The sequence below is a fragment of the Angustibacter aerolatus genome (assembly GCF_054776675.1).
Genome location: NZ_BAAHBM010000014.1, coordinates 1 through 56,172 on the forward strand (window position 1 = coordinate 1; position 56,172 = coordinate 56,172).

General features: G+C 74.5%; 56 protein-coding genes, 1 tRNA gene and 2 pseudogenes (1 of these 59 only partly in view). 11 read left to right on the top strand and 48 right to left on the bottom strand.

Annotated features, from left to right (window positions below; genetic code table 11):
- The 3 genes and pseudogenes from ACYVI6_RS05430 to ACYVI6_RS05440 form a co-directional block, all read right to left on the bottom strand.
- Positions 1–823 (bottom strand): annotated as a pseudogene (locus ACYVI6_RS05430) (hypothetical protein); the annotation flags it as partial.
- Positions 824–897: 74 nt separating this feature from the next.
- Positions 898–1,422, bottom strand: a complete 525-nt coding sequence (locus ACYVI6_RS05435) for a GNAT family N-acetyltransferase (protein ID WP_460445395.1) — start codon at positions 1,420–1,422, stop codon at positions 898–900.
- Positions 1,419–1,724, bottom strand: a complete 306-nt coding sequence (locus tag ACYVI6_RS05440; protein ID WP_460445396.1) for a thiamine-binding protein — start codon at positions 1,722–1,724, stop codon at positions 1,419–1,421. The genes ACYVI6_RS05435 and ACYVI6_RS05440 overlap by 4 nt, the downstream gene beginning before the upstream one ends.
- A gap of 56 nt (positions 1,725–1,780) precedes the next feature.
- On the opposite strand from ACYVI6_RS05440, the gene ACYVI6_RS05445 reads away from it, so the two are divergent.
- On the top strand, positions 1,781–2,488 hold the full coding sequence (locus tag ACYVI6_RS05445; protein WP_460445397.1) for a VOC family protein: 708 nt from the start codon (positions 1,781–1,783) through the stop codon (positions 2,486–2,488).
- Here ACYVI6_RS05445 and ACYVI6_RS05450 read toward each other — a convergent pair.
- The 4 genes from ACYVI6_RS05450 to ACYVI6_RS05465 form a co-directional block, all read right to left on the bottom strand.
- Complete coding sequence (locus ACYVI6_RS05450; protein WP_460445398.1) at positions 2,485–3,588, bottom strand: ABC transporter permease; 1,104 nt, start codon at positions 3,586–3,588, stop codon at positions 2,485–2,487. The two genes, ACYVI6_RS05445 and ACYVI6_RS05450, sit on opposite strands and share 4 nt — an antisense overlap.
- A complete protein-coding gene (locus ACYVI6_RS05455; protein WP_460445399.1) occupies positions 3,585–4,490 on the bottom strand; it encodes an ABC transporter ATP-binding protein in 906 nt (301 codons plus the stop codon). Before ACYVI6_RS05455 ends, ACYVI6_RS05450 begins: the two co-directional genes overlap by 4 nt.
- Before the next feature lie 151 nt (positions 4,491–4,641).
- On the bottom strand, positions 4,642–5,613 hold the full coding sequence (gene meaB, locus ACYVI6_RS05460; protein WP_460445400.1) for an ArgK/MeaB family GTPase: 972 nt from the start codon (positions 5,611–5,613) through the stop codon (positions 4,642–4,644).
- 7 nt (positions 5,614–5,620) lie between these two features.
- Entirely contained in the window at positions 5,621–6,832 is a 1,212-nt protein-coding gene (locus tag ACYVI6_RS05465) for an acetyl-CoA C-acetyltransferase (RefSeq protein ID WP_460445401.1), read from the bottom strand.
- 90 nt (positions 6,833–6,922) lie between these two features.
- Here ACYVI6_RS05465 and mce point away from each other — a divergent pair, with 90 nt between their 5' ends.
- From mce to ACYVI6_RS05485, 4 genes are all read left to right on the top strand, one after another.
- Positions 6,923–7,345, top strand: a complete 423-nt coding sequence (mce, locus tag ACYVI6_RS05470; protein ID WP_460445402.1) for a methylmalonyl-CoA epimerase — start codon at positions 6,923–6,925, stop codon at positions 7,343–7,345.
- Positions 7,346–7,695: 350 nt separating this feature from the next.
- Positions 7,696–9,036 carry a putative bifunctional diguanylate cyclase/phosphodiesterase gene (locus ACYVI6_RS05475; RefSeq protein WP_460445403.1) on the top strand — a complete coding sequence of 447 codons (1,341 nt, stop codon included), beginning with the start codon at positions 7,696–7,698 and terminating at the stop codon, positions 9,034–9,036.
- 22 nt (positions 9,037–9,058) lie between these two features.
- Positions 9,059–10,312 carry an AI-2E family transporter gene (locus ACYVI6_RS05480; RefSeq protein ID WP_460445404.1) on the top strand — a complete coding sequence of 418 codons (1,254 nt, stop codon included), beginning with the start codon at positions 9,059–9,061 and terminating at the stop codon, positions 10,310–10,312.
- A 29-nt stretch (positions 10,313–10,341) separates the two neighbouring features.
- Positions 10,342–10,725: a DUF952 domain-containing protein gene (locus ACYVI6_RS05485; protein ID WP_460445405.1), complete on the top strand. Its 384-nt coding sequence runs from the start codon at positions 10,342–10,344 to the stop codon at positions 10,723–10,725.
- Here ACYVI6_RS05485 and ACYVI6_RS05490 read toward each other — a convergent pair.
- Both ACYVI6_RS05490 and ACYVI6_RS05495 read right to left on the bottom strand, forming a co-directional pair.
- Entirely contained in the window at positions 10,722–11,006 is a 285-nt protein-coding gene (locus tag ACYVI6_RS05490; RefSeq protein WP_284290266.1) for a hypothetical protein, read from the bottom strand. The two genes, ACYVI6_RS05485 and ACYVI6_RS05490, sit on opposite strands and share 4 nt — an antisense overlap.
- Before the next feature lie 43 nt (positions 11,007–11,049).
- Positions 11,050–12,690, bottom strand: a pseudogene (locus ACYVI6_RS05495) (3-hydroxyacyl-CoA dehydrogenase family protein).
- Positions 12,691–12,768: 78 nt separating this feature from the next.
- On the opposite strand from ACYVI6_RS05495, the gene nucS reads away from it, so the two are divergent.
- From nucS to ACYVI6_RS05510, 3 genes are all read left to right on the top strand, one after another.
- On the top strand, positions 12,769–13,464 hold the full coding sequence (nucS, locus tag ACYVI6_RS05500; RefSeq protein ID WP_460445406.1) for an endonuclease NucS: 696 nt from the start codon (positions 12,769–12,771) through the stop codon (positions 13,462–13,464).
- A 65-nt stretch (positions 13,465–13,529) separates the two neighbouring features.
- The gene (locus ACYVI6_RS05505) at positions 13,530–13,961 is read left to right on the top strand and encodes an organic hydroperoxide resistance protein (RefSeq protein ID WP_460445407.1); all 432 of its coding nucleotides are present in this window, start codon (positions 13,530–13,532) and stop codon (positions 13,959–13,961) included.
- A gap of 37 nt (positions 13,962–13,998) precedes the next feature.
- Positions 13,999–14,988 (top strand): lactonase family protein, encoded by a 990-nt coding sequence (locus ACYVI6_RS05510; RefSeq protein ID WP_460445408.1) that lies wholly within the window; start codon positions 13,999–14,001, stop codon positions 14,986–14,988.
- Positions 14,989–15,153: 165 nt separating this feature from the next.
- Here the strand turns inward: ACYVI6_RS05510 and ACYVI6_RS05515 are convergent, their stop codons facing one another.
- Genes ACYVI6_RS05515 through ACYVI6_RS05535 form a run of 5 tightly spaced genes read right to left on the bottom strand, consistent with a single transcriptional unit; the run spans position 15,154 to position 21,689 of the window.
- Positions 15,154–16,683, bottom strand: coding sequence for a cryptochrome/photolyase family protein (locus ACYVI6_RS05515; RefSeq protein WP_460445409.1), 1,530 nt, complete (start codon positions 16,681–16,683; stop codon positions 15,154–15,156).
- 28 nt (positions 16,684–16,711) lie between these two features.
- Complete coding sequence (locus ACYVI6_RS05520; RefSeq protein WP_460445410.1) at positions 16,712–18,040, bottom strand: GNAT family N-acetyltransferase; 1,329 nt, start codon at positions 18,038–18,040, stop codon at positions 16,712–16,714.
- 27 nt (positions 18,041–18,067) lie between these two features.
- Positions 18,068–18,913, bottom strand: a complete 846-nt coding sequence (locus ACYVI6_RS05525) for a GNAT family N-acetyltransferase (protein WP_460445411.1) — start codon at positions 18,911–18,913, stop codon at positions 18,068–18,070.
- On the bottom strand, positions 18,910–20,784 hold the full coding sequence (locus ACYVI6_RS05530) for a cation:proton antiporter domain-containing protein (protein ID WP_460445412.1): 1,875 nt from the start codon (positions 20,782–20,784) through the stop codon (positions 18,910–18,912). The genes ACYVI6_RS05525 and ACYVI6_RS05530 overlap by 4 nt, the downstream gene beginning before the upstream one ends.
- A 47-nt stretch (positions 20,785–20,831) precedes the next feature.
- The gene (locus ACYVI6_RS05535) at positions 20,832–21,689 is read right to left on the bottom strand and encodes a 3-hydroxyacyl-CoA dehydrogenase family protein (protein WP_460445413.1); all 858 of its coding nucleotides are present in this window, start codon (positions 21,687–21,689) and stop codon (positions 20,832–20,834) included.
- 79 nt (positions 21,690–21,768) lie between these two features.
- On the opposite strand from ACYVI6_RS05535, the gene ACYVI6_RS05540 reads away from it, so the two are divergent.
- A complete protein-coding gene (locus tag ACYVI6_RS05540; protein WP_460445414.1) occupies positions 21,769–22,098 on the top strand; it encodes a hypothetical protein in 330 nt (109 codons plus the stop codon).
- Here ACYVI6_RS05540 and murA read toward each other — a convergent pair.
- Positions 22,095–23,381, bottom strand: coding sequence for a UDP-N-acetylglucosamine 1-carboxyvinyltransferase (murA, locus tag ACYVI6_RS05545; RefSeq protein ID WP_460445415.1), 1,287 nt, complete (start codon positions 23,379–23,381; stop codon positions 22,095–22,097). The two genes, ACYVI6_RS05540 and murA, sit on opposite strands and share 4 nt — an antisense overlap.
- A gap of 23 nt (positions 23,382–23,404) precedes the next feature.
- On the opposite strand from murA, the gene ACYVI6_RS05550 reads away from it, so the two are divergent.
- On the top strand, positions 23,405–24,022 hold the full coding sequence (locus tag ACYVI6_RS05550; protein ID WP_460445416.1) for a cob(I)yrinic acid a,c-diamide adenosyltransferase: 618 nt from the start codon (positions 23,405–23,407) through the stop codon (positions 24,020–24,022).
- 9 nt (positions 24,023–24,031) lie between these two features.
- Here ACYVI6_RS05550 and ACYVI6_RS05555 read toward each other — a convergent pair whose 3' ends face one another.
- The 16 genes from ACYVI6_RS05555 to ACYVI6_RS05630 all read right to left on the bottom strand — a co-directional run bounded on the left by ACYVI6_RS05555 (position 24,032) and on the right by ACYVI6_RS05630 (position 37,316).
- A complete protein-coding gene (locus ACYVI6_RS05555; protein WP_460445417.1) occupies positions 24,032–24,478 on the bottom strand; it encodes a DUF2550 domain-containing protein in 447 nt (148 codons plus the stop codon).
- 8 nt (positions 24,479–24,486) lie between these two features.
- A complete protein-coding gene (locus ACYVI6_RS05560) occupies positions 24,487–24,756 on the bottom strand; it encodes a F0F1 ATP synthase subunit epsilon (RefSeq protein WP_460445418.1) in 270 nt (89 codons plus the stop codon).
- Between the two features lie 136 nt (positions 24,757–24,892).
- Positions 24,893–26,023, bottom strand: a complete 1,131-nt coding sequence (locus tag ACYVI6_RS05565; protein WP_460445419.1) for an SRPBCC domain-containing protein — start codon at positions 26,021–26,023, stop codon at positions 24,893–24,895.
- On the bottom strand, positions 26,013–26,444 hold the full coding sequence (locus ACYVI6_RS05570; RefSeq protein WP_460445420.1) for an ArsR/SmtB family transcription factor: 432 nt from the start codon (positions 26,442–26,444) through the stop codon (positions 26,013–26,015). Before ACYVI6_RS05570 ends, ACYVI6_RS05565 begins: the two co-directional genes overlap by 11 nt.
- Positions 26,445–26,556: 112 nt before the next feature.
- Positions 26,557–28,011, bottom strand: a complete 1,455-nt coding sequence (gene atpD / locus ACYVI6_RS05575; RefSeq protein WP_460445421.1) for a F0F1 ATP synthase subunit beta — start codon at positions 28,009–28,011, stop codon at positions 26,557–26,559.
- A 13-nt stretch (positions 28,012–28,024) separates the two neighbouring features.
- A complete protein-coding gene (locus tag ACYVI6_RS05580) occupies positions 28,025–28,933 on the bottom strand; it encodes a F0F1 ATP synthase subunit gamma (RefSeq protein ID WP_460445422.1) in 909 nt (302 codons plus the stop codon).
- A gap of 1 nt (position 28,934) precedes the next feature.
- The gene (gene atpA / locus ACYVI6_RS05585; RefSeq protein WP_460445423.1) at positions 28,935–30,569 is read right to left on the bottom strand and encodes a F0F1 ATP synthase subunit alpha; all 1,635 of its coding nucleotides are present in this window, start codon (positions 30,567–30,569) and stop codon (positions 28,935–28,937) included.
- Positions 30,570–30,630: 61 nt separating this feature from the next.
- Positions 30,631–31,446 (bottom strand): F0F1 ATP synthase subunit delta, encoded by an 816-nt coding sequence (locus ACYVI6_RS05590; RefSeq protein ID WP_460445424.1) that lies wholly within the window; start codon positions 31,444–31,446, stop codon positions 30,631–30,633.
- Positions 31,446–32,066, bottom strand: coding sequence for a F0F1 ATP synthase subunit B (locus ACYVI6_RS05595; protein ID WP_460445425.1), 621 nt, complete (start codon positions 32,064–32,066; stop codon positions 31,446–31,448). The genes ACYVI6_RS05590 and ACYVI6_RS05595 overlap by 1 nt, the downstream gene beginning before the upstream one ends.
- A 41-nt stretch (positions 32,067–32,107) precedes the next feature.
- A complete protein-coding gene (gene atpE, locus ACYVI6_RS05600; RefSeq protein ID WP_284290238.1) occupies positions 32,108–32,314 on the bottom strand; it encodes an ATP synthase F0 subunit C in 207 nt (68 codons plus the stop codon).
- Positions 32,315–32,383: 69 nt separating this feature from the next.
- A complete protein-coding gene (gene atpB / locus ACYVI6_RS05605) occupies positions 32,384–33,178 on the bottom strand; it encodes a F0F1 ATP synthase subunit A (protein WP_460445426.1) in 795 nt (264 codons plus the stop codon).
- Positions 33,175–33,531, bottom strand: coding sequence for an AtpZ/AtpI family protein (locus ACYVI6_RS05610; protein WP_460445427.1), 357 nt, complete (start codon positions 33,529–33,531; stop codon positions 33,175–33,177). Before ACYVI6_RS05610 ends, atpB begins: the two co-directional genes overlap by 4 nt.
- 16 nt (positions 33,532–33,547) lie before the next feature.
- Complete coding sequence (locus tag ACYVI6_RS05615) at positions 33,548–34,033, bottom strand: hypothetical protein (RefSeq protein WP_460445428.1); 486 nt, start codon at positions 34,031–34,033, stop codon at positions 33,548–33,550.
- 109 nt (positions 34,034–34,142) lie between these two features.
- On the bottom strand, positions 34,143–35,270 hold the full coding sequence (locus tag ACYVI6_RS05620; protein WP_460445429.1) for a glycosyltransferase family 4 protein: 1,128 nt from the start codon (positions 35,268–35,270) through the stop codon (positions 34,143–34,145).
- A gap of 24 nt (positions 35,271–35,294) precedes the next feature.
- Positions 35,295–36,572, bottom strand: coding sequence for a serine hydroxymethyltransferase (locus ACYVI6_RS05625; protein WP_460445430.1), 1,278 nt, complete (start codon positions 36,570–36,572; stop codon positions 35,295–35,297).
- Positions 36,573–36,671: 99 nt separating this feature from the next.
- A complete protein-coding gene (locus tag ACYVI6_RS05630) occupies positions 36,672–37,316 on the bottom strand; it encodes an L-threonylcarbamoyladenylate synthase (RefSeq protein WP_460445431.1) in 645 nt (214 codons plus the stop codon).
- Positions 37,317–37,393: 77 nt separating this feature from the next.
- Here ACYVI6_RS05630 and ACYVI6_RS05635 point away from each other — a divergent pair, with 77 nt between their 5' ends.
- Positions 37,394–38,263 carry an alpha/beta fold hydrolase gene (locus ACYVI6_RS05635; RefSeq protein WP_460445432.1) on the top strand — a complete coding sequence of 290 codons (870 nt, stop codon included), beginning with the start codon at positions 37,394–37,396 and terminating at the stop codon, positions 38,261–38,263.
- A 3-nt stretch (positions 38,264–38,266) separates the two neighbouring features.
- Here ACYVI6_RS05635 and prmC read toward each other — a convergent pair whose 3' ends face one another.
- The 17 genes from prmC to ACYVI6_RS05720 all read right to left on the bottom strand — a co-directional run.
- Positions 38,267–39,112, bottom strand: a complete 846-nt coding sequence (prmC, locus tag ACYVI6_RS05640; protein WP_460445433.1) for a peptide chain release factor N(5)-glutamine methyltransferase — start codon at positions 39,110–39,112, stop codon at positions 38,267–38,269.
- A complete protein-coding gene (gene prfA / locus ACYVI6_RS05645; protein ID WP_460445434.1) occupies positions 39,109–40,191 on the bottom strand; it encodes a peptide chain release factor 1 in 1,083 nt (360 codons plus the stop codon). The genes prmC and prfA overlap by 4 nt, the downstream gene beginning before the upstream one ends.
- Positions 40,192–40,275: 84 nt before the next feature.
- A complete protein-coding gene (gene rpmE / locus ACYVI6_RS05650) occupies positions 40,276–40,506 on the bottom strand; it encodes a 50S ribosomal protein L31 (RefSeq protein ID WP_284290227.1) in 231 nt (76 codons plus the stop codon).
- A gap of 170 nt (positions 40,507–40,676) precedes the next feature.
- Positions 40,677–42,740: a transcription termination factor Rho gene (rho, locus tag ACYVI6_RS05655; protein WP_460445435.1), complete on the bottom strand. Its 2,064-nt coding sequence runs from the start codon at positions 42,738–42,740 to the stop codon at positions 40,677–40,679.
- A gap of 311 nt (positions 42,741–43,051) precedes the next feature.
- The gene (gene thrB / locus ACYVI6_RS05660; protein ID WP_460445436.1) at positions 43,052–44,008 is read right to left on the bottom strand and encodes a homoserine kinase; all 957 of its coding nucleotides are present in this window, start codon (positions 44,006–44,008) and stop codon (positions 43,052–43,054) included.
- Positions 44,005–45,090: a threonine synthase gene (gene thrC, locus ACYVI6_RS05665; protein WP_460445437.1), complete on the bottom strand. Its 1,086-nt coding sequence runs from the start codon at positions 45,088–45,090 to the stop codon at positions 44,005–44,007. The genes thrB and thrC overlap by 4 nt, the downstream gene beginning before the upstream one ends.
- Positions 45,091–45,092: 2 nt before the next feature.
- Positions 45,093–46,424: a homoserine dehydrogenase gene (locus ACYVI6_RS05670; protein ID WP_460445438.1), complete on the bottom strand. Its 1,332-nt coding sequence runs from the start codon at positions 46,422–46,424 to the stop codon at positions 45,093–45,095.
- 151 nt (positions 46,425–46,575) lie between these two features.
- Positions 46,576–47,994: a diaminopimelate decarboxylase gene (lysA, locus tag ACYVI6_RS05675; RefSeq protein WP_460445439.1), complete on the bottom strand. Its 1,419-nt coding sequence runs from the start codon at positions 47,992–47,994 to the stop codon at positions 46,576–46,578.
- Positions 47,991–49,643 carry an arginine--tRNA ligase gene (argS, locus tag ACYVI6_RS05680; protein WP_460445440.1) on the bottom strand — a complete coding sequence of 551 codons (1,653 nt, stop codon included), beginning with the start codon at positions 49,641–49,643 and terminating at the stop codon, positions 47,991–47,993. The genes lysA and argS overlap by 4 nt, the downstream gene beginning before the upstream one ends.
- Positions 49,644–49,711: 68 nt before the next feature.
- On the bottom strand, positions 49,712–50,155 hold the full coding sequence (locus ACYVI6_RS05685) for a response regulator (RefSeq protein ID WP_460445441.1): 444 nt from the start codon (positions 50,153–50,155) through the stop codon (positions 49,712–49,714).
- 61 nt (positions 50,156–50,216) lie between these two features.
- Entirely contained in the window at positions 50,217–50,822 is a 606-nt protein-coding gene (locus ACYVI6_RS05690; RefSeq protein WP_284290221.1) for a D-Ala-D-Ala carboxypeptidase family metallohydrolase, read from the bottom strand.
- Between the two features lie 23 nt (positions 50,823–50,845).
- Positions 50,846–51,217: a hypothetical protein gene (locus tag ACYVI6_RS05695; protein WP_460445442.1), complete on the bottom strand. Its 372-nt coding sequence runs from the start codon at positions 51,215–51,217 to the stop codon at positions 50,846–50,848.
- A gap of 167 nt (positions 51,218–51,384) precedes the next feature.
- Positions 51,385–51,456 (bottom strand) — tRNA-Arg (locus ACYVI6_RS05700).
- Between the two features lie 28 nt (positions 51,457–51,484).
- Positions 51,485–52,369: a M15 family metallopeptidase gene (locus ACYVI6_RS05705; RefSeq protein ID WP_460445443.1), complete on the bottom strand. Its 885-nt coding sequence runs from the start codon at positions 52,367–52,369 to the stop codon at positions 51,485–51,487.
- A 246-nt stretch (positions 52,370–52,615) separates the two neighbouring features.
- On the bottom strand, positions 52,616–53,710 hold the full coding sequence (locus ACYVI6_RS05710) for a hemolysin family protein (RefSeq protein ID WP_460445444.1): 1,095 nt from the start codon (positions 53,708–53,710) through the stop codon (positions 52,616–52,618).
- The gene (locus ACYVI6_RS05715; protein ID WP_460445445.1) at positions 53,707–55,062 is read right to left on the bottom strand and encodes a hemolysin family protein; all 1,356 of its coding nucleotides are present in this window, start codon (positions 55,060–55,062) and stop codon (positions 53,707–53,709) included. The genes ACYVI6_RS05710 and ACYVI6_RS05715 overlap by 4 nt, the downstream gene beginning before the upstream one ends.
- A gap of 86 nt (positions 55,063–55,148) precedes the next feature.
- Positions 55,149–56,172 carry the 3' portion of a GuaB1 family IMP dehydrogenase-related protein gene (locus ACYVI6_RS05720; RefSeq protein ID WP_460445446.1) on the bottom strand. Its footprint extends 437 nt past the window's final position, so the window shows 1,024 of its 1,461 coding nt (coding positions 438–1,461); its start codon lies beyond the right edge, outside the window — the gene reads right to left on this strand; it ends in the stop codon at positions 55,149–55,151.

Genomic DNA, 56,172 nt, shown 5'->3' on the forward strand with positions numbered 1-56,172 from the left:
GCCGAGCGGCCGCGGCACGGTCGAGCACCGCCGGCAGCCGGGTCGTCGTGCGGGCCCCGGCAGCGGTCGCCGCCCGCTGCAGCCGGGTCAGCCCGGCCCGGGTCGCCGCGACGTCCGCGACCCGCACGGCCGACGGGTCGAGCGGCACGTCGAGGGTGGTGGTGACCGTGCGCCAGGCGCCGGAGCGCAGGGTCCCCCAGCCGACGTAGACGGCCTCCGCCCCGCGCACCGCTCCCCCGGCCGGCGCGTCGGCCCGCTGCGGCCGGTCGAACCAGTACGCCGACGAGGCGTCGACGGGGTCGCTCAGCCCGACCACCCGGACGCCGCGCAGCACGCTGCCGGTGTCGTCACCCGTCCCGGCGTCGGCGACGTCCAGCCGGGCACCGACCTCGAGCCCGAGCGCCTGGGCCGTCGAGCGGCTGACCACCGCCTCACCCGCGCCCTGCGTGCAGCGCCCGGCCGTGACGACCAGGTGCTCGCACACGCCGTCGCGGGCGACGACCGGCACCAGCACGTCGGTGCGACCGCGCACCAGCCCGTCGGCCGTCGCACCGCCGACCGGCGCGACCCACGGCCGCCCGGACGTCGCCGGGCGCAGGCGCGCCGCGAGCTCGTCGGGGGCCGGCGGCCGCTCGGCCTGCACGTTCACGGCGACCCCACGGTCGGCCTGCGTGGCGGCGACCAGCACGCGGTGCTGCACCGACTCCTCGGAGGCCCGGGCCAGCGCCGGGCCCGCCGCGGCGGTCGCGGCGACCACGGCCGACAGCAGCGCGACCAGCACCGCCTGCGCGGGGGCGTGACGCGACCTCGCCCCGAGCAGCACGTGCACACCCTGGCCGCGGGACGCCGCCGGCACGAGGGACCACGCCGTTTCGTGACCCAGTCGTGAGGTCCCTGCTACGCGGGCCCGCCCCCGGCCGGGCGCACGTAGCGCAGCTCGAGCGCGCCGGTCTCGTCGTGCCGCTTCAGGTGCTCGGGGTCCTGCGCGAACCCGTGCCTGCGGTAGAACGCCTGTGCCCGGCCGTTGCCGTCGACCACCCAGAGGCTGACGGCCGCGTCGCCCACCGCCGCGTCGAGCGTGCGGGTCAGCAGCTCGTGCGCGACGCCGGTGCCGTGGTGGGCGGCGAGCAGGTTGATGGCGTACAGCTCGTGCGCCGGCTCGGGCAGGTCGGTGTCGCGCGTCCGGCCGGCCGTCGCGAAGCCGATCACCGCGCCGTCCGCGAGGGCGACGTGCACCGCCACGTGCGGCGCGGGGTGCTCGAGCCGCTCGCGCCACCGGGCGACGGACCGCGCGTCGTCCAGGCCGGCCAGGAAGTCGGCCGGCATCAGCCCGGCGTACGTCTCGCGCCACGCCTGGTTGTGCACCGGCCCCAGCTCCTCGGCGTCGTCCGGCACGGCCGGCCGCACCTCGTAGCGCGTCACGGCTGCTGGTCGAGCGCCGCCTCGAGGCGGTCGAGCTTGCCCTGCATCTCGCCGGTGCGGCCGGGGCGGATGTCGGCCTTCAGCACCAACGACACCCGGTTGCCGTGCCGGCCGACGGCCTCCGTGGCCCGCTTCACGACGTCCATCACCTCGTCCCACTCCCCCTCGAGCGTGGTGAACATCGAGTCGGTGCGGTTCGGCAGGCCGGACTCGCGCACGATGCGGACGGCGTCGGCGACGGCCTCGCTCACCCCGCCGTCGGGGTCGGAGCCGGAGGGGGCGACGGAGAAGGCGACGATCATGCGCCCGACCCTAGACGCGTTCCCCCCGAGCCGGTTCGCGAGTACGGTCCGCGGGCATGGACATGCTGCCGTCCGCGCAGATCACCGAGGCCCGGCTGACCGACTGGCGCAAGCTCGCCCAGGCGCTGCACGCCCGCTACCTGGTCGACGACCTCGCCGCGCTCGCCCGCTTCGTCACCGCGCTGAGCGGGCTGGACGACGCGCTCGGCGACCACCTGCGCCTCACCACCGGGCGGCGTCACGTCGACCTGCGGCTGGTGAGCGCCGACGCCGTGTACCGCGAGGACGACGGCACCGAGCACGTCGTCGAGTGGGTGACGCAGCTCGACGTCGACCTCGCCCGGCGGATCACGCAGGTGGCTGCCGACCAGGGACTGGCTGCCGACCCGGCCGCGGTCAGCGTCGTGGAGCTCGGCCTCGACACGTCGCGGTCGGCGACCGTCGCCCCGGTGTGGGCCGCGCTGCTGACCGGCGACCCCGCAGCACAGGGCCACGGGTCGCCGAGCGACGAGGTGCGCGACCCCACCGGCCGGGTGCCGAACCTGTGGTTCGGCGACGCGACCGACGCCATGCAGCGGTTCCACGTCGAGGTGTACGTGGCGCCCGAGGTCGCCGAGCAGCGCGTCGCCGCCGCCCTCGCCGCCGGGGGCACCGTCGTCGACGACAGCGAGGCGCCAGCGCTCGTCGTGCTCGCCGACCAGGACGGCAACCGCGGGGTGCTCTGCGTCGCGCAGCCGCCGGCGACGTCGGGGTCAGCGGGTTAGACGTCGTCCCAGCGGAACACCCGGGTGGCGATCGCGGTCAGCACCACCGCGAAGCCGAGCAGGACCAGGCACTCGGTCCAGATCGCGCTGAACCCCTGACCGCGCGCCAGCACGTCGAGCATCGCGTCGTTCATGTGCCGCAGCGGGAACACCTGGCTGACGCCGCGCAGCCAGGCCGGCGCGGCCGAGATGTCGAAGAACGTGCCGGACAGGAACGCCATCGGCAGCACGATGAAGTTGGCCATCGCGCTGGCCGCCTCCTCCGTCTTGGCGATCGAGCCGACCAGCAGGCCGATCGACAGGAACGACAGGGTGCCGCAGATCAGCACCGGCAGCGCCAGCCACCAGCTGTCGGCGAGCTGCAGGCCGAACGGCGGCGTCAGCGCGACCCCGACGTAGATGGCCGCCTGCACCAGCGCGACCACCAGCGAGACCCCGACCCGTGCGACGACGACGGTCCACACCGGCGCGGGTGAGAGCCGCACCCGGCGCAGCAGCTGCTTCTTGCGCCAGCTGACGATCGTCAACGCAGCACCGAAGGCAGCAGACGTCGCGACGCCCCACGACAGGATGCCGCCGGTGGTGAACTGGATCGGTTGCAGCGACTGGTCTTCGACCTGGTGCGTGTCGAGGCGCAACCGTGGCGCAGCACCCGACGCTGCGACGTTGCCGCGGTCGACCACCGAGCTCAGCACGCCGTTGATCGTGGCCGCCTTGACCTGGTCGCTGGCGGCGTAGCGCACCACCAGCACGTCACCCTGCTGCTGCAGCACGGCCGCGAGCTCACCCTTGCGCACCGCGGCGACGCCCTCGTCCAGGGTCGCGAAGCGCTTCGGCGTCAGCACCTGCGACGGCAGGTTGTCGATCAGCTGCCCGCCGCCGACCACGCCGACCGTCGTCTTCGCCGCACCGGGGTTCGCGAAGATCAGCCCGAACACGACCAGGAACATCAGCGGGAAGAAGAACGTGAAGAACAGCGCGGTTCGGTCGCGGAAGAACGAGCGCAGCATGGCCCGGGCCAGCGTCACCAGCTGCGCGCCGGACGACGGGTGGTAGACCGTGCGCTCGGCGGCGGGCGGTGCGCTCTGCGTCGTCGTCATGCGCGGTACTCCCGGCCGGTCAGGTGGAGGAAGACGTCCTCGAGGGTCGCGGTGCGCACGCTCACGCCGTCGAGCCGGTCGCGCTCGGCGAGCGCCTGCACCAGCCGGGCCGGCTCCTGCGTGCTCATCACCAGCTCGCCGTCGCCGTCCTGCACACGGCCGACGCCGGGCAGCGCTCGGGCGTCGGACGCCGACAGCAGCCCGGCGGGCAGCGCCACCCGGGTGTCGGCCTGCAGCCCGCGCACCAGCGCCGCCGGGGTGTCGAGCGCGAGCACGGTGCCGGCGTCCATGATCGCGACCCGGTCGCAGAGGATCTCGGCCTCGTCGAGGTAGTGCGTGGTGTAGACGACGGTGGTGCCGCGGGCCTGCACCTCGCGCAGCACGTCCCACAGGTTGCGCCGGGCCTGCGGGTCGAGCGCCGCGGTCGGCTCGTCGAAGAACACCAGCTCGGGGTCGTGCACCAGCGAGCAGGCGATCGAGAGCCGCTGCCGCTGCCCGCCGCTGAGCCGGTCCTCGCGGGTCGACGCCTTGTCGCTCAGGCCGACCAGCTCGAGCATCTCGTCGACGCGGCGGGCCGGCACGCCGTACAGCGCACCGAACGTCTGCAGCTGCTCGCGGGCGCTGAGCTTCTCGAAGAACGCACTGGCCTGCAGCTGCACGCCCATCCGCGGCAGCAGCCTCGGGTTGCGCGGCCACGGGCTCTCGCCCAGCAGCCGCACGCTGCCGCTGTCGGGTTCGCGCAGCCCCTCGACCATCTCCAGCGTGGTGGTCTTGCCCGCGCCGTTCGGGCCGAGGATGCCGAAGAACTCGCCCCGCTCGACGGTGAACGACACCCCCGCGACCGCCTGCAGGTCGCCGTACCGCTTGTGCAGGTCGTCGACCTCGATCGCCGGACCGCTCATCCCCACCCCCGTGGCTCGTGACGCGGCGTCACCCTAGCCCGCGGCGCCGACACCCCACCAGCACCTCGCCGACCCCCGCCGAGATGCGACTAGTGGTTGGTTCTGCGGCGACGCAGCCAACCACTGCTCGCATCTCGGCGTGACCTCGGGCTCAGGTGGTGACGGCGGCGACGAGCTCGTCGGCCGCGGCGTACGGGTCGGTGCCGCCGTCGACGACCCGTCCGGCGAGGGCCTCGAGGGCCGAGCCCCGCTCGCCCGCGCGCAGGTCGCCGATCCGCTCGCGCAGGGCGGTGACGGCGATCGCCTCGACCTCGTCGGCGGCGCGGCGCACCCGACGGGCCCGCAGCCGGCCGTCCTCGCCGAGCCACTCCCGGTGCTTGTCGAGCGCGGCGAGCAGGTCGTCGAGGCCCTCGCCGCGGGAGGCGACGGTGCGCTCGACGCTCGGGCGCCAGTCACCAGGAGCCCGGCCGCCGTCGAGCGAGAGCATGGTCCGCAGGTCGCGCACCGTGGCGTCGGCGCCGTCGCGGTCGGCCTTGTTCACCACGAAGACGTCGCCGACCTCGAGGATGCCGGCCTTCGCGGCCTGGATGCCGTCGCCCATCCCCGGCGCGAGCAGCACCACCGTGGTGTCGGCCATCGCGGCCACCTCGACCTCGCTCTGCCCGACGCCGACGGTCTCGACCAGCACGACGTCGCAGCCCGCGGCGTCGAGCACCCGCAGCGCCTGCGGGGCGGCCCACGACAGGCCGCCGAGGTGCCCGCGGGTCGCCATCGAGCGGATGTAGACGCCCGGGTCGAGCGCGTGATCCTGCATGCGGATGCGGTCGCCGAGCAGCGCACCGCCGCTGAACGGCGACGACGGGTCGACGGCGAGCACCCCGACCCGCTGGCCGCGGGCGCGGAACGCCGTCACCAGCGCCGAGGTGGTCGTCGACTTGCCGACGCCGGGGCTGCCGGTGAGCCCGATGACGTGCGCGCGGCCGCCGTGCGGTGCGAGCGCCGCCATCACCTCGCGCAGCGCGGGGTGCGCGTCCTCGACGAGCGACACCAGGCGGGCCACCGCGCGCGGGCGACCCTCCCGGGCCTGCGCGACGAGGGCCGGGACGTCGACGGTGCGGGCCACCGCGGGGCTACGGCTTCGGCACGCGGACGACGAGCGCGTCGCCCTGGCCGCCGCCGCCGCACAGCGCCGCCACCCCGACGCCACCGCCGCGGCGACGCAGCTCGAGCGCGAGGTGCAGCGTGATGCGGGCGCCCGACATGCCGATCGGGTGGCCGAGCGCGATGGCGCCGCCGTTGACGTTCACGATCTCGGGGTCGATGCCGAGCGCCTTCGTCGACGCGAGGCCGACCGCGGCGAACGCCTCGTTGATCTCGACGAGGTCGAGGTCGCCGGGCTCGAGGCCCTCCTTGGCGAGCGCCGCCCGGATCGCGTTGGCGGGCTGCTGCTGCAGCGTGGAGTCGGGGCCGGCCACCACGCCGTGGGCGCCGATCTCGGCCAGCCACTCCAGGCCCAGCTCCTCGGCCTTCGCCCGGCTCATCACGACGACCGCGGCCGCGCCGTCCGAGATCTGCGACGCGGACCCGGCGGTGATGGTGCCGTCGGGCCGGAACGCCGGCCGCAGCCGGGCGAGCGACTCGACGGTCGTGTCGGCGCGCACGCCCTCGTCGTCCCGGAACGGCACGGGGTCGCCCTTGCGCTGCGGGACGTCGACGGCGACGACCTCCTCGTCGAACAGCCCGTCCTTCCAGGCGCGCGCGGCGAGCTGGTGGCTGCGCGCGCTGAACGCGTCCTGCTCGACGCGGCTGAACTCCTGGTCTGCGGTGTTCGCCGCCTCGGTCAGGTTGCCCATGGCCTGGTCGGTGAACACGTCCCACAGCCCGTCGTGCGCCATGTGGTCGTGCAGCGTCGCGTCGCCGTACTTCACGCCGGTGCGCGACGTCGGCAGCAGGTGCGGCGCCTGGCTCATCGACTCCTGACCGCCGGCGACGACGACCTCGAACTCGCCGGCGCGGATCAGCTGGTCGGCCAGCGCGATCGCGTCGACCCCGGACAGGCACACCTTGTTGATCGTGAGGGACGGCACCGTCAGCGGGATGCCCGCCTTCGCGGCGGCCTGCCGCGCGGGGATCTGCCCCGCCCCGGCGGTGAGCACCTGGCCCATGATCACGTACTCGACGGCCTCGGGCGCGACCCCAGCCTTCTGCAGCGCCCCGCGGATCGCGACGCCGCCGAGGTCGGCGCCGCTGAGGTCCTTCAGCGACCCGAGCAGCCGGCCCATCGGCGTCCGCGCGCCGGCGACGATCACGGACGTGCGGGCGGGGTCGGGCTGCGCTGGCACAGGGGCCTCCGGGGCTGGCGGGACGCGCACGACCTCGGTGTCGCGCGCCCGTCCAGGATACCGGCCGGCGGCGGCGCCTACCCTCGCGCCATGGACGCCGAGCTCTTCACCGCGATCGACCACGTGGGGGTCGCCGTGCCCGACCTGGACGCCGCGATCACCTTCTACCGCGACACCCTCGGCATGACGGTGGTGCACGAGGAGGTCAACGAGGAGCAGGGCGTGCGCGAGGCGATGCTGGCCGCCGGCGACGGCGACACCCACGTGCAGCTGCTCGCCCCGCTCGACGACACCTCGACCATCGCGCGGTTCCTCGACCGCAGCGGCCCGGGCCTGCAGCAGGTCGCCTACCGGGTGCGCGACGTCGAGGCCGTGAGCGAGGTGCTGCGCGGCCGCGGCCTGCGGCTGCTCTACGACGCACCCCGCCGCGGTACCGCCGGCTCCCGCGTCAACTTCGTGCACCCGAAGGACGCCGGGGGCGTGCTCGTCGAGCTGGTCGAACCCGCTCGCTGACCGCGGGCGGCCCCGCCGGCGGTCGGGCGGGCCGTCGCGCGGGGCTGTGCGCCACGTGAAGTGGGCTGGCGCTCCGTTCCCGTGGCGTGCACGCCACAGGAACGGTTCCGCAGCCTCGGGCAGTGCCCGCACACGTCGCTGCCAGATCTCGCTGGGCCAGGCCGTCCCGCAGCACGGGCAGAAACGGCGACACGCGGCTCGCACGGCGTGCTGCACGGCCTACTGCCCGCGCGTCGGGACGACGAACCCGCCGATCGCGTCGGGCCGGCGCCGCGCCGGGTCGGCGGCCGGGCGTTCAGGTGACGTCGCCACGTGCCGATGTCATCCGGGTGCCGACTGCCGCTGCCGCGGTGGCGCTGCTGACCGACGGCGTCTCCGACCTCGTCGCGCTCCTGTCCAGGGGGCGCGCGCGGCTGCACGGTGCCCGGACGACGGCGGACGCCGGTCCGCACCCCCTGCTGCACGACCCGCTCACCGGCCTGCCGAACCGGGAGTCGCTGCTGCGTCTGCTGTCCGAGCAGCTGGCGGCACCCGGACGGGTCGTGGTGCTGCTGTGCGGCGTCACCGGTCTCGACGAGGTCGTGGTGGTCGACGGGCACGAGGCGGGCGACGAGGTCGTGCGCCGGGTCGCCGACGGCCTGCGCCCCGCGGTGACGGGCGCCGCGGCGCTCGGCCGGTTGTCGGGTGACGTGCTGGCCGTGGTCGAGGTGCTGGCCGACGGCGACCCGCACGAGCACCTGCAGCGCCGCTTCGCCGACCTCGGCACCCGGCTGGCGAACGTGGGCGGCCTGCCCGCCCGCGTGCGCGTGGCGATGGGCGCCGTGGTGGCGGGCGACGACGCGTGCCCCGAGGACCTGCTGCGCGACGGGACCGCGGCCCTGCACCGCGCGGCGGGCGGCGGCGGCCCCGAGGTGTTCGACGACGCGCTGCGGCACCGCCTGCGCACCCGCGCCGCCACCGAGGAGGCGCTGCGGCACGCGGTCGCCCGCGACGAGATCGAGGTGCACTACCAGCCGCTGGTCGACGCCCGCACCCGCGAGGTCACCAGCTACGAGGCCCTGGCCCGCTGGCGCCGCGGCAGCGAGCTGGTGCCGCCGCTCGACTGGATCCCGCTGGCCGAGGAGGCCGGGCTGATCGGCGACATCGGCCTGCGGGTGCTGAGCATCGCCTGCCGCGACCAGGCGGTCCTGGGGGTGCCGGTCGCGGTGAACGTCTCGGCGCACCAGCTGGCCGACGAGCTCTTCCCGGACGACGTGCTGGTGGCCGTGGGCGACTGCTCGCCGGCGATGCTGACCCTCGAGGTCACCGAGAGCGCGCTGATGTCGGACGTCGACCGCGCGGTGCGCAGCCTGACGCTGCTGCGGGCGGCCGGCATCCAGGTCGCGCTCGACGACTTCGGCACCAGCTACAGCTCGCTGGCCGTGCTCTCGACGCTGCCGGTCGACGTCCTGAAGATCGACCGGGCGTTCGTCACCGCCCTGGACGTGCCCGCCGGGCGCGCGGTGCTCGGCGCGATCGTCGCGCTGGCCCGGGCGGTCGGCATGTCGACGGTCGCCGAGGGCGTCGAGACCCGCGCGCAGCTGCGCTCGGTGCAGGCCGCCGGCGTCGACCGGGTGCAGGGCTGGCTGACCGGCCGGCCGGCCCCCGTCGCCGCCCACGGGATGCAGACGCCGGGCGCGGCGCTCGGCTGACCCTGCCCCTAGGGTCGAGCGCATGACCCACCCCGAGGGCCCCGCGCGGCCGGACCGCTCCGTCCGCCACGGTGACGGCGACGCCGGCGACGACGTCGACGTGCCGCTGGCCCGCGTCGACGCCGACCCCGTGCCCGGCGCCCCGGGGGACGTCGAGGCCACCGACCGCGCCCGCGCCCAGGTGGCCGACCAGGCGCCCGGCCCGCGCGACGACGACGCGCCGCCGATGGGCCGGCCGCTGAACCGGCGGTCCCCGTTCTTCGTCGGCTTCATCGGCGCGATCGGCGTGTTCATCGCCTACGGCCTGGTCACCGTCGTCCAGCAGCTGTCGTCGGTGATCACCCTGCTCGTGGTGGCGCTGTTCCTGGCGCTCGGGCTCGACCCGGTGGTGCGGGCGGTCGAGCGGCGGGTGCACCGCCGCGGCCGGGCCGTGGGGCTGGTGCTGCTGGGGGTCGTGCTGCTGTTCGTCGGGGTGATCGCCCTCGTGGTGCCGCCGGTCGTCACCGAGGCCACCGCGCTGGCCACGAACGCACCCGACTACGTGCAGAACCTGCTGAAGAGCAGGGTGTTCCGCGACCTCGACGCCCAGTACGGCATCGTGACGAAGGTGCAGGACGAGCTGCAGAAGCGGGCCACCTCGCAGTCGCTCTGGACGTCGGTGTTCGGCGGTGTCTTCGGTGCCTCGAAGGCCGTGGTGTCGGGCCTGTTCAGCGCCTTCACCGTGCTCGTCCTGACGCTCTACATGCTGGCGTCGCTGCCCGCCGTCAAGCGCTCGGTGCTGCGCATGGCCCCGCGCTCGCGGCGCGACCGCATGGAGTACCTCGGCGACGAGGCCAGCCGGCGCGTGGGCGGGTACTTCCTCGGGCAGCTCGGCGTCGCCACGATCAACGGCGTCTGCAGCTTCGTGATGATGGAGATCGTCGGCGTCCCCTACCCGGCGGTGCTGGCGGTCTGCGTCGGGGTGCTGGGCCTGCTGCCCATGGTCGGCGCGACGATCGGCGCCGTGCTGGTGGTGCTGGTCGCGCTGTTCCAGTCGGGCACCACGGCGCTGATCGTGGCGATCTACTACGTCGCCTACCAGCAGGTCGAGAACTACGTGGTGGCCCCGCGGGTGATGAGCCGCACGGTCGCGGTGCCCGGCGCCATCACCGTGGTGGCCGCGCTCGCCGGCGGCACGCTGCTCGGGGTGCTCGGCGCGCTGTTGGCGATCCCCGTCGCCGCCAGCCTGCTGCTGCTCTACGAGGAGGTCCTCGTGCCGCGGCAGGAGCAGCACTGACCGCTGGACGTCGGCCCTAGAGTCGGCGCATGCGCATCCTGCACGCGGCCCTCCCGCACGACTGGGAGCGCGCCGCCGCCGACGGCAGCTACGACGTCTCGACCCGCGGCACGTCGATCGTCGAGGCCGACTTCGTGCACGCCTCCACCGCCGAGCAGCTCCCCGGTGTGCTGCAACGGTTCTACGCCGACGTGCCGGCGGTCGACGTGCTGGTGCTGGACGTCGACCGGCTCGAGCACGAGGGCGCGTCGGTGCTGTGGGAGACGCCGCACGACGTGACCGACGGGCCGTACCCGCACGTCTACGGCGTGGTGCCGGTGCAGGCGGTCGTCGAGGTGGTGCGTGTCGAGCACGAGCCGGGCGAGCCGTGGACGCTGCCCGACGTCGAGGCGCTGCGACCCCAGGCCACCTAGCGGCGGCTGCGGGCCGCCCAGCAGTGCCGGTGCCAGTGCCGGCGGACGTCGACGGCGCCGGCCGCGCTCCACGGGCCGTCGGCGGGCCAGGCCACCACGTGGGCGGTGCCGGCCGGCACGACGCCCTCGCATCCCGGGCAGCGGTACTCGCGCCCGGGCGCGCCGGCCACCTCGCGCACGAACCACTCGCCGTCGGCCAGTCGCTCGCGGCGCTCGGGCACCCGCCCCTGACCACCGAGGGGACGGGGCGCCTCGTCGCGGCGGCGGTTGGCGCGGGGCACGGCCCGATCCTCCCCCAGCGCCGGGCCGGCCGCCGCCCGGCCCCTAGCGGAACCCCCGGCCGGTGCCGCGTCCGAGCCGGCCGGCGGTGACGAGCTGCTCGAGCAGCGGCGACGGCGCGAGGCCGGGCTCGCGCTGCTCGGCCAGCAGGCGGCGCTGCACGTCGAGCGCGACGTCGAGCCCCACGTCGTCCAGCACGGCGAACGGTCCGGCCGGGTAGCCGCAGCCGGCGGTCATCGCGGTGTCGACGTCGTCCGCCGACGCGTACCCGGTGTCGACCGTGCGCACGGCGTCGTTCAGGTACGGGAACAGCAGCGCGTCGACGACGCCGCCCGCGCGGTCGGGGCAGCGCACCGGGTAGGCGCCGACGCGCTGCACCAACCCGGCCACGGCGTCCGCGGCACCCGCCGACGACGTCACCGTCGACACCACCTCGACCACCCGGCCGGCCGGGGTCGGGGCGACGAAGCGCGCGCCCACCACGTCGGACGGGCGCTCGGTGGCGGCAGCGCACTCGATCACCGGCACCGTCCGGGCGGTGGTCGCCAGCACGGCGCCGGGCCGGCACACGGCGTCGAGCCGGGCGAACACCGCACGGGCGGTCTCGACGTCGTCGGCACCGGCCTCGAGCACCAGGTCGACCTCCGCGAGCGCCGCCAGGTCGTCGCCGGCGGGGCGCACCACGTCGACGTCGGCGCCCTGCAGCGCCTGCGCCACCGCGTCGGCCGCCGGACCGTCGCCCACCACGCCGACGGTGCGGACGTCGGCCCCCACCTGCTGCGGCGCGGCCGGGGTCAGCGCGTCGGGCACGGTGCGGCCCGATCCGGGGCCGTCCTAGGTCCAGAAGCCGCGGCCGGTCTTGCGTCCGAGCAGCCCGGCCGCCACGAGCTGGCGAAACACGGGGCCGGGCGCGTGCAGCCGGTCGCGGCTCTGCGCGTGCATCGTCTCGAGGATCTGCAGGGCGGTGTCGAGCCCGATCAGGTCGAGCAGCGCGAGCGGGCCCATCGGCAGACCGAGGCCGAGCCGGGCCGCGACGTCGAGGTCCTCGCGCGTCACCTGGCGCTGCTCGAACACCGCCACCGCGCGGTTCAGGTAGCCGAACAGCAGCGCGTTCGCGACGAAGCCGGCGCGGTCGCCCACCACCACCGGCCGCTTGCCGAGCCGCAGCGCGAGGTCGGTCGCGGCGGCGACCGCCGCGTCGTCCGACACGACGGTGCGCACCACCTCGACCAGCCGCTGCACGGGAGCGGGGTTGAAGAAGTGCAGGCCCACGACCCGGCCGGGGTGCGCGGTGGCGGCGGCGATCTCGGTGACCGACAGGCTGCTGGTGTTGGTGGCCAGCACCGCGTCGGCGCCCACGACGTCGTCGAGGCGCCCGAGCACCGAGCGCTTCAGGTCGAGCCGCTCGGGCACCGCCTCGACCACCAGGTCGCACCCCGCCAGCTCGTCGAGGCCGACCGCCAGGCGCACCCGGGCGAGCAGCGCCGTCCGGTCGTCGTCGGTGAGCCGGCCACGGCGCACGGCGCGGTCGAGGGAGCGCTCCAGGTGGCCGCGACCGGCTGCGACGCCCCGCTCGTCGGCGTCGACGCCCACGACGGTCAGCCCGGCGCGGGCCGCCACCTCGACGATCCCGGCCCCCATCGTGCCGAGCCCCACCACGCCGACCGTGCAGATCTCGCGCGCCATCGCGCAGCCTCCAGAGGTCCGACCCGTCGCCGACCCGCGCATCCTGGCAGACGTCGGACGGCCGGTAGGGTCGCGGTCGTGCGTCTGGTCATCGCTGCGTGCACGGCCGACTACGTCGGCCGGCTCACCGCCCACCTGCCCCTGGCGAACCGGCTGCTGCTGGTGAAGGCCGACGGCAGCGTGCTGGTGCACTCCGACGGCGGCTCGTACAAGCCGCTGAACTGGATGAGCCCGCCGTGCACGCTCACGGTGGGCGAGCCCGACGACGTCGACGTCGCCGAGGGCGTGCGCGAGGTCTGGACGGTGCAGCACGCCAAGAGCGACGACAGGCTGGTGGTGCGCATCCACGAGGTGCTGCACGACTCCGCGCACGAGCTCGGCGTCGACCCCGGTCTGGTGAAGGACGGCGTCGAGGCGCACCTGCAGCGGCTGCTCGCCGAGCAGATCGAGACGCTCGGCGACGGGTACCAGCTGGTGCGCCGCGAGTACATGACCGCGATCGGCCCGGTCGACATCCTCTGCCGCGACGGCGGCGGCGGCTCGGTCGCCGTCGAGATCAAGCGCCGCGGGGAGATCGACGGCGTCGAGCAGCTCACGCGCTACCTCGAGCTGATGAACCGCGACCCGCTGCTCGCCCCGGTCACCGGCGTGTTCGCCGCGCAGGAGATCAAGCCGCAGGCGCGCACGCTGGCCACCGACCGCGGCATCCGCTGCGTGACCCTCGACTACGACGCGCTCAAGGGCGTGGACGACGTCGAGGCGCGGCTGTTCTAGCGGCCTGCGACCTGCGTCACGCCGCCGGCCGGGAACAGGGTGCGGTGCACGCGGTTGCACCAGGCATGACCAACACCCCGACGAAGATCGTCTACACCGCCCGCGCCACGGCCACCGGCGGTCGCACCGGCCACGCCACCAGCGAGGACGGCGTGCTCGACCTCGACCTCACCTCGCCGAAGGAGATGGGCGGCCCGGGCACCGGCACCAACCCCGAGCAGCTCTTCGCGGCCGGGTACTCCGCCTGCTTCCAGGGCGCGCTGGGCCTCGTGGCGAAGTCGAAGGGTCTCGACGCGTCGGGCTCGCTGGTCACCGCCGCCGTGGGCTTCGGTCCCGAGGGCGACAGCTACGCGATCACCGTCGACCTCGAGGTGGCCATCCCGGGCCTCGAGCTCGCCCAGGTGCAGGAGCTCGCCGAGGGCGCGCACCAGGTCTGCCCGTACAGCAAGGCCACCCGCGGCAACGTGCCCGTGACCGTGCGGGCCGTCGAGGCCTGACCGGCCGGCACGCCGCACCGCCGGTAGCGTCGCCGTCGTGGACCTCCTCGTCGGCTCGTACACCACCGGCACCACCTCGCCCGGCGCCGTCCGAGCGCACCTCGACCTCGCGTCGGGTGCGCTGACGGCGTCGGGCGCGGTCGCGTTCGACGACCCCTCCTGGGTGACGCTGCACGACGGCAGCGTCTACGCCGTCGGCGAGCACGCGGGCGGCACGGTGTCGTCCGCCCGGCTCGACGGCTCGGACGTCGTGACGCTCGAGGGCGCCGGCGACGACCCCTGCCACCTGCTGGTGCACGACGGGCACGTGGTGGTCGCCGGGTACTCCTCGGGCACCGTCGCGGTCTTCGCCCTCGGCGCCGACGGCGCGCTGACCGAGCGCACGCACCTGCTGCAGCACAGCGGTTCCGGGCCGGACGCCGACCGGCAGGACGCCCCGCACGTGCACCAGGTGCAGGCCTCCCCCGACGGCCGGCACCTGCTGGTGAGCGACCTCGGCACCGACACCGTCACCACGTACCGGCTGGTGGAGGGTCGGCTGAAGTTCGTGTCGGTCGCCGCCGCGCCGCCGGGCTCCGGGCCGCGCCACCTGAGCTTCCACCCGGGCGGTCGGGCCGCCCTGCTGACGCTCGAGCTCGGCGGCGCCGTCGCGCCCTGCCTCTACGAGCCGGGATCAGGGGCCCTGACCGTCGGCGGTCCCGTCCCCACCGGCGTCGGGGGCGCGCCGTCCGAGGTCGCCTTCTCCGCCGACGGTCACCACGCCTACGTCGGGGTCCGCGGACCGGACGTCGTCGCGCACCTCGGCCTCGCGGTCGCCGGCTCCGCCCTTCGCGTCGTCGGCCACCACCCCGCGGGCGGCGCCGTCCCCCGCCACCTCGCCCTCACCCCCGACGGCCGGTGGCTGCTCGCCGCCAACCAGGACTCGGGCACCGTGACCTCGCTCCCCGTCGGCCCCGACGGCGTCCCCGGTGACGTCGCGGCGTCGCTCGACGTGCCGTCGGCGTCCTGCGTGGCCTTCGTCGGCTAGCGCCCACGGGCGTGACGGCCCGGCGCTGCGACCGCCTGGCCGACGACATCGTGGCGACCACCGCCGTCAGGGCGAACGCCGTTGCCACGATGTTCGTGTCCGGGCGAACGCAGACCCCCGTGCTCGACGACCACGAGTGCCTGTGCGACCTGCTGCCTCGGCCAGTCAGGGGGCGCGCGAGCCGCGGGCCTGCTCCTGCTCGACCACGGCCGCGACGTCCGAGAGCCGGTCGAGCCCGCGCACGGCCTGCGTCATCCGGTGGTTCTTGGCGAAGCGGTCGCGGTGCCGGTCGATGAAGGTCCAGTAGCCGGCGGTGAAGGGACAGGCGTCCTCGCCGAGCCGCTTGCGCGGGTCGTAGCGGCAGCCGCGGCAGTAGTCCGACATCTTGTTGATGTAGGCGCCACCCGCGGCGTAGGGCTTGGTGGCCATCAGGCCGCCGTCGGCGTGCTGCGACATGCCCACGACGTTCGGCACCATCACCCAGTCGTAGCCGTCGACGAAGCTGCGGTGGAACCAGTCGGTGACCGCCAGCGGGTCCCAGCCGCGCTGCATCGCGTAGTTGCCGAGCACCATCAGTCGCGGGATGTGGTGCGTCCAGCCGTGCTCGCGCACGTCGCCGACGACGTCCGACAGGCAGGCGGCGCCGATCTCCGCGTCGTCGAGCTCGGTGAACCACTTCGGCAGCTTCCCCTTGTGCTGCAACGCGTTCCGGTGCCGGTACTCCTCGCCGGTGTACCAGTACAGGTGCCAGACGTAGTCGCGCCAGCCGATGACCTGCCGCACGAACCCCTCGGCCGACGCCAGCGGCACGTCGCCCGACCGGTGCCCCTCCTCGGCGCGCTGCACCACCTCGAGCGGGTCGAGCAGCCCCAGGTTCATCGGCGCCGACAGCAGCGAGTGCGCCATCCAGTCGTCGCCCTGCAGCATCGCGTCCTCGTGCGGGCCGAACACCGGCAGCCGCTCGGTCACGAACCGCTCCAGCGCCTGCACCGCCTCGGCTCGCGTCGCGGCGAACCGGCGCGGCCCGTCGTCACCGACGAACTGCACGTCGCCGTCGCGCTCCCACCGGTCGAGGTCCTCGCGCACCTGCGCGTCGATCTCGTCCTCCTCCGGCCACCACGGGTCGGTGACGTCGAGCCGGGTCACGCCCTTCGGCGGCGGCTCGCGGTTGTCGTGGTCGAGGTTCCACTTCCCGCCCACCGGGTCGGTGCCCTCGACCAGCACGCCGTGCGCCACCCGCGCCCGCCGGTAGAAGTCCTCCAGCAGCATCCGCTTGCCGCCCAGCCCGTCGGCCCACCGCCGGAAGTCCGGCATCGCGGTGGCGAACCCGCGCGCCGGCAGCACCTCGACGTCCGGCAGGTCGTTCACCAGCCGCAGCGCGCCGTACGACGTCGGGTGGCACACCGTCAGCGGCTCACCGAGCTGCTCGACCGCCTCGCGGTAGGTGTCGGCCCGCACGTACGCGCACTGCCCCCCCAGCTCGGCCGCCCGGTGCCGCATCGCCGACAGCACCAGGTGCGCCTTCGCCCGGTGGAACCGCCGCCGCGCGAACACCCGCCGCGACTCCACCAGCAGCACCGGCTGGTCGGGCGCGTCGAGGAAGTGCGGCCCCAGCTGGTCGCCGAACAGCCAGCGTCGGGTCAGGCCCTGGTCGGTCACCGGCTCAGTCTCGGCGGTCGCCCGCACCGGAGCCATCGGAGCGGACCCGGCTGGCGCGGTCGGCTCAGGCGGTCGGGCCGAGCTGCACGTGGGTGCCCACCCGTTCGTAGCCCAGCCGCTGGTACATGGGCACCAGGTGCGCCTCGCAGGTCAGCCAGGTCAGCGGGTGGCGGGCGAGGCCGAGCCGCGTGAGGTGCGCGCTGATCGCCGTGCCGACGCCGCGGCCCCGCTCGCCCGGCAGCACGGTCACCGCCGAGACGTACGACGACTGCCCGACGTCCCACAGCCGCGCGCAGCCGACCGCCCGGTCGTCGTCGCGGGCCACCACGAAGCGGTTGCCCGGGGCGGTGAACGCCTGCTGCACCAACGGCCGCAGCGGTTCGCCGTACACGGCGACGAACTCGTCGACGTCGCGTGCACCGGCCAGCTGCAGACCCTCGGGCGCCGGGTCGGACGGCGCGTGCTCGGTCGCGAGCACCTGCAGCTCGAGCTCGGGACGCAGCGCACCCTCGGTCGCCGCCAGCACGGCGTCGAGGTGCTCGCCGCGCACCACGACGCGGTACCCGGCGCGACCCGTGCGGCGGCACCAGCCGAGCGCCTGGCCCAGCTGCCCGGCGTCCGGCGGCTCGGCCGCGGCCGTGTACGCCGCGACGGTCGCCCACGGCTGGTCGACCGGCAGCGTGCTGCACAGCGCACCACCGACCCGCTCCCACCGGGCGCCGCCCACCGCACCGCGGGCTGCGTCGGCGCGACCGATCCAGCGCGCGAGGCGATCCTGCGGCAGCGGGGGCAGGTCCGGCCACGACACCAGCCGCCAGCCGGACGCCGGCTCGTGGGTCAGCTCGACGACGGCGGCGTTCGCCACCGCTCGGCTGCGGGTCGCCGGGCCGGCTCCGGCGAGCAGCGGCAGCGCGAGCTCCATCGCCCCGCCGTGGCTGACCACGACGACCGTCTCACCAGGGTGCGTCACCACGACGTGCTCGAGCGCGGCGGACACCCGCCGCACCACCTCGGACGCCGACTCCGCACCGCCCGCGCCGACCTCGAGCTGCCCGTCGCGCCAGCGCACGTAGACGTCGTCCAGCTCGGCCCAGGCCTCGTCCGACTCGGCGCCCTCCAGCGTGCCGAGGCCGAACTCGCGCACGCCGTCGAGCGTCGCCACGTCGGCCACCCCGACCGCGTCGGCGACCAGCCGGGCGGTCTGCTGGGCGCGCAGCAGCGGGCTCGCCCACACCGCCGTCACGCCGCGGTCGGCGAGCGCAGCGCCGGTGCGGGCCGCCTGCTCGCGCCCGAGGTCGGTCAGCGGCGTGCCGGGTGCGGCCGACGAGAGCCGGTTCGAGACGTTGCCCTCGCTCTGGCCGTGCCGCACCACCAGCACCGTCGTCGCCGCCACCGGCTCACCCTGCCACAGCGTCGGCCCCTAGGGCGCGGTCGCGATCACGCTGGTGGCGACCCGCTCGAACCCGATGCCGGCGTAGATCCGTGCGACGTCGTCGTCCTGGGCCGAGAGCATCACGACCGCGTCGCCCTCGGCGAGCGCCAGCTCGGCCAGCGCCGACGTGACGCCGGCGGCCAGGCCGCGACGGCGGGCCGCCGGCAGCGTGCCGACCCCGACCACCTCGGCGACCCCTTCTGCCCGCTGCAGGCCGCCAGCGGCCAGGACGCCGGGCAGGCCGGCGATCTCGGCGACCTCCACGTCCTCGATCCAGGCGACGGCGCGGACGGCGGCCCCGGAGCGGAGGCGGTCGCGCAGCCCCTGCTCCCGCTCGGGGTCGAGCGCCAGCACCGCCTCGTCGCGCGCGTCCACCCCCGAGTCACCGACCGCCGTGCCGATGCCGGCGCCGAACGCCAGGTGCGGCACCACCTCGGCGGCGGGCACGTCGGCGTCGTCCGGGTCGAGCACCCGGGTGCCGACGCCGTCGGGCACCGGACGCGGGTCGCCGCGCAGCACCATGAGCGGGCACAGCTCGAGCTCGAGCCTCAGGGAGCGCGCCGCCACGGTCAGCGACGGGCACAGGTCGTCGACCCACTCCAGCTGGCGCGGCTGGTCGAGCTCTCGCTGACGTGCCAGCACCCGCTCGACGTCGGCCACCGCGACCTCGGGCGGCACGCCGTCCGTGCTCGCGGGCCGGGCGTAATAGGGCCAGGGCGCGTCGGTGCGCACGAACAGCCGCATCGTGCCGTGCTCCTCGACCCGCGTGCCGGTGCGCGGCACCGCGTCGAGGAACCGCTCGATCCGCGTCAGCTCCTCGTGCACCGTGCTCACCCCAGCTGCTCGTCGACGTAGCACCAGCGCCAGTGCTCGTGCGGCTCGAAGGATCGCATCACCGGGTGCTCCGTGGCGTGGAAGTGCTTGCCCGCGTGCTTGTTCTGCGACGAGTCGCAGCACCCGACGTGCCCGCAGGTCAGGCACAGCCGCAGGTGCACCCACTCGTCGCCGTCGCGCAGGCACTCCTCGCAGCCGTCCGGCGTCAGCGGCCGCACCAGCGTCGGCGCCTCGAGCAGGTGCTCGCACCCCTGCTGCGAGCGGGCGGGGGCCAGCTCGGCGGCCTTGCGTTCGCCGCGCAGCGCGGTGCGGTCGAGCAGCGACTCCTCGACGTCGAGGTTGGCCGTGACCGCGCGCAGCACCTCGTCGTCGTAGCGGCCGGCGTCGCGGGCCGAGATGACGGCCTCCCGCTCGGCCTCCAGCATCCGCAGGCGAAGCCGCAGGTAGGCGGCGGTCGGCGGCTCGTACTCGTCGTGCGAGCGACCCAGCCGCTCCCACGCCCGGTCGGCCCGCTTCTTCGACTGCTTTCGCAGCTGCTCGACGATGCGGTCGGGGTCGTCGTCGGTCGCCTCGTCGGTGAGCCGCTTCTGACCGGCGGCGGCGACCTCCTGCAGCAGCGCGGCCTCGGCGAGCGCGTCCTCGGCGGGGTCGGGGCCGGGCAGCCCGACCCACTTCGCGACGAGCGGCAGGGTCGCGCCCTGCAGGCCCAGCGTGCCGATCACGACGGCGAACGCGACGAGCAGCAGGGTGCCGCGGTGCGGCGTCTCCTGCGGCAGCGCGAAGGCGGCGGCCAGCGTCACCACACCCCGCATGCCCGCCCAGCCCACCAGCAGCGACGAGCGCCACGTCCAGTCGTCGCTGATGAGCCGCGACATGCTGCGCCGGATCAGATAGGTGACCGCGACGTAGACCACGCGAGAGAGCAGCACGACGACGAGCACGGCCACGCAGACCCAGATCAGCCGGCCGGTGCTGAGGTCGCGCCGGGCCTCGCGGACGACGTACGTCAGCTGCAGGCCGATGAGCAGGAACACCGCGTTCTCGAGCACGAACTGCACGGTGCGCCAGTTGCTCGACTCGGCGAGCCGCGCCGCCCCCGACTGCAGGCGGTGCGAGTTGTGGCTCTGCAGCAGCCCGCACACCACCACCGCGAGCACGCCGGAGCCGTGCACGAGCGGCGCCTCGGCGATCAGGTACGCCGCGAACGGCGACACGAACGAGAGCGTGGTGTCGATCGCCGTGTCGCTCACCCGGCGGCGCACCCGCGAGATGACCAGGGCCGCCAGCGCACCGGCCAGCACCCCGCCGATCGCGGCACGGGCGAAGTCCTCGCCGACCTCCCAGCCGCTGATCTCGGCGGTGATGATCGCCGCCCCGGCGGTGTTCAGCAGCACCAGCGCGGTGGCGTCGTTCACCAGGCTCTCGCCCTCGAGGATCGACACGATGCGGCGCGGCATACCCACCCGGCGGGCCACGGCGGTCGCGGCGACGGCGTCCGGCGGGGCGACGACGGCACCCAGCGCGAACCCGGCGGCGAAGGAGAACGGCGACGGCACGACCAGCACCGCGACGAACCCGACGACCAGCGCGGTGAACGTCGTCGCGCCCACCGACAGGATCAGGATGGCCGACCGGTTGGCGCTGAAGTCGACCAGCGAGGTGCGGATCGCCGTCGCGTAGAGCAGCGGCGGCAGCAGGCCGACGAGCACCACCTCCGGCTCGAGGCGCACCTCGGGCACGAACGGCAGCGCGGCGCCGATCACACCGACGACGACCAGGACGAGCGGGGCGGAGACGTTGAAGCGGTTCGCGAGTCCGGCGAAGACCACGACGGTCAGGACGACGGCCACCAGGCCGAGGGCGACGTGCACACCCCATCCTCCCCCAGGTCGGCCGCGGGTGCCGACCCCGACCCGGCTCAGTCGTAGGGGTAGAAGCCCCGGCCGCTCTTGCGCCCGATGTCGCCGGCCGTGACCATCCGGTTCAGCGTCTCCGGCGGCGCGAACTTCTCGTCCTGCGTCTCGGTGTAGATGTTGCGACTGGCGTTGCGCAGGATGTCGACGCCGGTCAGGTCGGCGGTCTGCAGCGGCCCCATGGGATGCCCGAAGCCGAGCCGGCAGGCGGTGTCGATGTCCTCGGCGGTCGCCACGCCCGACTCCAGCAGCTTGACGGCCTCCACGACCAGCGCCGAGATCAGCCGCGTGGTCACGAAGCCGGCCACGTCGCGGTTGACCACGACGACCGTCTTGCCGACCGACTCGGCGAACGCGCGGGCAGTGGCCAGCGTCTCGTCGCTGGTCTTGTAGCCGCGCACCAGCTCGCAGAGCTGCATCATCGGCACCGGCGAGAAGAAGTGCGTGCCGACCACCGACTCGGGCCGTGCGGTGGCAGCGGCGATCTGGGTGATCGGGATGGCCGAGGTGTTCGTGGCCAGCACGGCACCGGGCCGGGCCAGCCGGTCGAGCTCGGTGAACACGCCGGTCTTCACCTCGAGGCTCTCGAACACCGCCTCCACGACGACGTCCGCCTCGGCCACGACGTCGAGGTCGGTGGTCGTGGTGATCCGGGCCAGCGCGGCGTCGGCGTCGTCCCGGCTGATCCGGTCCTTGGCGACGAACCGGTTCAGCGACTGCTCGACGCCGGCGCGACCGCGGGCCAGCGCCTCGTCGGTGACGTCGCGCAGCACGACGTCGTGCCCCGCCACCGCGCTCACCTGCGCGATGCCCGAGCCCATCAGCCCGGCACCGACCACCACGACCCGCTGCGTCTGCGTCATGTCGCCAGATGCTAGGACGTCCACGCGTCCGCGCGTCACCGGGTCGCGCGGCACCGCACCCTGGGCGCAGACTGGCGCCGTGGCCTCCTGGGGCAGCTACTCGTACCTGTACGGCCCGCTCATCGCGTTCGTCGCGGTCGGCGTGCTGGTGCTGCTGCTGCGCTGGACCTACCGCCGCGGGCGCTCCGTCGTCGAGCGCCCGGCCCGGCGCGGCGGCCAGGGCGAGTACGGCCTGCTGGTGCCGGTGGCCGAGCCCGCGACGTTCGCCGAGGCCGAGCTGATCCGGTCGCGGCTGGCCGCCAGCGGCGTCCGCGCCACGCTGGCGCCGACCACCGACGGCCCCCGTGTGATGGTGTTCGGCGACGACGCCCGGGTGGCCCGCGCGCTGCTCCGCCAGCAGCGCGGCTAGAGCAGGCCCTCGACCAGCTCGGGCACCGGCTCGCGGACGACGTCGGCGCCCAGGCCGCGGAGGTCCGCGTCGAGGTGCGGGTAGCCGCGGTCGACGTGCCCGACCCCCTCGACGGTCGTCACGCCGTCGGCGACCAGCCCGGCCAGCACCAGCGCCGCGGCGGCGCGGATGTCGCTGCCCACCACGGGCGCCGCCGACAGCCGCTCGCGACCGCGCACCAGCGCGTGGTGACCGTCGACGCGCACGTCGGCGCCGAGCCGGGCCACCTCGGTCGCGGTGTGGAAGCGGGCCTCGAAGAGGTTCTCGGTCACCATCGCCGACCCCTTCGCGACCGCGTCGTAGACCAGTGCGAACGGCTGCAGGTCGGTCGGGAAGCCCGGGTAGGGCAGCGTCACCACGTCGAACGCGGTCGGCTGCTCGGTGCCGCGCACCCGCAGCGCGCCGGGCAGCGGCTCGACGTCGAGGCCCGCGCCGGCCAGCTTGTCGAGCACGAACGTCAGGTGCCGGTGGTCGGCGCCCTCGATCGTGACGTCGCCGCGCGTCATCGCGGCGGCGAACGCCCAGGTGCCGGTGGCGATGCGGTCTGGGACGACGGTGTGCTCGACCGGGTGCAGCTGCTCGACGCCGGTGACGACGAGCGTCGAGGTGCCGGCACCCTCGATCTCGGCACCCATCTCGACCAGCATGGTGGCGAGGTCGACGATCTCCGGCTCGCGCGCCGCGTTGTCGATGACCGTGGTGCCGCGGGCCAGCACCGAGGCCATCAGCACGTTCTCGGTGGCGCCGACCGAGGGGAACTCCAGCTGCACCGGCGCACCGACGAGGCCGTCCGGCGCCTCGGCCACGAGGTAGCCGTGGTCGACGTGCACGGTGGCGCCCAGGGTGCGCAGCCCGGCGGCGTGCAGGTCGAGCCCTCGCGACCCGATCGCGTCGCCGCCCGGCACCGCGACGTCCGCGATGCCCAGCCGGGCGGTGAGCGGTCCGAGCACGCTGATCGACGCGCGCATCGCCCGGACCAGCTCGTAGTCCGCGCGGTGGCCCGGACGCTCCGGCACGTCGATGCGCACCGTGCCGCCCTCGACGTCGTGCACGACGTCGCACCCGAGCCGGCGCAGCAGCTCGGCCATGATCGACACGTCGAGGATGGCGGGCACCGACGACAACGTGGTGGCTCCCGGGGCCAGCAGCGCCGCCGCCATGAGCTTCAGGGCGCTGTTCTTCGCCCCGACCACCCGCACCGTGCCGACCAGCGGCCCTCCACCGACGACCCGGAAGCGCTCCACGCCGCCACGGTACTGTCGCGCCCATGGTCGTGCTCTCCCGCATCTACACCCGCACCGGCGACGACGGCACGACCGCGCTGGGCGACTTCAGCCGCACCTCGAAGACCGACCCGCGGCTGGTCGCCTACGCCGACGTCGACGAGACCGGTGCCGCGATCGGCGTCGCCATCACCTGCGGCGGGCTCGAGGAGTCGGTGGTCACCCTGCTGACGCGGGTGCAGAACGACCTCTTCGACGTCGGCGCCGACCTGTGCACGCCGCTCGCCGCGAACCCCGAGCACCCGCCGCTGCGAGTGCAGGCAGCATGGGTCGACGAGCTGGAGGCGGCCTGCGACGCGTTCGGCGCCGACCTGCCGACGCTGCGCTCGTTCGTGCTGGCCGGCGGCACCCCCGGGTCGGCGTACCTGCACGTGGCGCGCACCGTGGCCCGGCGCGCCGAGCGGTCGACCTGGGCGGCCCTGGCGGCGTACGGCGACGGCGAGGACGGCGGCGTGAACCCGCTCACCGCCCGGTACCTGAACCGGCTGTCGGACCTGCTGTTCGTGCTGGGGCGGTACGCGAACCACGGCCGTGGCGGCGACGTGCTGTGGCAGCCCGGCGGCGGGCGCGAGGCCCGGCCCGAGGCCCAGCCCGAGGCGTGAGACCTCGGGTCAGGCGACGCTGACGTTCTGACCGGGCGGCGCGGCCTCGAGCCACGACGCGAAGCCGGTGGAGGACTGGTCGCTCATGGCGAGCTCGATGACCCGGGCGTCGTCACGACATCGCAGGATCACCGATCCGGGCATCACCGCGAAGGCCTCGGGCCCGGACGGCAGCCGCCGCTGCTGCACCATGAGCGTCGGGCGCTGCAGCACCCGACGGGGGCGCGGCGACACGTCGAACACGCGGTACCAGGCGATGCGGTCCTGCTCGTAGCGGGCGACGCCGAGCTGCCAGCCCTTGCCGAGCTGGCTCTCGGTGGTGGTGCGCAGCGAGCAGTCGAACGTGCCGGGCGCGTGCCGCAACCACCGACGGCGCGAGGCCACGAAGGCCATCGCCAGGACGAGCAGCAGCGCGAGCGCGCCGACGACCTCCAGCGGGACGAGGAGGTCGTGCACGGCTCGGCTCAGTTCTCGCTGCCGGCGCCGACCCGAGCCGTCTCGGCGACGATGGTGACCCGGTCGTGGTCGACGGAGAGGAACCCGCCGTCGATCGTCGCGACGACGTCGGCGCCCTCGCCGCTGATGCGGATCTCGCCCTCGACGAGCACCCCGAGCAGCGGGGCGTGCCCGGGCAGGATGCCGATCTCGCCGTCGGTGGTGCGGGCCACGACGCGCGAGGCGTCACCGTCCCACACCCGGCGGTCGGCGGCCACGAGCTCCACGGCTAGCGCCACGGCGGTTCCCTTCGTCGACGGCGTGTCCGTTCGATCCTACCCGGTGCACGGAGTGCGGAGGACCGCCTCTGACACCGGCGTCGGACCCGCCGCAGCGCCTGTCGCACCGGCCCCGGACGGCGCGACCCGACCTGGCTCACGGGGCGCTCGAGGGCCCCGGCTCGATGGACCCGGTCGGTTGCCCCGCGTCGTCGACGGCCTGGTGCACGAGCGACGCGACGCGGAGGTCGTCGGCCCAGTGCGGTGCCCCGGGCTCCCCCGCCAGCGCGTCCGCCAGGCCCCGCAGGTGCGCCCACCAGCCCGCGGCCAGCCCCGCCCGCAGGCCGTCGCCGGTGCCGTGCGGCACCCGGTGCTCGAGGCGCAGGAGCGTGGCGCCGCTGCCGTCGGGGTCGGCCGCGAGCTGCACCCGCACCTGGTGCGACCGCGCGTCGTCCGGGTCGTCCCGGTCGCCGAGGTCCTCGCCGAGGTCGTCGCCGTCGGCCGCGTCGTCCGCGTCGTCCGGACCGATGAGCGGTCCGAAGCCGTACGTCGTCTCGAGCAGCTCGCCCGGGCGACACCGGCGCACGGCGCCGTGCGCGTGACCGTCGTCGTAGGCGACCTGCCAGCGGCCACCGTCCCGCAGCCGGCCGGTGACGACGCCGAACCACCCGGCCAGCCCGTCGGCGGTGGTCAGCGCCCGCCACACCAGCAGCGGCGCCGCCGGGACGCGTCGCTCGATCGACACCAGGTCGCCGTGGACGAGGCCGAACCGCTCGTCCGGGCGGGCCGGTCGGGCCCACCAGTCCGCGTGCGGCGCCGCCGTCGACCCGCCGCCGTGGACGTCGGCACCGGTCGCCGTCGGGTCGTCGTCGCGCGGGCCGGCACGGTGCCGACCGGCCTGCTGCGCGTCGCTCGGCGCGACCTCGCGCACGGGGCAGGCGGCCGCCGACGACGCACGGTCCAGCCGGTCGAGGGCCGCCTGCCACCGCAGCGCCGCGGCGCGCGCGTCCGGCACGACGAGCTGCTCGACCTGCAGACGCGACCCGCCGCCGTCTGCCAGCACGCGCAGGTGCAGCACGCAGGTCAGCGCGCCCTGCGCCCACAGCGCCTCGACCAGCGAGGGCGGTTCGGCCCGCAGCACCTCGACGTCCCCGGGGTCGGCGCCCAGCCACCGGCCGATCGCCGCGCCGTCGGCCACGCACGCCCAGAGCTCCGTCGGCGTGGCGGCGAACCGCCGCTCGAGCCGCACCCCGGTGGCCCGGCCCGCGCGCCACAGCTCAGGCACCACCCACCGCCCGGTCCGCTCGTGCACGCCCGGCGCGGTCGCCGCCGCCGGCACGGCCGCCAGCGCCGCCACCGGCACCGGTGCGCGCACCGCTGCTCCGTCGACGCCGGGCGACCTCGGTCTCCAGCGCGTCGAGCCGCTGCTCCCAGGCGCCGTGGTCCGGCTGCGTGACCGCGTCGAGCCAGCCCCGCACCCCGTCGAGCGCGCCCGGCACCAGGGCGTAGACCCGGCGGGCGCCATCGGTCCTCGTCGTCACCAGCCCGGTCTCGCGCAGCACCCGCAGGTGCCGCGAGACCGCCGGCTGGCTCAGACCGAGCCGCTCTCCCAGCAGCGCCACGGCGTCACCGGCCGGGCGCTCCCCGGCAGCCAGCAGCTCGAGCACCATCCGCCGGCCAGGGTCGCTCACCGCCTCGAACACGTCCACGAGACTTGTATATCAGCACAACGTTATATGCGTCCAGCATGATGCATGCAGGTCCGGGAACGCAGGAGCCCGGCCGACCGCTGGGGTCGACCGGGCTCCGGTGCGTGCAGGATCAGAGCGACTTCTGGATGCGCTCCCAGTTCGCCTCGACGTCGTCGAGACCACCGCACATGAAGAACGCCTGCTCGGCGACGTGGTCGTAGTCGCCGTCGCAGATCTTCGTGAAGGCGTCGATCGTCTCGTCGACCGGCACGGTCGAGCCCTCGATGCCGGTGAACTGCTTGGCGACGTAGGTGTTCTGCGAGAGGAAGCGCTGGATGCGACGCGCGCGGTTCACGAGCGTCTTGTCCTCCTCCGACAGCTCGTCGATGCCGAGGATCGCGATGATGTCCTGCAGCTCCTTGTTGCGCTGCAGGATCTGCTTCACGCGGACCGCGGTGTCGTAGTGCGCCTGCGAGATGTACCGCGGGTCGAGGATGCGGCTGGTCGACGTCAGCGGGTCGACCGCCGGGTAGATGCCGAGCGAGGCGATGTCGCGCGACAGCTCCGTCGTGGCGTCGAGGTGCGCGAACGTGGTCGCCGGCGCCGGGTCGGTGTAGTCGTCGGCCGGCACGTAGATCGCCTGCAGCGAGGTGATCGAGTGACCGCGGGTCGAGGTGATGCGCTCCTGCAGCACGCCCATCTCGTCGGCCAGCGTGGGCTGGTAGCCCACGGCGGACGGCATGCGGCCGAGCAGCGTCGACACCTCGGAACCGGCCTGCGTGAACCGGAAGATGTTGTCGATGAACAGCAGCACGTCCTGGTTCTGCACGTCGCGGAAGTACTCCGCCATCGTCAGCGCCGAGAGCGCCACGCGCAGCCGGGTGCCCGGCGGCTCGTCCATCTGGCCGAAGACCAGCGCGGTCTGGCCGAGCACGCCGGCCTCGTCCATCTCCGCGATGAGGTCGTTGCCCTCGCGGGTGCGCTCGCCGACGCCGGCGAACACCGACACGCCACCGTGGTCGCGGGCGACGCGGGCGATCATCTCCTGGATGAGGACGGTCTTGCCGACGCCCGCACCGCCGAACAGGCCGATCTTGCCGCCCTGCACGTACGGGGTGAGCAGGTCGATGACCTTGATGCCGGTCTGGAACATCTCGGTCTTCGACTCGAGCTGGTCGAAGGCCGGCGCCTTGCGGTGGATCGGCCACCGCTCGGTGACCTCCCACTTCTCGTCGGGCTCGAGGTTCAGCACCTGGCCGGTCGCGTTGAACACGTGCCCGAGCGTCTGGTCGCCGACCGGCACCGAGATGCCCTCGCCGGTGTTGCGCACGGACGCGCCGCGCACGAGGCCGTCGGTCGGCTTCATGGCGATGGCGCGCACCATGTTGTCGCCGATGTGCAGCGCGACCTCGAGCACGAGGGTGAGCTGCTCGCCCTGGAGCTCGTAGTCGATCTCGAGCGCGTTGTAGATGTCGGGCAGCTGGCCGGCCGGGAACTCGATGTCGACGACGGGGCCGATCACCCGGGCGATCCGGCCGGTGCCGTGGGTGCCCGTGGCGGGCGCCTCGGTCGTGGTGGCGGTCATGGCGTTCCTTCTCTCAGCTCTCGGCTCCGGCGGAGGCCAGCGCGTCGGCTCCGCCGACGATCTCGCTGATCTCCTGGGTGATCTCTGCCTGACGGGCCTGGTTGGCCAGCCGGGTGTACAGGCGGATGAGGTCCTCGGCGTTGTCGGCCGCGGCCTTCATCTGGCGCTGGCGGGCGGCGTGCTCGCTGGCGGCTGCCTGCAGGAAGCAGTTGAAGATGCGGCTGCCGATGTAGCGCGGCAGCAGCGCGTCGAACACCGACTCGGCGTTCGGCTCGAACTCGTACAGCGGCAGCACGTCGTCGGCGGCGGGCTTCTCCTCGCCCTCCACGACCTCGAGCGGCAGCAGCCGGATGACGTCCGGCTCCTGGGTGACCATGTTGACGAACCGCGTGTAGACCACGTGGATCTCGTCGACGCCGCCACCCTCGGACCCCTTCAGGAACGCGTCGACGAGCACGTCGCCGACCGCCTTCGCGTCGCTGTACTGCGGCGCCTCGCTGAAGCCGGTCCACTCCTGCTCGATGTCGCGCCGGCGGAACCGGTAGAAGGCGACGCCCTTGCGGCCCACGACGTACGGCACCGCCTCGACGCCGCGCTCGCGCAGGTGCTCGGTGAGCCGCTCGCCGGCGCGCAGCGCGTTGGCGGAGTACGCCCCGGCCATGCCCCGGTCGCTGGTGACGATCAGGACGGCAGCGCGCTTGACGTCGCTCTTCTCGGTGATGAGCGGGTGCTCGGTGTGCGAGAAGGTGGCCACGGCCGAGACCGCCCGGGTGATCGCCCGGGCGTACGGCGACGACGCCGCCACCGCCGCTCGCGCCTTGCTGATGCGCGAGGTGGCGATGAGCTCCTGCGCGCTGAAGATCTTCTTCAGCGCCGTCGTCGAGCCGATCCGGTTGCGGTAGACCCGCTGCTGCGCGCCCATGTCAGCGCTTCTGCCGGACGATCTGCTCCTGGTCGACGTCCCCGGCGTCCAGGGCGGCCGCCTCCTCGTGACCGGCCTCGACGCGCGCCTGGTCGCTGGTCTGGAACGTGCGCTTGAAGGCGTCCGTCTCGGACTTCAGCTTGTCGGCGGTGCTGTCCTCGAACTTGCCGGTCTCGCGGATCGTCGTCAGCACGTCGCTGTTGCGGCGCAGGTGGTCGAGCAGGTCGCGCTCGAACTTGCGGACGTCCTCGACGGCGATGTCGTCGAGCTGGCCGGTGGTGCCCAGCCACACCGAGACGACCTGGTCCTCGACGGGGTACGGCGAGTACTGACCCTGCTTGAGCAGCTCCATGAGGCGCTGACCGCGGGACAGCTGCTGGCGCGAGGCGGCGTCGAGGTCGGACGCGAACAGCGCGAACGCCTCCAGCGCGCGGTACTGCGCCAGGTCGATCTTCAGTCGGCCGGAGACCGCCTTCATCGCCTTGGTCTGCGCCGCGCCGCCGACCCGCGACACCGAGACGCCGACGTTGACCGCCGGGCGCTGGTTGGCGTTGAACAGGTCGGACTCGAGGAAGATCTGCCCGTCGGTGATCGAGATGACGTTCGTCGGGATGTAGGCCGAGACGTCGTTGGCCTTCGTCTCGATGAGCGGCAGGCCGGTCATCGAGCCACCGCCCAGCTCGTCGCTGAGCTTCGCGCAGCGCTCGAGCAGCCGCGAGTGCAGGTAGAAGACGTCGCCCGGGTAGGCCTCGCGGCCCGGCGGACGGCGCAGCAGCAGCGACACGGCGCGGTAGGCCTCGGCCTGCTTGCTCAGGTCGTCGAACACGATGAGGACGTGCTTGCCCTCGTACATCCAGTGCTGGCCGATGGCCGAGCCGGTGTAGGGCGCGAGGTACTTGAAGCCGGCCGGGTCGGACGCCGGGGAGGCGACGATGGTCGTGTACTCGAGCGCGCCGGCCTCCTCGAGTGCGCCGCGGATGCCGGCGATCGTCGAGCCCTTCTGGCCGATCGCGACGTAGATGCAGCGCACCTGCTGCTTCGGGTCGCCGGTCTCCCAGAACTGCTTCTGGTTGATGATCGTGTCGATCGCGACCGCGCTCTTGCCGGTCTGGCGGTCGCCGATGATCAGCTGGCGCTGACCGCGGCCGATCGGCGTCATGGCGTCGATGGCCTTGATGCCGGTCTGCAGCGGCTCGTGCACCGACTTGCGCATGACCACCGAGGGGGCCTGCAGCTCGAGCGCGCGGCGCTCGGTGCTCTCGATCTCGCCGAGGCCGTCGATCGGGGTGCCGAGCGGGTCGACCACGCGGCCGAGGAAGTTGTCGCCGACCGGCACGGAGAGGATCTCGCCGGTGCGGTGCACCTCCTGGTCCTCGTCGATGCCGGCGAACTCGCCGAGCACGACGACGCCGATCTCGCGGACGTCGAGGTTGAGCGCGAGGCCCAGCGTGCCGTCCTCGAAGCGGAGCAGCTCGTTCGCCATGACCGAGGGCAGGCCCTCGACGCGGGCGATGCCGTCGCCGGCCTCGGCGACGCGGCCGACCTCCTCGCGCGTGGCGGCACCCGGCTCGTAGGACTGCACGAAGCTGTCCAGTGCGGCCCGGATCTCGTCCGGACGGATCGTGAGCTCCGTCATGGCTTCCTGCCTTCTCTTCGCTGTCGTCGTGCGTGAACTGAGTCTGTGATGGTGCAGGCGGTCAGCGGGTGAAGCGCTGCCGCACGTCGTCCAGCCTGCGCTGGACGGTGCCGTCGAGCACCTGGTCGCCGATCTCGACCCGGACGCCGCCGACGACGGCGGGGTCGACGTCGACCTGCAGCTGGACCGGCTTGCCGAACTGCCGGCGGAGCGCGGCGGCGAGCCGCTCGCGGTGCGCCTCCTCCAGCGGGATCGGGACGATCACCCGGGCGACGAGCTGCTCGCGCCGCTCGGCCGCCAGCTCGCCGTACTGCTCGAGCACGAGGTCGAACCGCTGCCCGCGGGGCGAGAGCACGGCCTGACGCACGAGGCGCAGCGTCTGCGGCGCCACCTTGCCCTCGAGGAGCCGGGTGACCAGCTCGGCCTTGCGGTCGCCGCCGACGCGGCGGTCGGAGAACACCGAGCCGAGCTCGCCGTCACCGGTCACCGTGCGGCGGAAGCGGAACAGCTCGTCCTCGACGGCGTCGAGCCGGCCGGTCGCCTCGGCGTCCGAGAGCACCGTGTCGGCGCCCAGGGTGTCGATGGCGTCAGGCAGGTCGCGGGTGCGCGCCCAGCGGTCGCGCACCAGCCCCGCCACGAGGTCGACGACCTCGGACGGCACCTTGCCCGACAGCAGCCGCTGCACGATCGACGCCTTCTGCTCGCCCTCGGACGACGGGTCGGTCAGCGCCCGCCGGAGCGAGACGTTGGCGTCGAGCAGGTCGGCGACGGCGAACAGCCCGTCGGCGACGGCCGCGTGGTCGCTGCCCGTCCCGGCCAGGAGCGCCCGGAGGCGCTCCCGGGCCGAGGCGAGCGAGCCACGGCTGGCTCCCTGCATCAGGCGTCCCCGCCGACGCCCACGGCGGTGCTGCCGGCGGCAGCCGGTCGCTGGACCTCGACCTCGCCCGCCTCGAGCTCGGCGAGGAACCGCTCGACGGTGCGACGCTGACGCGCCTCGTCCTCGAGCGACTCGCCGACGACCTTCGACGCGAGCTGGGTGGCCAGCGTGCCGACCTCGGCCCGCAGCGTCACCAGCGCCTGCTGGCGCTCGGCGGCGATCTGCGTGTGGGCCTGCTCGATCAGCCGCGCCGAGTCGGACTGCGCCTTCTCCCGCAGCTCGGCCAGGATCTGCGCACCCTCGGCGCGCGCCTCCTCGCGGATGCGGCTCGCCTCCTCGCGGGACTCGGCCAGCTGCGCGCGGTACTGCTCGAGCGCCTGCTGGGCCTCGGCCTGCGCCTTGTCAGCCTGCTCGATCTGCCCCTCGATGGCAGCAGTGCGCTCGGCGTACATGGCCTCGAGGCGCGGGACGACCTTCGACTTCACCACGAAGTAGAGGATCGCGATCGCGATGATGCCGAAGATCAGCTCGCCCGGGTGCGGGATGATCGGGGCCTTGCTGCCCCAGCCCGTGGCCTGGCCTTCTTCGGCCGCCGCGAGGATCCGCGTCGTGAGGTGCACGACTCTCTCCTGTCAGTTCGGTGCGGTCTGGGCGTGGTCTGTCAGCGGAAGACGAACGCGAGCGCCAGACCGAAGATGGCCAGCGCCTCGGCGAGCGCGAAGCCGAGGAACGCGATCGGCTGGAGCATGCCGCGGGCCTCGGGCTGGCGCGCGACGCCGTTGATGTACGCGGCGAAGATCAGGCCGACGCCGATGCCGGGGCCGATGGCCGAGAGGCCGTAGCCGAGGATCGCGATGTTGCCTTCCATGTCGATCTCTTCCTTCTCGTTCGTCGCGGTGGGCGGTCGCCCCCGCGTTCGTGCGGTGCGGGCGTGCGGTCAGTGCTCGTCGGCGAGGGCGCCGGCGATGTAGAGGGCTGCGAGCAGCGTGAAGATGTAGGCCTGCAGGAACTCGACCAGCAGCTCGAAGAGCGTCATCACGAAGGCCATGACGAAGGACACGACGCCGGTCACCTTCAGCCCGATGCCGCCGTGGATCAGCATGTACTCGCCGCCGGTGATGAACAGCACCAGCAGCAGGTGGCCGGCGAACATGTTGCCGAACAGTCGCAGCGCGAGCGTGACCGGCCGGGTGAACAGGTCGGTGATCAGCTCGAGCAGGAAGATCGGCGGGACCATCCCGGCCGGGAGGCCGCCGGGCACCAGCGACTTGAAGTAGCCACCGAAGCCCTTGCGGCGGATGCCGATCACGTGGAAGACGACCCAGACGATGATCGCGAGGACCGCGGGGAACGCGATGCGGCTCATCGTCGGGAACTGCACCGGCGGGATGATGCCGAAGAGGTTGTTCACCAGGATCAGGCAGAACATCGAGAACAGCAGCGGGACGTACTTCAGGAACTCCTTCGACCCGATGACGTCGCGCGCCACGCTGTTGCGCACCAGGCCGTAGGCGCCCTCGACCGCGAGCTGCTTGCGGCTGGGCACGACGGCGAGCTTCTTGGTGCCGGCCACCAGCAGCCAGGCGATCAGCGCGGCCGAGAGCACCAGCACGATCGAGCCGCGGGTGACGGCGAGCGCGCCGTGGCCGAACAGGGGCTGCCAGAAGTCGGCCGTCGAGGGTGCGACGTACTGCTCGTCGGCGGCGACCACCAGGGTCCCGATGCTGCTCACAGCTGCTCCTCACCGGACGGTGCGATGGTCGAGTCGTGCGTGGTGCCCGTGCGCGTCGCGGCCGGGGCCGTGGGCGACGCGGTGGGGCGGTCGGTCGGGGCTGCCTGCTCGGCGCCCGGCGACCGGTCTGCGTGCGTACCGTACCGGAGCCAGACGGTGTAGACCGCCAGGCCCATGCCGGCCACCAGCCCGACGGGCAGCAGGAAGCCCGTGCCCAGGAAGTGGTCGGCGACCCAGCCCAGCCCGCCGTACAGCAGCGGGCCCGCCAGCAGGTACGCCAGGGCGTTGTAGCCCTGGTCGCTCGTGCGCCAGCTGTCGACCCGTCGCTGCGATGCGGCGGAGCGCTCGGTCATGTCGCGCCTGAGGCTATCAACGCCCACCGTCGGCCCCCTGACCCGGCCCGGCAGCACCCGGCACGAGCACCCGCATGCGGGTGAAGGCCCGCATCTCGAAGGCGAGCCAGACCAGCGTGCAGACCACGATCGTGACGCCCAGCGCCTGACCCGAGAGCCAGTCCGCCCCGGACAGCAGCACCAGGGCGACGCCCAGCACGACGAGCTTGGCGGTGTAGACGCCGAGGACCACCGCCATCACGACGGTCGGCTCGAGGTGCGCGGTCGCCCGCATCACCAGCAGGCTGAGTGAGAAGAAGACGAGCACCAGCGCGGCGCCGATCGCAGCCGACCAGGCCGGCTTCGCACCCCAGAACGCCGAGACGACGACGGCGGCCACCCCGACGGCGAGGGTCGGCAGCGCCGAACCGCGCAGCATGCGGTCGAACTGGGCCGCGGTGTCGTCCTCGCGCGCCACGGCGACGCCGCTCGGCGGCGGTGCGGGACGGTCGTCCTCGGCCATCTCGTGGGCCTGCCTTCCGGCGGCTCGGGGGTGGTCAACGGCGGTGCTCCAACGCTTGTGAACGCTATCACAAGCGTCGCTCATCACCGAATCGCCACAACTGCGTGCGTCAGGACCCTATGCGCGGGGTGGCCGTGCGTCGACCCGCGCGCCGCGCGAGCGGCCCGGCGAGCGTGGTCGTCAGCGCGAGCAGGCCCAGCCCGACGACGACCAGCACGGCGTAGCGGGCCGGCACCAGCGCGAACGAGGCGGCGCCCAGCGCGACCACCGCCGTCCAGAGGTAGAGCACGACGACAGCACCGGCGTGGCTGTGGCCCAGCGCGAGCAGCTGGTGGTGCAGGTGCTTGGCGTCGGGGTGGAACGGGCTCTTGCCGGCCCGGGTGCGGCGGACGACGGCCAGCACGAGGTCGAGCAGCGGCACCACCAGCACGGCGAGCGGCATGAGCAGCGGGAACAGGTAGAGCAGGTTCTGCTGCCGCTCGTCGCCGACCGACTGCGGGTCGAGGCTGCCGATGAGCGAGATCGTGGACGCCGAGAGCAGCAGGCCGAGCAGCATCGCCCCGCTGTCGCCCATGAAGATCTTGGCCGGGTTGAAGTTGTGCGGCAGGAACCCCAGGCAGCAGCCGACCAGCGCGGCGGCCACCAGCGACCCGACGGAGAACACGTTGGGCGCGAAGTCCTTCGAGATCGAGTACGAGTACCCGAAGAACGCGATCGCCGCGATGCCCACGATGCCGGCGGCCAGCCCGTCGAGGCCGTCGACGAAGTTCACCGCGTTCATCGTGGTCACGACCACCACCACGGTCAGCACGACGAGCACCGGCGTCGGCAGGTACGTCACGGCGCCCGGCAGCGGGATCGACAGCAGCTGCACGCCCTGCGCGGCCATGATGCCGGCGGCCAGCACCTGCCCGCCCAGCTTGGTGAACGGGTCGAGCCCCCAGACGTCGTCGACCACGCCGAGCAGGCACACCAGTCCCCCGCCGACCAGCACCGCCACCAGGTCGTGGTTCGAACCCACCTGCGAGAGGTACTTCAGCTGCGAGGCGACCGCGATCGCCGCGGCGAACCCGACGAACATCGCCGTGCCGCCCAGCCGCGGGGTCGGCACGGCGTGCACGTCGCGCTCGCGCACGGCGGTCAGCGCGCCGAAGCGGACGGCGAGCGTGCGCACCAGCGGCGTCAGCGTGTACGTCACCACCGCGGCGACGAGCAGGACGAAGAGGTACTCGCGCACGCGGCGACCCCGGCCGGCGGCCGGTCAGCCCCGCGGGTACGCCGGGAAGGCCCCGACCAGCTCGTCGACGCCTGCCCGGACGTCGCGGCTGACGGCCCCCTCGGGGTCGGCGTCGCCCTTGGTCACGGCCCGGCCGATGAGCTCGGCGATCGTGGCCATCTGCTCGGTGCCCATGCCCTGCGTGGTGACCGACGGCGTGCCCACCCGGACGCCGGACGCGACGCTCGGCGGCTGCGGGTCGAACGGGATCGCGTTCTTGTTCAGCACGATGCCGGCGGCGTCGCAGCGGGCCTCGGCGTCCTTGCCGCTGACGCCGGTGCCGGTGAGGTCGAGCAGCGACAGGTGGGTGTCGGTGCCGCCGGTGACCGGGCGCATCCCCTGCTCGGCCAGCCCGGCCGCGAGGGCCTGGCTGTTCTCGATGACCTGGCGCGCGTAGGCCTGGTACTCCGGCTGCAGGCACTCCTTGAAGTTGACCGCCTTCGCGGCGACGGAGTGCATGAGCGGGCCGCCCTGCATCATCGGGAAGACGGCCTTGTCGAGCTTGGCCGCGTGCTCGGCCCTGCACACCAGCGCGCCGCCGCGCGGGCCGCGCAGCACCTTGTGCGTGGTGAAGGTGACGACGTCGGCGTACGGCACCGGGCTGGGGATCGCCTTGCCGGCGACGAGGCCGATGAAGTGCGCGGCGTCGACCATGAGGACGGCGCCCACCTCGTCGGCGATCTGCCGGAAGGCGGCGAAGTCGATGAGCCGCGGGATCGCCGAGCCGCCGCAGATGATCATCTTCGGCCGGTGCTCGCGGGCCAGCTCGCGCACCTGGTCGTAGTCGATGTCCTCCGTCGTCGGGTCGACGCCGTAGCTGACCGCGTTGAACCACTTGCCGCTGAACGAGACCTTCGTGCCGTGGGTCAGGTGCCCGCCGTGCGGCAGGCTCATCGCCAGCACCGTGTCGCCGGGCTGCAGGAACGCCCCGTAGACGGCGATGTTCGCGCTGGCGCCGCTGTGCGGCTGCAGGTTCGCGTGGTCGGCGCCGAAGAGCTCCTTCGCCCGCTCGATGCCGATCTGCTCGGCCTTGTCGACCTCGCTGCACCCGCCGTAGTAGCGGCGTCCGGGGTAGCCCTCGGCGTACTTGTTGCTCAGCGTCGAGCCGAGCGCGGCCAGCACCGCCGGGGACGTGAGGTTCTCGCTCGCGATGAGCTGCAGCCCGCTGCGCAGGCGGTCGAGCTCGGAGACCAGCACGCCCGCGATCTCGGGGTCGGCGGCCTCCAGCTCGTCGAAGTCAGGGCCCCAGAAGGTGTCGGTCATGCCGCGGCTCCAGCGTCGTCATCGGGTCGGGCGGTCTGCGCCGGGTCCGATCCAGGTCGGTCGAGCGCAGCGCACACGCTACTGCGTCGTGCCGACCGTTCAGGCCGGGCCCTCGACGTCGCCCACCAGGGCGCGCAGCCGGTCGAGCCCGATCGGGCCGGCACGCAGCACCCGCGGCACCGCCCCGGTCACGTCGACGATCGTGGAGGCCACGGACGACGTGCTCGGGCCGCCGTCGAGGTACACCCCGACGGCCTCCCCCAGCTGCTCGACGGCCTCGTCGACCGTCGTCGCCGGCGGCTGCCCGGTGCGGTTGGCGCTGGTCACCGCCATCGGACCCGTGCGGTCGAGCAGCGCCAGCGCCACCCGGTGCAGCGGCATCCGCACCGCGACCGTGCCGTCGGTGTCGCCGAGGTCCCAGTGCAGCGACGGCTGCGCGCGGCAGACGATCGTCAGCGGTCCCGGCCAGCACGCCGACACCAGCTCGCGCGCGGCGTCGCTCAGGTCGACCGCCAGCCCGTCGAGGGTGCGGGCGTTCGGCACCAGCACCGGCGGCGGCATGTCGCGCCCGCGGCCCTTGGCGTCGAGCACCGCCTGCACCGCCTGCGGCGAGAACGCGTCGGCACCCACGCCGTACACCGTGTCGGTGGGCAGCACGACGACCTCGCCGCGCTGCACCGCCTCCGCCGCCTGCCGGGTGCCGGTGTCGCGGCCGGTGTCGGTGCGGCAGTCGAAGCGCCTCATCGTCTGCGTCCCTGCGTCACGGGCGACATCCAAACAGACCACCGATGAGTCCGCCGAGAGCGGCCGGTCGAACGGGCATGAGCGAGCACAGCATCGAGACCGACGGCGCGACGATCACCTACGACGTGCACCCGGCTCGCGACGGCAGCATCCGGCGTCCGCCGCTGGTGATGGTCGGGCAGCCGATGACGGCGGAGGGCTTCGGGGCGCTGGCCGCGCGGTTCGGCGAGCGCACCGTGGTGACGTACGACCCGCGAGGTCTGGGACGCAGCCGGCGGCACGACGGACGGATGACCCAGGACCCGGTGGTGCAGGCGGGCGACGTGCTGGCCGTGATCGGTGCGGTGGCCGACGGCCCGGTGGAGGTGTTCGCGAGCAGTGGCGGGGCGGTGACGGCGCTGGCGCTCGTGGAGCGGCACCCCGACGCGGTGTCGACGCTGGTCGCGCACGAGCCGCCCCTGGTGCGGGTGCTGCCGGACGCCGAGCAGGCGGAGCGCGCGCTGCTCCGGGTTCGCGAGGCCTACCTGGCGCGCGGGCGGTGGCACGGCATGGCCGCCTTCCTGGCGATGACGGCGTGGCAGGGCCCGTTCGACGAGCGCTTCGCCGGGCAGCCGGTGCCCGACCCGAGCGCGTTCGGCATGCCGGGCGACGACGACGGCGCGCGCGACGACGAGCTGCTGTCGGACCGCGGCGCGGCGGTGACGACGTACCTGCCGGACGCGCCGGCGCTGCAGGCCGCGGCGACGCGTGTCGTGGTGGCGGTCGGCGCCGAGTCGGCCGGCACCTTCACCGGGCGCACCAGCGAGGCGACCGCCGAGCTGCTCGGCCGGCGGGCGACGGTCTTCCCCAGCCACCACGGCGGGTTCCTCGACCCGGCGACCGGCTACGGCGGCGACCCCGACGCGTTCGCCGCGCGGCTGCGCGAGGTGCTCGACGCCGCGGCGTAGCCGTCAGGCGCGGACGGCGGTGACGTAGCGCGGTCGGCCGGTCAGGTCGGCGTGCCCGGCGGCGTCGCGCCACGGGCCGGCCTGCAGCACGGCGAGCAGCGCCGCCTGCTGGACGTCGGCGTGCTCGACGACGACCGCTCCGCCGGGCCGCAGCAGGCGCGCCGCGGCGGCGACCACCAGCCGGGGCACGGCGAGGCCGTCCGCTCCCCCGCCGTACAGCGCCACCTCGGGGTCGTGGTCGCGCACCTCGGGGTCGTGCGGCACCGCGCCCGGCGGCACGTACGGCGGGTTGCTGACCACCACGTCGACCGTGCCGTCGAGGTCGGCGAAGGCGGACGACGCGTCGCCGAGGCGCAGCTCGACCGAGGGTGCGAGCGCCGCGAGGTTCTGGGCGGCCCAGGCGTGCGCCTCGGGCGACAGCTCGACGGCGTGCACGCGGGCACCCGGGCGCTCGACGGCGACCGCGGCGGCGATCGCACCCGAGCCCGTGCAGAGGTCGACCACCACCGGCTCCGCGAGGCCGGACGTCGCGTCCAGGGCCGCCTGCGCGACGACCTCCGTCTCGGGGCGGGGCACGAAGACGCCGGGTCCGACGGCCAGCACGAGGTCGCGGAAGGGGGCCGTGCCGGTCAGGTGCTGCAGCGGCACGCGCCGGGCGCGCTCGTCGACCAGCGCCTCGAAGCGCTCACCCAGCTCGAGCACGTCGCCGCGGGCCGCTGCCAGGGCGACCTGCGGGCGGGGCACCCCGAGCACGAACGCCGCAAGCACCTCGGCGTCGTGGCGCGGGCTCGGCACCCCGGCGTCCGCGAGGCGCGACGCGGCGGCCCGCAGCGTGGCGGGCAGGCTCACGCGCCCTGGCCGACGTCGGCCATCCGCGCCGCCTCGTCGGCCTCGACCGCCGACTGCACGACCGGTCCGAGGTCGCCGTCGAGCACGGCGTCGAGGTTGTACGACTTGTAGCCGGTGCGGTGGTCGGAGATGCGGTTCTCCGGGTAGTTGTACGTGCGGATCCGCTCGGAGCGGTCGACGGTGCGCACCTGGCTGCGCCGTGCGGCGCTCGCCTCGGCGGCCGCCTGCTCCTGCGCGAGCGCGTGCAGCCGCGCCCGCAGGATGCGCAGCGCCTGCTCCCGGTTCTGCAGCTGGCTCTTCTCGTTCTGGCACGAGGCGACCACGCCGGTCGGCAGGTGCGTGATGCGCACCGCGGAGTCGGTCGTGTTCACGCTCTGCCCGCCGGGCCCCGACGAGCGGTAGACGTCGATGCGCAGGTCGTTGGGGTCGATGACCAGCTCGACCTCCTCGTCGGGCTCGGGCATCACGAGCACACCGGCGGCGGAGGTGTGGATGCGGCCCTGCGACTCGGTCACCGGCACCCGCTGCACGCGGTGCACGCCGCCCTCGAACTTCAGCCGCGACCAGACGCCCTCGCCCGGGGCCGGCGTGCCGCGCGCGCGCACCGACACCGACACGTCCTTGTACCCGCCGAGGTCGGACTCGGTGGCGTCGAGCACCTCGGTGGCCCAGCCCTGCTGCTCGGCGAACCGCAGGTACATGCGCAGCAGGTCGCCGGCGAACAGCGCCGACTCCTCGCCGCCCTCGCCGGCCTTGACCTCGAGGATGACGTCGCGGTCGTCGTCCGGGTCGCGGGGCACCAGCAGCCGGCGCAGCTTCTCGGCCGCGGCGTCGGCGGTCTCGCGCAGCGCCGGCAGCTCCTCGCGGAACGACGCGTCGTCGCGCGCGAGCTCGGTCGCGGTCTCGAGGTCGTCGCGGGCGGCCCGCAGCGCCTGCGCGGCCTGCACCACCGGCGTCAGCTCGGCGTAGCGGCGGCCGAGCCGGCGGGCCAGCGACTGGTCGGCGTGCACGGCGGGGTCGGCGAGGCGCCCCTCCAGCTCGTGGTGCTCCTCGACCAGCACCTGCGCGGCGTCCAGCACGTGCGACCTCCCGTTCGTCCGTTCGACCTGCGGAGACGACGATGCCGGCGTCCCCACGATCGGGGACGCCGGCAGTCGGGTGCGCTAGTTGCTGGGCGTGGCCTTCGAGCCCTGCTTGCCGTAGCGCGCCTGGAACCGGGCCACGCGGCCGCCGGTGTCCATGAGCTTCTGCTTGCCCGTGTAGAACGGGTGGCACTGGCTGCAGACGTCGGCGTTGATCTTGCCGGACGTCGCGGTGCTGTGCGTCGTGAACTGGGCGCCGCAGGTGCAGGTGACCAGCGTCTCGACGTACTGGGGGTGGATGTCCTTGCGCATGGGTTGGGTCGCTCCTCAGCGTGTGATCGGCCCCGGGTCGCCTCGTGGCGGCTGCCTCGGACGTGAACCGGAACCAGCGGACCATTCTGCCAGACCCTGCCGGGCCCGGTGTCCAGTGCTCTCAACGGCGGGTGCGGGGCGCGCATTCCGCGCCCCGCACCGCCGGTGGGTCAGTCCTCGTCGGAGCCGCTGCGACCGCCGGTGAGCGGCGTCGTCTTCTGCACCTGCATGAGGAACTCGGTGTTCGACTTCGTCTCGCGCAGCTTCGACAGCAGCAGCTCGACGGCCTGCTGCGAGTCGAGCGCCGTGAGCACCCGCCGCAGCTTCCAGTTCACCGCCAGCTCCTCGCGGCCGAGCAGGATCTCCTCGCGACGCGTGCCCGAGGGGTTCACGTCGACGGCCGGGAAGATGCGCTTCTCCGCCAGGCGCCGGTCGAGCCGCAGCTCCATGTTCCCGGTGCCCTTGAACTCCTCGAAGATGACCTCGTCCATCTTGGAGCCGGTGTCGACCAGCGCCGTGGCGAGGATCGTCAGCGAGCCGCCGTGCTCGATGTTGCGCGCCGCGCCGAAGAACCGCTTCGGCGGGTACAGCGCGCTCGAGTCGACACCGCCGGACATGATCCGGCCGCTGGCTGGGGCCGCCAGGTTGTAGGCGCGGCCGAGGCGGGTGATCGAGTCGAGCAGGACGACGACGTCGTGACCCATCTCGACCAGGCGCTTGGCCCGCTCGATCGCCAGCTCGGCGACGGTGGTGTGGTCGCTGGCGGGACGGTCGAACGTCGAGGCGATGACCTCGCCCTTCACCGCCCGCTGCATGTCGGTGACCTCCTCGGGGCGCTCGTCGACGAGCACGACCATGAGGTGGACCTCGGGGTTGTTCACGCTGATCGCGTTGGCGATGGCCTGCAGGATCAGCGTCTTGCCGGCCTTGGCCGGGCTGACGATGAGGCCGCGCTGGCCCTTGCCGATCGGGGCGACCAGGTCGATGATCCGCGTCGTCGCGATGCCCGGCTCGGTCTCGAGCCGCAGCCGCTCCTGCGGGTAGAGCGGCGTGAGCTTGCCGAACTCGACCCGCTGCTTCGCCTCGTCGGGCGTCTGGCCGTTCACCGTGTCGAGCCGCACCAGGGCGTTGAACTTGTCGCGCGCCTTGTTGCTGGCCGGGTTGCCCTGCGGCTCGCCGTCGCGCGGCTGCTTCACCGCGCCGGTGACCGCGTCGCCCTTGCGCAGGCCGTAGCGGCGCACCTGCTGCAGCGAGACGTAGACGTCGTTCGGGCCCGGCAGGTAGCCGGACGTGCGCACGAACGCGTAGCTGTCGAGCACGTCGACGATGCCGGCGACGGGCAGCAGCACGTCGTCGTCGCCGACCTCCGGCTCGCGCTCGCTGATCGGCGCACCCTGCTCGTCGCGACCACCGCGGCGCTTGCGGTCGCGGTAGCGCGAGCGACGGCGCCGGCCGCCGCCCTCCTCGTCGTCGTCGTACGCGCCGTTGTTCCGGTCGTTCCGGTCGTTCCGGTCGGTGCGGTCGGTGCGGTCGGTGCGGTCGGTGCGGTCGGTGCGGTCGTTCCGGTCGGTGCGCTCGGCCCGGTCGGTGCGGTCGGTGCGCTCGCCCCGGTCGTTCCGGTCGCCACGCTGGCGGTCCGGGCGCTGGCGGTCCTGGCGCTCGCCACCCTGCTGACGGTCACCCTGCTGGCGGTCACCCTGCTGACGGTCCTGGCGGTCGCCGTCCTGGCGCTCGCCCTGCTGGCGCTCGCCCTGCTGGCGGTCCTGACGCTCGCCGCGCTGACGGTCCTGACGGCTGGTGCGGTCGGGCCGATCGGAGCGGTCGTCGCGCTGCGCCGGGCGCTCCTGCGCGGGCTCGCCCTGCGGCAGCTGCTCCTGCTGCGCCGCCTGGCGGTCGGCGGTCGGCTGCTGCACGGGCAGCGCCTCGCGGACGGCCTCGCGGACGGCGTCCCGGGCGGCCTCGCGCTCGGTGCCGGAGGTGCTGGCGGAGCCGGAGGTGCTGGTGGCGGCGGTGTCGCCACCGGTGCCGCCCGACGTGCGGGCCGAGCCGTTCGAGCCGTTCGAGCCGTTCGAGCCGTTCGAGCCGTTCGAGCCGATGGCGGCGATCAGGTCGCTCTTGCGCATGCGGCCGGTGCCGCGGATGCCGAGCCCGGAGGCGATCGCCTGCAGCTCGGCGAGCTTCTTGCTCGCCAGCCCACCACCGCGGGTCGCGCCCTCGTCGCCGGAAGCCGGCACGACAGGACGCTCAGTGGTCTCGGTCAAGTGTTCCTCTTCCCCTCGTCGCCGCGCCGGGCCTGGTGCCCCGCGGCGTCCATCCGCTCCCGGCGGGGTGCCTGGGAACGGGTTGTCACCCTGCGGGTTCGACGGACCGCGCCGGAGATGGACGGAGTCGTCGGTACCGCGTCCCACCGGACCGGGCGAGCCGAGCTCGCCCCTACGAGGGGAGGGAGTGACTGCGCGGCGCTCGACCCACCTGCACGGATCGAGACCTGCTGCGCTCGATCACCATAACACCGACGGGCGCCCGGCGTGTTCCGCCGTCCGGGTCAGCGCGTCGGCGGGTCGGCCACCCGCACGACACCCTGGCGGTGCACGGCGAGGTGCAGGAGGCGCCAGTCACCCTCGGCGCCGGCGACGGCACGCTGGGCGACGGCGCGGTCGGCGTCGAGCCGGTCGGTCGTCGTGAGCACGAGCACGGTCGGGCCGGCGCCCGACACCACGGCCGCGGCACCCTGCGCACGAAGGGCGTGCACCAGACCGAGCGTCGCCGGCATCGCGGCGGCGCGCTGGCGCTGGTGCAGCCGGTCGTCGGTGCCTGCGAGCAGCAGGTCCGGCCGGGCGCGCAGCGCCTCGACCAGCACCGCGGTGCGGGCGACGTTCGCGGCCGCGTCCTCGTGGCTGACGCTGGCCGGCAGCACCGAGCGGGCGTGGTGGGTGGCCAGCCGCGACGTCGGCACGGCGGCGAGGGCCGTCAGCTCGGGGTGCGGCTCGACGCGCACCGCGTGCGGCCCGTGCTCGTCGGTCCAGGCCACGGTGCCCCCGCCGAGCAGCGCGTCCGCGGCGTTGTCGGGGTGCCCCTCGAGCGAGGTCGCCACGCGCAGGGCCAGGTCGTCGTCGAGCTCGGCCGCCGACGCACCCGGCAGCAGGCCGCGGGCCAGCTCGACGCCCGCGACGACCGCCGCGGCCGAGGAGCCGAGGCCACGCCCGTGCGGGATCGCGTTGCGGCACACCAGGTGCAGCCCCACCGGCTGCTCGGCGCCGACCGCGTCGAGGGCTCGGCGCAGCGCGCGCACCACCAGGTGCTCGTCGCCGTCCGGTACCTCGTCGCCGCCCTCGCCCTCGGCGACGACCCGGGTCGGGCCGTCGACCACGGTGGCGCGGACGTCGTCGTGCAGGTCGAGCGCCAGCCCCAGGCTGTCGAAGCCGGGGCCGAGGTTCGCGCTGGTGGCGGGCACCAGCACGCGGGCGCTGCCGCCGACGCGGACCACCGGCTGCCCGCTCACCCCTCGAGACCGAGTGCGCGCGCCACGGTCACGGCGTCTGCCGGCACCCGCACCGGCTCGATGTCGGCACCGTCGACGGTGCGCAGCGCCCACTGGGGGTCCTTCAGGCCGTGCCCGGTCACCGTGACCACGATGCGCTGGCCCGGCTCGACGCCGCCGGCCCGGTGCACCTGCAGCAGGCCCGCGACGCCCGCCGCGGACGCGGGCTCGACGAAGACGCCCTCCTTGCTCGACAGGAAGCGGTGCGCCGCGAGGATCTGGCCGTCGTCGACCGCCTCGATGCGGCCGCCGCTGTCGTCGCGGGCGGCCTCGGCCTGCTTCCACGACGCGGGGTTGCCGATGCGGATGGCCGTCGCCACGGTCTCCGGCTCGTCGACGGGGTGGCCCAGCACGAGCGGCGCGGCGCCGGCCGCCTGGAAGCCCCACATGCGCGGGGTCCGCGTGGCCGGGCCCGGTCGCGCGGCATCGACCGCGTACTCGCGGTAACCCTTCCAGTACGCCGTGACGTTGCCCGCGTTGCCCACCGGCAGGCAGTGCACGTCCGGGGCGTCGCCGAGGGCGTCGACGACCTCGAACGCCGCCGTCTTCTGCCCCTCGATGCGAGCGGGGTTGACCGAGTTCACGAGCTCGACGGGGTAGGCCTCGGCGAGCTTGCGGGCGACCGTCAGGCAGTCGTCGAAGTTGCCGTCGACCTGCAGCAGCGTCGCACCGTGCGCGATGGCCTGGCTCAGCTTGCCGAGGGCGATCTTGCCGTCCGGCACCAGCACGCCGCAGGTCATGCCCGCCGCCACCGCGTAGGCCGCGGCCGACGCCGAGGTGTTGCCCGTGCTGGCGCAGATGACCGCCTTCGCGCCGCGCTGCGCGGCGGCCGAGATGGCCATGGTCATGCCGCGGTCCTTGAACGACCCGGTCGGGTTCATGCCCTCGACCTTCAGCCACACCTCGCAGCCGGTCAGCGACGACAGGTGCCGGGCGCGCACCAGCGGGGTGCCGCCCTCGCCGAGCGTCACGACCGGCGTGCGGTCGTCGACCGGCAGGCGGTCGCGGTACTCCTCGATCACGCCTCGCCACTGGTGCGCCACCGCTACTCCCCCTCGACCCGCATGACGGATGCCACGGCCTCGACGACGTCGAGGTCCGCGAGCGCCTCGACGGTCGCCGAGAGCGCCGCGTCGCTGGCCTGGTGCGTCACCACGACGAGGGCCGCGCGCGACCGCTCGCCGTCCGGGCCGGGCACGAGCTGCTGCCGGACCGTCTCGATCGACACCTCGTGCCGTGCGAACACCTGCGCGACCGCCGCGAGCACGCCCGGCCGGTCGGCCACGTCGAGGCTGACGTGGTACCTGGTGCGGGTGCGGCCCATCGGCAGCACCGGCAGGTCGGCGTAGGCGGACTCCCCCGGTCCGCGACCGCCGAGCACCCGGTGCCTGGCCACCGCGACGACGTCGCCGAGCACCGCGCTCGCGGTCGGCTCGCCGCCGGCGCCACGGCCGTAGAACATCAGCCCGCCGGCGGACTGCGCCTCGACGAACACGGCGTTGAAGGCCTCGCGGACGCCGCCCAGCGGGTGCCGCCGCGGGATCATCGCCGGGTGCACCCGCACCGAGACGCCCTCGGTGCCGTCGTCGTCGACGACCCGCTCGCAGATCGCCAGCAGCTTCACGACGGCGTCCATCTCGCGGGCGGCGGCGATGTCGGCCGCCGTGACCTCGGAGATGCCCTCGCGGTAGACCGCGGACGCCGGCACCCGGGTGTGGAAGGCGAGCGAGGCGAGGATCGCGGCCTTGGCCGCCGCGTCGAAGCCGTCGACGTCGGCGGTGGGGTCGGCCTCGGCGTACCCGAGCTCCTGCGCCTGCTCGACCGCCTCGGCGAAGCCGGCCCCGGTGACGTCCATCTGGTCGAGCACGTAGTTGGTGGTGCCGTTCACGATGCCGAGCACGCGGTGCACGCGGTCGCCGGCGAGCGACTCGCGCAGCGGCCGCACCAGCGGGATGGCCGCCGCGACCGCCGCCTCGAAGTAGAGGTCGACGCCGTGCGCCTCGGCCGCCTCGAACAGGGTCGGGCCGTCGTCGGCGAGCAGCGCCTTGTTGCCGGTGACCACCGACGCGCCGTGCTCGACCGCGCGCAGCAGCAGCGAGCGCGCCGGCTCGATGCCGCCGATGAGCTCGACGACGACGTCGGCGCGGGTGACCAGCTCGTCGGCGTCGGTGGTGAACAGCTCGTCCGGCAGCCGGGTGGCCGAGCGGTCGCGTCCGAGCCGGCGCACCGCGACGCCCACGACCTCGAGCCGGCGGCCGACGCGGGCGGTGAGCTCGTCGGCCTCTTCGACGAGCAGCCGGGCGACCTGGGTGCCCACCGTGCCGCAGCCGAGCAGCGCGACGCGCAGCGGCGGCCCGGTCGGGTCGGTGGGCTGCACGGGTCCTCCTGGTCGGGTCGCGGGTCGTGCGGGTCGTGCGGGTCGTGCGGTCGGGCGTGCCGGCCGCCGGACATCATCCCGGTGGGCGGGCGCCTCGCGGGTCAGCCTTCCATGATCCGGACGGGTGCCCCCGGCGCGGGCGGCCGGCCGGCTACCCGACGTCGAGGGCGAGCAGGTCGTCCTCGGTCTCGCGGCGCAGCAGCACGCGCGCCTCGCCGTCGCGGACCGCCAGCACCGGCGGGCGCGGCACGTGGTTGTACTGGCTGGCCATGCTGCGGCAGTAGGCGCCCGTACCGGGCACCGCCAGCAGGTCGCCGGGCCCGGTGTCGCCCGGCAGGAACTCGTCCTTGACCACGACGTCGCCGCTCTCGCAGTGCTTGCCGACCACGCGCGACAGCACCGGCGCGGCGGCCGAGGCGCGGCCGGCGAGCGTCGCCGAGTAGTCCGCGTCGTACAGGGCGGTGCGGATGTTGTCGCTCATGCCGCCGTCGACCGCCACGTAGCGCCGGGTGCCGCCGCCGTCGAGCGCGACGTCCTTCGTGGTGCCGACGCGGTACAGCGTGAAGGTGCTCGGCCCGGCGATGGCCCGCCCCGGCTCGGCCGAGATGCGCGGCACGTCGACGCCAAGCTCGGCGCACTCGGTGCCGATGATCTCGGCCATGCCGGCGGCCAGCTCGGCCGGGGGCAGCGGGTCGTGCTGGGTCGTGTAGGCGATGCCGAAGCCGCCGCCGACGTCGAGCTCGGGCAGCACGACGCCGTGGTCGCGGGCCACCGCGGCGTGCAGCCGCAGCACCCGCCGGGCGGCGACCTCGAAGCCCTGCACGTCGAAGATCTGCGAGCCGATGTGCGAGTGCAGGCCGCGCAGCTCGAGCTCGGGACGCGCCAGCACCCGCCGCACGGCCTCGGCCGCCACGCCCTCCGACAGCGACAGCCCGAACTTCTGGTCCTCGTGGGCGGTCGCGATGTAGGAGTGCGTGTGCGCCTCGACGCCGACGGTCACCCGCAGCAGCACCGGCGCCCGGAGGCCGCGCGCCGCGGCGGCGTCGGCGAGCCGGTCGATCTCGCCGAGCGAGTCGACGACGATCCGGCCGATGCCGGCCTCGAGCGCACGGGCCAGCTCGGCGTCGCTCTTGTTGTTGCCGTGCAGGCCGATGCGCTCACGGGGCACGCCGGCGCGCAGGGCGACGGCGAGCTCGCCGCCGCTGCAGGTGTCGAGGCTCAGCCCCTCGTCGGCGATCCAGCGGGCGACCTCGGTGCAGAGGAACGCCTTGCCGGCGTAGTAGACGTCGGCGCCGCCGCACAGCGGGCGGAAGGCGTCGTCGAACGCGGTGCGGAACGCCCGGGCCCGCGCCCGGAAGTCCGCCTCGTCGACGACGTAGGCGGGCGTGCCGTGCTCGGCCGCCAGCGACGCGACGTCGAGACCGGCCACCGACAGCTCGCCGCCGGCCTCGCGACGGACGCCCTCGGACCACAGCTGCGGCAGCAGGGCGTTGACGTCGGCCGGGGCGCGCAGCCAGGACGGCCCGAGGTAGCCGTCGGCGTGCAGGGCCCCCGCCTCGTGGGCCCTCACATGCGCTCCGGCGCGCTGACGCCCAGCAGGTCGAGCCCGCGGGCGAGCACCGTGCGGGTCGCCTCGTTGAGCCAGAGCCGGGTGCGGTGCAGGTCGGTGATCGCCTCGTCGGCGGACTGCGGGCGCACCCGGCAGGCGTCGTACCAGCGGTGGTAGGTACCGGCCAGCGTCTCGAGGTACCGGGCGACCCGGTGCGGCTCGCGCAGCTCGGCCGCGGTGGCGACCACGGAGGGGAACTGCCCGAGCGTGGCCAGCAGCGCGGACTCGGTCTCGTGGGTGAGCACCGCGGGGTCGAAGCCGTCGGCCGTGCGGATGCCGTCCTCGCCGGCGAGCCGGCTGACGCCGCAGGTGCGGGCGTGGGCGTACTGCACGTAGAACACCGGGTTGTCGTTGGTGCGCCGCACGAGCAGGTCGAGGTCGATGTCGATCTGCGAGTCGGCCGACGAGCGGGCCAGCGCGTAGCGGCCGGCGTCGACGCCCACGGCGTCGACGAGGTCCTCGAGCGTCACGACGGTGCCGGCCCGCTTGCTCATGCGCAGCGGCTGGCCGTCCTTGAGCAGGTTCACCATCTGCCCGATGAGGATCTCGAGGTTGCGGCCGGGCACGTCGCCGAAGCAGGCGCACATGGCCATCAGCCGGTTCACGTACCCGTGGTGGTCGGCGCCGAGCATGATGATCGCCCGGTCGAAGCCGCGCTCGCGCTTGTCGAGGTAGTAGGCGAGATCGCCGGAGATGTACGCGGGCTCGCCGTCGCTCTTGATGACGACGCGGTCCTTGTCGTCGCCGTAGTCGGTGGTGCGCAGCCAGAGCGCGCCGTCCGACTCGTAGAGCTTGCCGAGGTCGCGCAGCCGGGTGATCGCCCGCTCGACCGCCCCCGACTCGTGCAGCGAGTTCTCGTGGAAGTAGACGTCGAAGTCGACGCCGAAGTCGTGCAGGCTCTGCTTGATCTCGCCGAACATCAGGTCGACGCCCTCGCGGCGGAAGACCTCCTGCGGGTCCGCCTGCTGCAGCACGTCGGGCACCCGCGCGGTCACCTGCGCGGCGATCTCGGTGATGTACGCGCCGCCGTAGCCGTCCTCGGGCGCCTCCTCGCCGCGGGCGCGGGCCAGCAGCGAGCGCGCGAAGCGGTCGATCTGCGCCCCGTGGTCGTTGAAGTAGTACTCGCGGGTGACCTCCGCCCCCTGCGCCTGCAGGATGCGGGCCAGCGAGTCGCCCACGGCCGCCCACCGGACGCCGCCGATGTGCACCGGGCCGGTCGGGTTGGCCGAGACGAACTCGAGGTCCACCCGCTCGCCCGCGGCCAGCACGCCGTCGCCGTAGGCCGGGCCGAGCTCGACGATCGTGCGGGCCAGCTCACCGGCGGACGCCGCGTCGAGCACGATGTTCAGGAAGCCCGGGCCGGCGACCTCGACGCTCTTGACGCCGGGCACCTCGCCCAGCCGACGGGCGAGCACCGTCGCCAGGTCGCGCGGCGGCACCCCGGCCGCCTTGGCCAGCTGCATCGCCACGTTGGTCGCCCAGTCGCCGTGCTCGCGGTTGCGCGGTCGCTCGACGCGCACCGTCTCCGGCACGGCGGCGGTGGTCTCACCCGCCGCCACGGCGTCGGCGAGACAGGCACGGACGGCCTCGGCAAGCTCCTCTGGGGTCACCCGCACAGGTTACCGAGCGGAGCGGACCGGACCGACCGGGTATCCACAGGCCGGCCGAGCGGGCCGGCTCAGTGGACGCGGCCGCCCGAGGCCAGCACACCGACGATCGCCACCAGCTCGTCCGGGTCGAACGGCTTGGCGATGAAGGCGTCGACGTTCGCCTGCTCGGCCTGCGCGCGGTGGTGCCGCTGCACGGACGCGGTGACCATCACCACCGGCAGGTGCTCGAGCCGCGGGTCGGTGCGGATCATCGCGACCGTCCACCACCCGTCGCGGCGCGGCATCAGCGCGTCGACCGTCACCACGTCGGGCAGCGGGGCGTTGGGGTCGCTCAGGATGTCGAGCGCCTCCTGGCCGTCGTGGGCCTGGACCACGTCGTAGCCCTCGAGCTCGAGGTTCATCGCGATGAGCGTGCGCACCGAGTCGGTGTCGTCGCACACCAGCACGCGCGGCGAGTCCAGCGCGCTGACGGCTCGCCGCCTGCGCTGACCACCTGGGACCGGGACGCTCACCACGCCACGATACGACGCGGTCCCGAGGAGGTGCGCAGGGCCGCGACGCCGCGACCGCGCGTCAGGTCGCGTAGACCCACGTCGTCGGGGCGCTCGGGGTGCCACCGGTGAGGTCGTGGCCGCCGAGATCGCGCGAGTCGACGTGGACGACCTTCTGGTTGGACTGCTTGAACCCCAGCCCGGCGAACAGCTTCGCCTGACGCCGCTGCTGCACGGTGCGCAGCGGCTGCACGTCGCTGGCGCAGCCGAACTGGTGCTGGCTGTGCGTCGCGCCCCCGACCTTCGCGTTGTAGCGCTTGCAGCGGCAGCCGGAGACGATGCGCACCGGGACGCCCACCGACGCTCGATACGCCTCCAGCCGGCGCACGTGCGCGCGCAGCATCCAGATGCGGCGGCACTCGGGGAAGGCGCCGCCGTCCTTGCACCGGAACTCGACGAACGAGAAGTGGGCGCTCATCGTCGACCGGCCGACGGTGTGCCGCTTCAGCGACAGCCGCAGCGCGTCGGAGGTGTGCTCGCCGACCACACCGTCCACCTTCAGCGCGGACCCGAGGTTCCAGCCGCGCTGGAACCCCTCCACCGCGACCGCCAGACTGCGACCCGCGTTGTCGAAGCCGATCGCCGTCAGCGCCGCCTTCGCCTGCGGCGCCGTCAAGATGCTCGCCATCGCTGCTCCTCGTCGCGGGCGCGCTACGCGCCGGGTGTGGTGGACGGGTCGGGGCGGATCACCGAGCCGGACCCGTCCGTCTCGGCCGCGGTGTCCGTGTCGTCGAACCCCACGTCGTCGACGGCGTCGCCGTCGACGTCCTGCACGAGCACGGCGAGCTCGTCCGCACCGGGCAGCTCGGCGTCGGCGTCGGCGTCCGGCGGCGGGGCCACCTCGTCGGGCTCGTCGCCCGGCCCGTTGTCCGGGTGGTCGGGCGTGCTGGCCCCCTGCACGACGCGCGCCTCGTCGTCCGCCGTGCAGGCGGGCAGCTGCCGGGAGTCGGTGACGGGATCGGGAGGACCGACGAGGTCCGTGTCGGGTCCGTCGCCGGCGGAGAACGGCTCGTTGTCCTTCATGACCAGCTCCTCGCGAGGCGCCGCGCCTCGTCCCGGAGCGGAACGTACTCCCGCCGCCTCGGCGCGCTCAAGGATCCTGGGCGGACTCGCCTCGGGGTGCCCGCGGGCGACTGCGCCGTGGCGCAGGAGGAGCCGGTGGCGGCAGACAGCCGACCGGTCGTGCACTGCGCCCCCGGCAGGATTCGAACCTGCGCTTTCGCCTCCGGAGGGCGACGCTCTATCCCCTGAGCTACGGGGGCTCGGGCCTGAGAAGGTTACCAGGCCCGGTCACTCGCCCTTGACGTACTCCCAGTGCCAGGGCTCGGTGCGGGACGATCCGCCGGGCCGGGCCCAGGCCGGGTTGTCCCAGCCGAACGCGGGCGCGTGCGCACGCATCCAGCGGTAGCGGGCGGACGACGGGTCGTCGGGGCCCTTGCAGACGTCGACGGCCAGGCCCCACCCGTGGTTGCTCGTGCCAGGCCGGGCGGCCAGGCCGGGCTTGCGGCCGGCGAGGCTCACCTGCGATGCCAGCGAGCGGTAGGAGTCGGTGAGGCACAGGTGCGTGCCGAACTCCGCCTTGTAGTCGCCGTCGAGCCGGATGAGCGCGACGGCGGCGTCGCTGCGCAGCCGGTGGCGCCGGTCGAACGTCAGCACGCACAGGGCCGACAGCGGGATCTGCCCGTTCGCGAAGTGCCGGGCGGGCGCCGTGCCGTCGCAGCCACTGGCCTGCACGTCCTGCTCGGAGCGCTCGACGGCGGTCATGCGCAGCTCGGCGCCGCGGCTGACCCGGGGCACGCGTGCTGCGGCCAGCACGGTGGTGTCGACCGGAGCGCGGTCGGCCACCGCGCTCGTCCCCGGTGACGCGGCCGCGGGTGCGGTCGACCGCGGGCTGCCCTGTGCGGACTGCGGCAGCAGCTGGCTCAGCGCGACGGCACCCGCGGCCAGGCCGACCGCGGTGACCGCACCGACGGCACCGACGAGCCCGCGGCGGGGCGTGATGGCGGACGACGGCGCGACGGTGCGCGTCGGGCGCTGCCGGGCGGCCCTCGCCTGCTCCTGCTCGAGGCGCCGGCGCTCCATGCGGGTCGCGGGCTGCCCGGCCGCCGGTGGCACCGGCTGCCCGGGGAGGGCGACCGCGGGGACGTCGGCCGGCTGCGCCGACTCGACGGGCACGGGTGCCTGGACCGCGTCCTGGACCGGAGACGCGACGGGCGCTGCCGGGCCGCGCCGACGTCCGACGTACTCGCGCGGCGCGCCGTCCCGGCCGTCGGCGGAGCCGCGAGGCTCGGACGCCGGGTCGGGCAGGTAGGGCACGCTGAGGGCTCCGTCGGGTCGGCGGCGGGTCGTTCGGGCGGTGCCTCGACCCTAGGCGCTGCCGTGCGGAGCCGTCACCGGCGCGCGCTGCACGTGTGGCTCACGTCACACCGCGCGGGTCGAGCCGAGCGGGTGGCGCTCTGCGTACCCACCCCCGCGGCCACCGCCGTGCCGCCGCGTCTCGTCGCGCACCTCGCCGACCAGCTCCTCCAGCACGTCCTCGAGGAAGACGACGCCGGTCACCTCGCCGCCGTCGACGACCCGCGCGAGGTGGGCGCCGGACCGCTGCATGGCGGCCAGCACGTCCTCGACCTCGTCGCCCGCGGCGACCGTCACCAGCGACCGCACCCGCTTCTCGGGCACCGGCTGCTCGTAGCGCTCGTCGTCGGCGTAGAGCACGTCCTTCAGATGCAGGTACCCCGTCAGGTCGCCCGCGGGGTCGACCACGGGGAACCGGGAGAACCCGGTGCGGGCCACCAGCCGCTCGACGTCGGCCGGGGTGGCACCCTCGGCGATCGTCACCAGCTCGCCCACCGCCACCGCGACGTCGGCCGCGGTGCGGTCGCTGAACTCCAGTGCACCCGCCACGAGGTCGTGCTCGTCGCCGAGCAGCCCCTCGCGCCGCGACTCGGCGACGATCGACTGCACCTCCTCGGCGGTGAACGTCGAGGCGACCTCGTCGCGGGTCTGCACGCCGAGCAGCCGCAGGATGCCGTTGGCCGCGCCGTTCAGCACCGCGATGATCGGCTTCAGCACCCGCGACAGCCACACCAGCGGCGGCGCGAGCAGCAGGGCGGCGCGGTCGGGCCCGGCGATCGCCAGGTTCTTCGGCACCATCTCGCCGAGCACGACGTGCAGGTAGACCACGATCGCCAGCGCCAGCGCGAACGCCACCGGGTGCACGAACCCCTCCGGCACGCCGACGGCGGCGAACGGGCGCTCCAGCAGGTGCGCCAGCGCCGGCTCGGCGACCGCACCGAGGCCGACGGAGCAGATGGTCACCCCGAGCTGGGCGCAGGCGAGCATCGTCGAGACGTGCTCCATCGCGTAGAGCGTGCTCCGGGCCCGCTTGCTGCCGGCCGCCGCGGCCGGCTCGATCTGGCTGCGCCGGGCCGCCATCACCGCGAACTCGGCGCCCACGAAGAAGGCGTTCAGCAGCAGCAGCACGACGGTGAGGGCCAGGGCGGCTCCGGTGCTCACGACCGCACCTCCGGCGCCGGCGGGGTCGGGTCGGGCGCGCCGAGCGCGCCGGCGGGCGTCTCGCCCGGCACCCAGCGCAGGCGGTCGACGCGGCGGCCCTCCATGCGGGTCACCTCGAGCGTGCCGCCGCCCACCTCGATGCGGTCGCCCGGCACCGGCACCCGGCCGAGCCGGGCCATGACGAACCCGCCGACGGTCTCGTACGCACCGTCGTCCGGGACGTCGGCACCGGCGCGTTCGCGGGCCTCGTCGGGCCGCCACAGGCCGGGCAGCGTCCACGAGCCGTCGCGCAGCCGGCGTCCGGCGCTGCGGCCGCGGTCGTGCTCGTCGGCCACCTCGCCGACCAGCTCCTCGACGACGTCCTCGAGCGTCACCACGCCCGAGGTGCCGCCGTACTCGTCGACGACGACGGCGAGCTGCAGCCCCTCGTCGCGCAGCTGCACCAGCAGCGGGTCGAGCCGCACGGTCTCGGGCACGAGCAGCACCGGCGACATGAGCGCCGCGGCGGGCACCTCGGCGCGGCGCTCGGGCGGCACCGACACCGCGCGCTTGACGTGCACGACGCCCACGACGTCGTCGAGGCCGTCGTCGACGACCGGGAAGCGGGAGTGACCGCCGGCGCGGGCCAGCCGCACCACCTCGGCGGCGGTCTCGTCGCGGTGCACGGTGGTGCAGCGCACCCGCGGCGTCATGACGTCGGCGGCGGTGCGCTCGCCGAAGCCGAGCGAGCGGGTGACCAGCTCGGCGGTGCCGGCGTCGAGCGTGCCGGCCTGGGCCGAGTGCCGCACCAGCGAGGCGAGCTCCTGCGGGGTGCGGGCGCTCGACAGCTCCTCGCGCGGCTCGACGCCCACCCGGCGCAGGAAGGCGTTCGCGCTGCCGTTCAGGACGGCGATGAGCGGGCGCGCCACGATCGTGAACACCCGCATGGGCCGGGCGACGAGCTGGCCGGTGCGCAGCGGGTCGGCGACGGCGGCGTTCTTCGGCACCAGCTCGCCGAGCACCATGGAGAAGGCGGTCGCCAGCACCAGGGCGAGGGCGACCGACACCGCGTCGACCGCGCCGTCCGGCAGCCCGGCGGCGTGCAGCGGCCCCTCGAGCAGCGACGCGACGCTCGGCTCGGCGAGGAAGCCGACGAGCAGCGTGGTGAGGGTGATGCCGACCTGGCTGGCCGACAGCATGGTCGACAGCCGGCGCAGCGCGGTGAGCACGCCCTGGGAGCGCTGGTCGCCGGCGGCGACGGAGCGCTCGACCGAGCTGCGGTCGAGGGCCACGAAGGCGAACTCCGCGGCGACGAAGAGCGCCGTGCCGGCGGTGAGCACGACGGAGACGAGCACGAGCAGCCACTCGGTCACGGGCGGCTGCTCCAGCGTCTGTGCTCGGGCTCGTCGGGTTGCGGGGGGTCCGCTGCGGCGGGCGTCATCGCACGGAGTCTACGGCCTCACCAGCCGCCGGGCAGCGGCCGACCCTCCTCGTAGCCCGCGCCCGACTGCAGCCCGACGACGGCCCGCTCGTGCAGCTCGTCGAGCGTGCGGGCGCCGACGTACGTGCAGGCGCTGCGGACGCCGGACGTGATGTGGTCGAGCAGGTCCTCGACGCCCGGGCGCTCGGGGTCGAGGTGGATGCGCGAGTTCGAGATGCCCTCCTCGAACAGGCCCTTGCGGGCCCGGTCGAACGCGGACTCCTCGCGGGTGCGGGCCGCGACGGCGCGCGCCGACGCCATGCCGAAGCTCTCCTTGTAGTCGCGCCCGGCGGCGTCGGTCATCAGGTCGCCGGGGCTCTCGTGGGTGCCGGCGAACCACGACCCGACCATCACCTGGCTGGCACCGGCGGCCAGCGCGAGGGCGACGTCGCGCGGGTGCCGCACGCCGCCGTCGGCCCACGCGTGCCGGCCCAGCGACCGGGCGGCCGCCGCGCACTCCAGCACCGCCGAGAACTGCGGGCGGCCCACGGCGGTCATCATGCGGGTGGTGCACATGGCGCCCGGCCCGACGCCCACCTTCACGACGTCGGCGCCGGCGTCGACGAGGTCGCGCACGCCCTGGGCGCTCACGACGTTGCCGGCCGCCACGGGCACGTGCGGGGCGAGCGCCCGCACGGTGCGCAGCGCATCGAGCATGCGCTCCTGGTGGCCGTGGGCGGTGTCGACGACGAGGCAGTCGACGCCGGCCTCGAGCAGCCCGGCGGCCTTGCCCGCGACGTCGCCGTTGATGCCCACGGCCGCCGCCACCCGCAGCCGGCCGTCGCCGTCGACCGCAGGGACGTAGATCGTCGAGCGCAGCGCGCCGCGCCGGGTCAGGACGCCGGCCAGCCGGCCGCCCTGCGCCGTCCGGACGACGGGCGCGACGCGACGGCGCGCGGCGTGCAGCCGGTCGAACCCGGCACGCAGCCCCTCGGGGCTCTCGAGCTCGTCGGCGTCGAGCACCAGCAGGTCGCGGCTCATGACGTCGGCGAGCTGCGTGTAG

Bases quoted from the DNA above. Each gene is read 5' to 3' on its own strand.
- ACYVI6_RS05635 (WP_460445432.1), top strand. From the start codon at position 37,394: ATGAGCGAGCACAGCATCGAGACCGACGGCGCGACGATCACCTACGAC.
- atpA (WP_460445423.1), bottom strand. From the start codon at position 30,569: ATGACGGAGCTCACGATCCGTCCGGACGAGATCCGGGCCGCACTGGAC.
- rpmE (WP_284290227.1), bottom strand. From the start codon at position 40,506: ATGCGCAAGGACATCCACCCCCAGTACGTCGAGACGCTGGTCACCTGC.
- ACYVI6_RS05615 (WP_460445428.1), bottom strand. From the start codon at position 34,033: ATGGCCGAGGACGACCGTCCCGCACCGCCGCCGAGCGGCGTCGCCGTG.
- ACYVI6_RS05515 (WP_460445409.1), bottom strand. From the start codon at position 16,683: ATGGCTCCGGTGCGGGCGACCGCCGAGACTGAGCCGGTGACCGACCAG.
- atpD (WP_460445421.1), bottom strand. From the start codon at position 28,011: ATGACCGCCACCACGACCGAGGCGCCCGCCACGGGCACCCACGGCACC.
- ACYVI6_RS05480 (WP_460445404.1), top strand. From the start codon at position 9,059: ATGACCCACCCCGAGGGCCCCGCGCGGCCGGACCGCTCCGTCCGCCAC.
- atpE (WP_284290238.1), bottom strand. From the start codon at position 32,314: ATGGAAGGCAACATCGCGATCCTCGGCTACGGCCTCTCGGCCATCGGC.
- ACYVI6_RS05690 (WP_284290221.1), bottom strand. From the start codon at position 50,822: ATGGCGAGCATCTTGACGGCGCCGCAGGCGAAGGCGGCGCTGACGGCG.
- ACYVI6_RS05625 (WP_460445430.1), bottom strand. From the start codon at position 36,572: ATGACCGACACCTTCTGGGGCCCTGACTTCGACGAGCTGGAGGCCGCC.
- ACYVI6_RS05580 (WP_460445422.1), bottom strand. From the start codon at position 28,933: ATGGGCGCGCAGCAGCGGGTCTACCGCAACCGGATCGGCTCGACGACG.
- ACYVI6_RS05485 (WP_460445405.1), top strand. From the start codon at position 10,342: ATGCGCATCCTGCACGCGGCCCTCCCGCACGACTGGGAGCGCGCCGCC.
- ACYVI6_RS05630 (WP_460445431.1), bottom strand. From the start codon at position 37,316: ATGAGGCGCTTCGACTGCCGCACCGACACCGGCCGCGACACCGGCACC.
- ACYVI6_RS05450 (WP_460445398.1), bottom strand. From the start codon at position 3,588: ATGACGACGACGCAGAGCGCACCGCCCGCCGCCGAGCGCACGGTCTAC.
- ACYVI6_RS05695 (WP_460445442.1), bottom strand. From the start codon at position 51,217: ATGAAGGACAACGAGCCGTTCTCCGCCGGCGACGGACCCGACACGGAC.
- ACYVI6_RS05440 (WP_460445396.1), bottom strand. From the start codon at position 1,724: ATGATCGTCGCCTTCTCCGTCGCCCCCTCCGGCTCCGACCCCGACGGC.
- ACYVI6_RS05610 (WP_460445427.1), bottom strand. From the start codon at position 33,531: ATGACCGAGCGCTCCGCCGCATCGCAGCGACGGGTCGACAGCTGGCGC.
- ACYVI6_RS05590 (WP_460445424.1), bottom strand. From the start codon at position 31,446: ATGCAGGGAGCCAGCCGTGGCTCGCTCGCCTCGGCCCGGGAGCGCCTC.
- ACYVI6_RS05505 (WP_460445407.1), top strand. From the start codon at position 13,530: ATGACCAACACCCCGACGAAGATCGTCTACACCGCCCGCGCCACGGCC.
- ACYVI6_RS05535 (WP_460445413.1), bottom strand. From the start codon at position 21,689: ATGACGCAGACGCAGCGGGTCGTGGTGGTCGGTGCCGGGCTGATGGGC.
- ACYVI6_RS05550 (WP_460445416.1), top strand. From the start codon at position 23,405: ATGGTCGTGCTCTCCCGCATCTACACCCGCACCGGCGACGACGGCACG.
- mce (WP_460445402.1), top strand. From the start codon at position 6,923: ATGGACGCCGAGCTCTTCACCGCGATCGACCACGTGGGGGTCGCCGTG.
- ACYVI6_RS05445 (WP_460445397.1), top strand. From the start codon at position 1,781: ATGGACATGCTGCCGTCCGCGCAGATCACCGAGGCCCGGCTGACCGAC.
- ACYVI6_RS05455 (WP_460445399.1), bottom strand. From the start codon at position 4,490: ATGAGCGGTCCGGCGATCGAGGTCGACGACCTGCACAAGCGGTACGGC.